The organism is Caballeronia ptereochthonis (assembly GCF_001545075.1).
Classification (GTDB): Bacteria; Pseudomonadota; Gammaproteobacteria; order Burkholderiales; family Burkholderiaceae; genus Caballeronia; species Caballeronia ptereochthonis.
On sequence record NZ_FCOB02000003.1, the window covers coordinates 169,812 to 224,495 of the forward strand.

General features: G+C 64.7%; 58 protein-coding genes and 1 riboswitch (2 of these 59 running past the window's edge). Of the genes, 30 read left to right on the forward strand and 28 right to left on the reverse strand.

The genetic code is table 11. The annotated features are described in order from the left end of the window. Positions 1-311 carry the 3' end of a cobyrinic acid a,c-diamide synthase CobB gene (locus AWB83_RS04280; protein WP_087043001.1) on the forward strand. The gene continues 988 nt to the left of window position 1, outside the view, so 311 of the gene's 1,299 nt are visible here — the last part of the coding sequence; its start codon lies beyond the left edge, outside the window; its stop codon occupies positions 309-311. Beyond that, positions 308-568 (forward strand): DUF1289 domain-containing protein, encoded by a 261-nt coding sequence (locus tag AWB83_RS04285; protein ID WP_087043002.1) that lies wholly within the window; start codon positions 308-310, stop codon positions 566-568. The genes AWB83_RS04280 and AWB83_RS04285 overlap by 4 nt, the downstream gene beginning before the upstream one ends. 35 nt (positions 569-603) lie before the next feature. On the opposite strand, the gene AWB83_RS04290 is transcribed toward AWB83_RS04285, so the two are convergent. Together AWB83_RS04290 and AWB83_RS04295 are read right to left on the reverse strand one after the other, a co-directional pair. Continuing rightward, positions 604-1,395, reverse strand: coding sequence for a CbtA family protein (locus tag AWB83_RS04290; RefSeq protein WP_087043003.1), 792 nt, complete (start codon positions 1,393-1,395; stop codon positions 604-606). Positions 1,396-1,404: 9 nt separating this feature from the next. After that, positions 1,405-1,638, reverse strand: a complete 234-nt coding sequence (locus AWB83_RS04295; RefSeq protein ID WP_087043004.1) for a CbtB domain-containing protein — start codon at positions 1,636-1,638, stop codon at positions 1,405-1,407. 29 nt (positions 1,639-1,667) lie between these two features. Then, positions 1,668-1,794, reverse strand: a riboswitch (cobalamin riboswitch). A gap of 48 nt (positions 1,795-1,842) precedes the next feature. Between AWB83_RS04295 and AWB83_RS04300 the strand changes: the two genes are divergently transcribed. The 3 genes from AWB83_RS04300 to hmuQ all read left to right on the forward strand — a co-directional run bounded on the left by AWB83_RS04300 (position 1,843) and on the right by hmuQ (position 3,227). Next, positions 1,843-2,412: a histidine phosphatase family protein gene (locus AWB83_RS04300; RefSeq protein WP_087043005.1), complete on the forward strand. Its 570-nt coding sequence runs from the start codon at positions 1,843-1,845 to the stop codon at positions 2,410-2,412. An 81-nt stretch (positions 2,413-2,493) separates the two neighbouring features. Beyond that, entirely contained in the window at positions 2,494-2,865 is a 372-nt protein-coding gene (locus AWB83_RS04305) for a DUF1428 domain-containing protein (RefSeq protein WP_087043006.1), read from the forward strand. A gap of 47 nt (positions 2,866-2,912) precedes the next feature. Next, entirely contained in the window at positions 2,913-3,227 is a 315-nt protein-coding gene (hmuQ, locus tag AWB83_RS04310; RefSeq protein ID WP_087043007.1) for a heme-degrading protein HmuQ, read from the forward strand. 74 nt (positions 3,228-3,301) lie between these two features. Here hmuQ and AWB83_RS04315 read toward each other — a convergent pair whose 3' ends face one another. Then, on the reverse strand, positions 3,302-3,625 hold the full coding sequence (locus AWB83_RS04315) for a hypothetical protein (RefSeq protein ID WP_087043008.1): 324 nt from the start codon (positions 3,623-3,625) through the stop codon (positions 3,302-3,304). A 102-nt stretch (positions 3,626-3,727) separates the two neighbouring features. Beyond that, complete coding sequence (lhpI, locus tag AWB83_RS04320; RefSeq protein ID WP_087043149.1) at positions 3,728-4,678, reverse strand: bifunctional Delta(1)-pyrroline-2-carboxylate/Delta(1)-piperideine-2-carboxylate reductase; 951 nt, start codon at positions 4,676-4,678, stop codon at positions 3,728-3,730. 254 nt (positions 4,679-4,932) lie between these two features. On the opposite strand from lhpI, the gene ppk2 reads away from it, so the two are divergent. Further along, positions 4,933-5,829 (forward strand): polyphosphate kinase 2, encoded by an 897-nt coding sequence (gene ppk2 / locus AWB83_RS04325; protein WP_087043009.1) that lies wholly within the window; start codon positions 4,933-4,935, stop codon positions 5,827-5,829. A gap of 21 nt (positions 5,830-5,850) precedes the next feature. Here the strand turns inward: ppk2 and AWB83_RS04330 are convergent, their stop codons facing one another. The 5 genes from AWB83_RS04330 to AWB83_RS04350 all read right to left on the reverse strand — a co-directional run bounded on the left by AWB83_RS04330 (position 5,851) and on the right by AWB83_RS04350 (position 13,080). Next, positions 5,851-6,078: a hypothetical protein gene (locus AWB83_RS04330; RefSeq protein ID WP_087043010.1), complete on the reverse strand. Its 228-nt coding sequence runs from the start codon at positions 6,076-6,078 to the stop codon at positions 5,851-5,853. Positions 6,079-6,247: 169 nt separating this feature from the next. Then, positions 6,248-7,744, reverse strand: a complete 1,497-nt coding sequence (locus AWB83_RS04335; protein ID WP_279629072.1) for an efflux transporter outer membrane subunit — start codon at positions 7,742-7,744, stop codon at positions 6,248-6,250. A gap of 23 nt (positions 7,745-7,767) precedes the next feature. After that, on the reverse strand, positions 7,768-10,968 hold the full coding sequence (locus tag AWB83_RS04340) for an efflux RND transporter permease subunit (protein WP_087043011.1): 3,201 nt from the start codon (positions 10,966-10,968) through the stop codon (positions 7,768-7,770). Between the two features lie 28 nt (positions 10,969-10,996). Then, positions 10,997-12,193 carry an efflux RND transporter periplasmic adaptor subunit gene (locus AWB83_RS04345; RefSeq protein ID WP_087043012.1) on the reverse strand — a complete coding sequence of 399 codons (1,197 nt, stop codon included), beginning with the start codon at positions 12,191-12,193 and terminating at the stop codon, positions 10,997-10,999. 68 nt (positions 12,194-12,261) lie between these two features. Continuing rightward, positions 12,262-13,080 carry an alpha/beta hydrolase gene (locus AWB83_RS04350; RefSeq protein ID WP_087043013.1) on the reverse strand — a complete coding sequence of 273 codons (819 nt, stop codon included), beginning with the start codon at positions 13,078-13,080 and terminating at the stop codon, positions 12,262-12,264. 215 nt (positions 13,081-13,295) lie between these two features. Between AWB83_RS04350 and AWB83_RS04355 the strand changes: the two genes are divergently transcribed. The 4 genes from AWB83_RS04355 to AWB83_RS36705 all read left to right on the forward strand — a co-directional run bounded on the left by AWB83_RS04355 (position 13,296) and on the right by AWB83_RS36705 (position 15,670). After that, a complete protein-coding gene (locus tag AWB83_RS04355) occupies positions 13,296-14,306 on the forward strand; it encodes a LysR family transcriptional regulator (RefSeq protein WP_087043014.1) in 1,011 nt (336 codons plus the stop codon). Between the two features lie 38 nt (positions 14,307-14,344). After that, the gene (locus AWB83_RS04360; RefSeq protein ID WP_087043015.1) at positions 14,345-14,875 is read left to right on the forward strand and encodes a GNAT family N-acetyltransferase; all 531 of its coding nucleotides are present in this window, start codon (positions 14,345-14,347) and stop codon (positions 14,873-14,875) included. Positions 14,876-15,110: 235 nt separating this feature from the next. Continuing rightward, positions 15,111-15,482: a DUF4148 domain-containing protein gene (locus AWB83_RS04365; protein WP_087043151.1), complete on the forward strand. Its 372-nt coding sequence runs from the start codon at positions 15,111-15,113 to the stop codon at positions 15,480-15,482. Between the two features lie 32 nt (positions 15,483-15,514). Further along, positions 15,515-15,670 carry a hypothetical protein gene (locus tag AWB83_RS36705; RefSeq protein ID WP_167389064.1) on the forward strand — a complete coding sequence of 52 codons (156 nt, stop codon included), beginning with the start codon at positions 15,515-15,517 and terminating at the stop codon, positions 15,668-15,670. A gap of 48 nt (positions 15,671-15,718) precedes the next feature. Here AWB83_RS36705 and AWB83_RS04370 read toward each other — a convergent pair whose 3' ends face one another. Beyond that, complete coding sequence (locus tag AWB83_RS04370) at positions 15,719-18,241, reverse strand: adenosylcobalamin-dependent ribonucleoside-diphosphate reductase (protein WP_087043016.1); 2,523 nt, start codon at positions 18,239-18,241, stop codon at positions 15,719-15,721. A 321-nt stretch (positions 18,242-18,562) separates the two neighbouring features. Here AWB83_RS04370 and mobB point away from each other — a divergent pair, with 321 nt between their 5' ends. Continuing rightward, positions 18,563-19,105 (forward strand): molybdopterin-guanine dinucleotide biosynthesis protein B, encoded by a 543-nt coding sequence (gene mobB, locus AWB83_RS04375; protein WP_087043017.1) that lies wholly within the window; start codon positions 18,563-18,565, stop codon positions 19,103-19,105. Here mobB and AWB83_RS04380 read toward each other — a convergent pair. Together AWB83_RS04380 and AWB83_RS04385 are read right to left on the reverse strand one after the other, a co-directional pair. Continuing rightward, positions 19,084-19,293, reverse strand: coding sequence for a DUF2783 domain-containing protein (locus AWB83_RS04380; protein ID WP_087043018.1), 210 nt, complete (start codon positions 19,291-19,293; stop codon positions 19,084-19,086). The genes mobB and AWB83_RS04380 overlap by 22 nt on opposite strands. Continuing rightward, entirely contained in the window at positions 19,290-20,969 is a 1,680-nt protein-coding gene (locus tag AWB83_RS04385) for an FAD-dependent oxidoreductase (protein WP_087043019.1), read from the reverse strand. The genes AWB83_RS04380 and AWB83_RS04385 overlap by 4 nt, the downstream gene beginning before the upstream one ends. 295 nt (positions 20,970-21,264) lie before the next feature. Here AWB83_RS04385 and AWB83_RS04390 point away from each other — a divergent pair, with 295 nt between their 5' ends. Further along, complete coding sequence (locus AWB83_RS04390; RefSeq protein WP_087043020.1) at positions 21,265-21,480, forward strand: YXWGXW repeat-containing protein; 216 nt, start codon at positions 21,265-21,267, stop codon at positions 21,478-21,480. A 14-nt stretch (positions 21,481-21,494) separates the two neighbouring features. Here AWB83_RS04390 and AWB83_RS04395 read toward each other — a convergent pair whose 3' ends face one another. After that, a complete protein-coding gene (locus tag AWB83_RS04395) occupies positions 21,495-22,277 on the reverse strand; it encodes an IclR family transcriptional regulator (protein WP_087043021.1) in 783 nt (260 codons plus the stop codon). A gap of 61 nt (positions 22,278-22,338) precedes the next feature. Next, a complete protein-coding gene (locus AWB83_RS04400) occupies positions 22,339-22,848 on the reverse strand; it encodes a cupin domain-containing protein (RefSeq protein WP_087043022.1) in 510 nt (169 codons plus the stop codon). A gap of 89 nt (positions 22,849-22,937) precedes the next feature. On the opposite strand from AWB83_RS04400, the gene AWB83_RS04405 reads away from it, so the two are divergent. Then, positions 22,938-23,675, forward strand: coding sequence for an ABC transporter substrate-binding protein (locus tag AWB83_RS04405; RefSeq protein WP_087043023.1), 738 nt, complete (start codon positions 22,938-22,940; stop codon positions 23,673-23,675). Positions 23,676-23,686: 11 nt separating this feature from the next. After that, positions 23,687-24,127 carry a GNAT family N-acetyltransferase gene (locus tag AWB83_RS04410; RefSeq protein WP_087043024.1) on the forward strand — a complete coding sequence of 147 codons (441 nt, stop codon included), beginning with the start codon at positions 23,687-23,689 and terminating at the stop codon, positions 24,125-24,127. 112 nt (positions 24,128-24,239) lie between these two features. Here the strand turns inward: AWB83_RS04410 and AWB83_RS04415 are convergent, their stop codons facing one another. Next, the gene (locus AWB83_RS04415; protein ID WP_087043152.1) at positions 24,240-24,929 is read right to left on the reverse strand and encodes a DJ-1/PfpI family protein; all 690 of its coding nucleotides are present in this window, start codon (positions 24,927-24,929) and stop codon (positions 24,240-24,242) included. A gap of 119 nt (positions 24,930-25,048) precedes the next feature. Between AWB83_RS04415 and AWB83_RS04420 the strand changes: the two genes are divergently transcribed. Both AWB83_RS04420 and AWB83_RS04425 read left to right on the forward strand, forming a co-directional pair. Next, positions 25,049-26,035 (forward strand): GlxA family transcriptional regulator, encoded by a 987-nt coding sequence (locus tag AWB83_RS04420; protein WP_087043025.1) that lies wholly within the window; start codon positions 25,049-25,051, stop codon positions 26,033-26,035. 250 nt (positions 26,036-26,285) lie between these two features. Continuing rightward, positions 26,286-29,135, forward strand: a complete 2,850-nt coding sequence (locus tag AWB83_RS04425; protein WP_244197568.1) for a sensor domain-containing phosphodiesterase — start codon at positions 26,286-26,288, stop codon at positions 29,133-29,135. Between the two features lie 7 nt (positions 29,136-29,142). Here the strand turns inward: AWB83_RS04425 and AWB83_RS04430 are convergent, their stop codons facing one another. Beyond that, a complete protein-coding gene (locus AWB83_RS04430) occupies positions 29,143-29,379 on the reverse strand; it encodes a hypothetical protein (RefSeq protein ID WP_087043027.1) in 237 nt (78 codons plus the stop codon). 135 nt (positions 29,380-29,514) lie between these two features. Here AWB83_RS04430 and AWB83_RS04435 point away from each other — a divergent pair, with 135 nt between their 5' ends. Both AWB83_RS04435 and pqqA read left to right on the forward strand, forming a co-directional pair. Further along, positions 29,515-29,748: a DUF2795 domain-containing protein gene (locus AWB83_RS04435; protein WP_087043028.1), complete on the forward strand. Its 234-nt coding sequence runs from the start codon at positions 29,515-29,517 to the stop codon at positions 29,746-29,748. Positions 29,749-30,204: 456 nt separating this feature from the next. Then, positions 30,205-30,279 (forward strand): pyrroloquinoline quinone precursor peptide PqqA, encoded by a 75-nt coding sequence (pqqA, locus tag AWB83_RS04440; protein ID WP_008353049.1) that lies wholly within the window; start codon positions 30,205-30,207, stop codon positions 30,277-30,279. Between the two features lie 62 nt (positions 30,280-30,341). Here the strand turns inward: pqqA and AWB83_RS04445 are convergent, their stop codons facing one another. The 9 genes from AWB83_RS04445 to ehuR form a co-directional block, all read right to left on the reverse strand. After that, complete coding sequence (locus AWB83_RS04445; RefSeq protein WP_087043029.1) at positions 30,342-30,623, reverse strand: hypothetical protein; 282 nt, start codon at positions 30,621-30,623, stop codon at positions 30,342-30,344. Between the two features lie 124 nt (positions 30,624-30,747). Next, entirely contained in the window at positions 30,748-32,166 is a 1,419-nt protein-coding gene (locus tag AWB83_RS04450) for an aspartate aminotransferase family protein (RefSeq protein ID WP_087043030.1), read from the reverse strand. Positions 32,167-32,211: 45 nt separating this feature from the next. Continuing rightward, on the reverse strand, positions 32,212-33,690 hold the full coding sequence (locus AWB83_RS04455; RefSeq protein WP_087043153.1) for an NAD-dependent succinate-semialdehyde dehydrogenase: 1,479 nt from the start codon (positions 33,688-33,690) through the stop codon (positions 32,212-32,214). An 851-nt stretch (positions 33,691-34,541) separates the two neighbouring features. Next, positions 34,542-35,021, reverse strand: a complete 480-nt coding sequence (locus tag AWB83_RS04465) for an Lrp/AsnC family transcriptional regulator (RefSeq protein WP_087043154.1) — start codon at positions 35,019-35,021, stop codon at positions 34,542-34,544. Next, the gene (gene doeB, locus AWB83_RS04470) at positions 35,021-36,046 is read right to left on the reverse strand and encodes a N(2)-acetyl-L-2,4-diaminobutanoate deacetylase DoeB (protein WP_087043032.1); all 1,026 of its coding nucleotides are present in this window, start codon (positions 36,044-36,046) and stop codon (positions 35,021-35,023) included. The genes AWB83_RS04465 and doeB overlap by 1 nt, the downstream gene beginning before the upstream one ends. Before the next feature lie 4 nt (positions 36,047-36,050). After that, positions 36,051-37,268: an ectoine hydrolase DoeA gene (gene doeA / locus AWB83_RS04475; protein ID WP_087043033.1), complete on the reverse strand. Its 1,218-nt coding sequence runs from the start codon at positions 37,266-37,268 to the stop codon at positions 36,051-36,053. 11 nt (positions 37,269-37,279) lie between these two features. After that, on the reverse strand, positions 37,280-38,290 hold the full coding sequence (locus tag AWB83_RS04480; protein WP_087043034.1) for a cyclodeaminase: 1,011 nt from the start codon (positions 38,288-38,290) through the stop codon (positions 37,280-37,282). Positions 38,291-38,293: 3 nt separating this feature from the next. Next, positions 38,294-39,259: a hydroxyectoine utilization dehydratase EutB gene (gene eutB / locus AWB83_RS04485; protein ID WP_087043035.1), complete on the reverse strand. Its 966-nt coding sequence runs from the start codon at positions 39,257-39,259 to the stop codon at positions 38,294-38,296. A gap of 90 nt (positions 39,260-39,349) precedes the next feature. Further along, positions 39,350-40,747: a MocR-like ectoine utilization transcription factor EhuR gene (gene ehuR, locus AWB83_RS04490; protein WP_087043036.1), complete on the reverse strand. Its 1,398-nt coding sequence runs from the start codon at positions 40,745-40,747 to the stop codon at positions 39,350-39,352. Positions 40,748-40,983: 236 nt separating this feature from the next. Here ehuR and ehuB point away from each other — a divergent pair, with 236 nt between their 5' ends. From ehuB to AWB83_RS04525, 7 genes are all read left to right on the forward strand, one after another. Continuing rightward, on the forward strand, positions 40,984-41,838 hold the full coding sequence (ehuB, locus tag AWB83_RS04495; protein WP_096059353.1) for an ectoine/hydroxyectoine ABC transporter substrate-binding protein EhuB: 855 nt from the start codon (positions 40,984-40,986) through the stop codon (positions 41,836-41,838). 50 nt (positions 41,839-41,888) lie between these two features. Further along, positions 41,889-42,572, forward strand: a complete 684-nt coding sequence (gene ehuC / locus AWB83_RS04500; RefSeq protein WP_208636698.1) for an ectoine/hydroxyectoine ABC transporter permease subunit EhuC — start codon at positions 41,889-41,891, stop codon at positions 42,570-42,572. Then, a complete protein-coding gene (gene ehuD, locus AWB83_RS04505) occupies positions 42,569-43,237 on the forward strand; it encodes an ectoine/hydroxyectoine ABC transporter permease subunit EhuD (protein WP_087043037.1) in 669 nt (222 codons plus the stop codon). Before ehuC ends, ehuD begins: the two co-directional genes overlap by 4 nt. Positions 43,238-43,310: 73 nt before the next feature. Next, positions 43,311-44,135 carry an ectoine/hydroxyectoine ABC transporter ATP-binding protein EhuA gene (ehuA, locus tag AWB83_RS04510; RefSeq protein ID WP_159463010.1) on the forward strand — a complete coding sequence of 275 codons (825 nt, stop codon included), beginning with the start codon at positions 43,311-43,313 and terminating at the stop codon, positions 44,133-44,135. 78 nt (positions 44,136-44,213) lie between these two features. Next, positions 44,214-45,782, forward strand: coding sequence for an FAD-dependent oxidoreductase (locus AWB83_RS04515; protein WP_087043039.1), 1,569 nt, complete (start codon positions 44,214-44,216; stop codon positions 45,780-45,782). Between the two features lie 7 nt (positions 45,783-45,789). Continuing rightward, positions 45,790-46,422, forward strand: a complete 633-nt coding sequence (locus tag AWB83_RS04520) for a UdgX family uracil-DNA binding protein (protein WP_087043040.1) — start codon at positions 45,790-45,792, stop codon at positions 46,420-46,422. Beyond that, positions 46,422-46,811, forward strand: coding sequence for a DUF3175 domain-containing protein (locus AWB83_RS04525; protein ID WP_087043041.1), 390 nt, complete (start codon positions 46,422-46,424; stop codon positions 46,809-46,811). The genes AWB83_RS04520 and AWB83_RS04525 overlap by 1 nt, the downstream gene beginning before the upstream one ends. Before the next feature lie 81 nt (positions 46,812-46,892). On the opposite strand, the gene AWB83_RS35965 is transcribed toward AWB83_RS04525, so the two are convergent. Beyond that, complete coding sequence (locus tag AWB83_RS35965) at positions 46,893-47,075, reverse strand: hypothetical protein (protein ID WP_143750010.1); 183 nt, start codon at positions 47,073-47,075, stop codon at positions 46,893-46,895. Positions 47,076-47,314: 239 nt separating this feature from the next. Between AWB83_RS35965 and AWB83_RS36710 the strand changes: the two genes are divergently transcribed. The 3 genes from AWB83_RS36710 (at position 47,315) to AWB83_RS04535 (ending at position 49,338) form a co-directional block, all read left to right on the forward strand. Next, positions 47,315-47,482, forward strand: coding sequence for a hypothetical protein (locus AWB83_RS36710; RefSeq protein ID WP_167389065.1), 168 nt, complete (start codon positions 47,315-47,317; stop codon positions 47,480-47,482). A gap of 83 nt (positions 47,483-47,565) precedes the next feature. Beyond that, positions 47,566-48,846: a PQQ-dependent sugar dehydrogenase gene (locus tag AWB83_RS04530; RefSeq protein WP_244197581.1), complete on the forward strand. Its 1,281-nt coding sequence runs from the start codon at positions 47,566-47,568 to the stop codon at positions 48,844-48,846. After that, positions 48,847-49,338: a hypothetical protein gene (locus AWB83_RS04535; protein WP_087043042.1), complete on the forward strand. Its 492-nt coding sequence runs from the start codon at positions 48,847-48,849 to the stop codon at positions 49,336-49,338. A gap of 7 nt (positions 49,339-49,345) precedes the next feature. On the opposite strand, the gene AWB83_RS04540 is transcribed toward AWB83_RS04535, so the two are convergent. Then, on the reverse strand, positions 49,346-51,547 hold the full coding sequence (locus AWB83_RS04540; RefSeq protein WP_374729074.1) for a hybrid sensor histidine kinase/response regulator family protein: 2,202 nt from the start codon (positions 51,545-51,547) through the stop codon (positions 49,346-49,348). A gap of 240 nt (positions 51,548-51,787) precedes the next feature. Next, entirely contained in the window at positions 51,788-52,990 is a 1,203-nt protein-coding gene (locus tag AWB83_RS04545) for an ammonium transporter (protein ID WP_087043159.1), read from the reverse strand. 320 nt (positions 52,991-53,310) lie between these two features. Here AWB83_RS04545 and AWB83_RS04550 point away from each other — a divergent pair, with 320 nt between their 5' ends. Both AWB83_RS04550 and AWB83_RS04555 read left to right on the forward strand, forming a co-directional pair. After that, positions 53,311-54,114, forward strand: a complete 804-nt coding sequence (locus tag AWB83_RS04550) for a crotonase/enoyl-CoA hydratase family protein (protein WP_087043043.1) — start codon at positions 53,311-53,313, stop codon at positions 54,112-54,114. Positions 54,115-54,127: 13 nt separating this feature from the next. Then, positions 54,128-54,684: the 5' portion of a phosphoribosyltransferase gene (locus AWB83_RS04555; RefSeq protein WP_087043044.1), read on the forward strand. It continues 94 nt past the right edge of the window; the window shows 557 of its 651 coding nt (coding positions 1-557); its start codon is at positions 54,128-54,130; the stop codon falls past the right edge of the window.

Here is a 54,684-nt window from a genome sequence, read left to right on the forward strand (position 1 = left end):
TCACGGACGTCGAAGGCACGAAGCACGCGATGCTCGGCATCCTGCCCGGCGATGCCGCGATGCAGCGCCGGCTGTCGCGCCTCGCGATGCAACGCGTCGACACGACACACGGCGCGATGATGGGCCACACCTTCCACTACTCGACGCTCGCCACGCCGCTGCAGCCGGTCCTCCACGCGGCGCACGCGACGACAGGCACTGCGGGCGAAGCGCTCTATCGGCACGGTCCGGTCACGGCCACATACATGCACGCTTACTGGCCGTCGAATCCGGCCGCGGCCGCAGCACTCTTTCGCGGCGAATCACTATGACGACGACACAAGACATTCAAGCGCCGCTGGATCTCGCGTTCACGATCGAGCGCGCAAGAACGCAGGAACCGGTCGGCTCGCCGTGCACCAACGTGTGCAAGCTCGATCCGGACAGCGGCCTGTGCCAGGGCTGCTATCGAAGCCGCGAGGAGATCCGGACTTTCCGATCGATGGACGATGCCGCGAAGCACGATCTGTTCGATGAACTGCTTGCGCGTCGCGCGGCAAGCGCACAAACAGAAAACCCACGTTCCTGACGGAACGTGGGTCGTGTCATCGGCGAACGAGGAGCTCAGGCCGCGGCCATTCTCCTGACCGCCGGCCGCTCGAGTTCACGCGCGGCGAGCGCGCCGAACAGGAGGCCGAGCGTCGTCCAGATCAGCGCCTGAATGCCGATCGCGGCCACGCGGAAGTTCCACAGCAGCGAAGCCGAGAAATCGGCGGGCACTTCGTCGACGCGCGGCAGCGCGACCTGCGCCATCGCGATCACCACGATATACGCTGCCCCGGCGATGAGCGTCGCGTTCCAGCCGCCATGCTGCGCCTGCATGCGCCGCTGCAGCCGCACGGCGAACACCGCGGCCACGAGGGAAATCGCCACCATGCAGAAGAAGAGCGCGGTGCGCGGCCCAATGGTCTCCGGATTGCCCACGGCGGGCGGATTCGGCGGGTACTTGAGGAACGGCACAATGGCCACGCTCACGAAACCGAACAGCGCCAGAAGCGCCGACGTGCCGCGCGCATGCAGCGCGCCGAGCCGTCCATAGGCGAACGCGAACACCAGCGAGAAAAGGCCGCCGAGCGCCGTGCCGAACACGGCGACACCCGTCAACAGCCCAAGGCCGGCCTGAGTGTCGCGGGAGACGAGCGCTTCGTCGCCGTGATCGTGCGAATGCGCGGCATTCGCGGAAGCATCGGCGTGTTCGTGCTCGTGCTCATGCGCCGCTTCGGCATGCTCGTGCCGTTCCTCGAACGCGATGGCCCGCGCGATCGACGGTTCGCCGAACGCACGCGCGAAACCGAAGCCGATCAGGCCCGCGACCAGTCCCGCGATCATGCCGCGTATCAGCAAGCTGCGAATCATCGCGCGTCCTCAGTGGCATGGAAAGCCGAGCAAGTGCCGGCCGTCGTGGACGAATTCGTGGACGTACATGCCCGGGAAGATCGACGTCGCGCCCTGCTCCGCGCCGACAAAATAGATCGCGATCAGCAGAATCAGGCCGATGAAGATGGCCCAGGGCAACACTTCGCGCACCGGAATGGGCACGGGTGCGTCGAGCGACGGGGAAACCGGCGATGAAAAAACCGGCGCGTTGGAAGCATTCATGGTGGTTCTCCAGGGAAAAGCGCGTCCCGATTGACGAAGAGCATGCAGCGGGGTCTGACTCGCGGCGCATCGCTCCAAGGCTGACGAACCGCTCACAGTGGCGCGACCGTGCCGGGTTCACACCGGCTTCCTCGCACTGCAAGCTTGCCATTCTATGACGATTGCCGGCAAAGTAAAACGATCTCCACCGGGCCGTCGACTGCATTGGAACTCATTCTGCTGTGCCACGCCGCCACGCGCGCGATGAAAACCGGCCGCTTTCCCACGGGTGACGAGCCCGCCGAACGCCATGCACCCGCTGCACCCGCGCCCGCTCACGCGGAGGACGCGGCGCGCGTGATCGCGAGCCCCGCGCGCGTCGCGCGCGAAACGGCGGCGTGCATCGCGCGGTCATTCGACATCGATCCCGCGTTCGACGACATCGACTACGGCCGCTGGCGCGGTCGCTCGATCCGCGAGATCGGCGAATGCGAGCCCGCGAATATCGCTGCATGGCTCGACGATCCTCGCGTATGTCCGCATGGCGGCGAAAGCGTGGCGATGCTCGCGGCGCGCGTCATCGAAGGCATTGCACGCATCGAAGGCGAGGCACGGAGCGGGCGCTGCATCGTCGTCACGCACGCGATCGTCGTCAAGGCGGCCGTCGCGCACGCCCTCGGCAAGCCGCTGTCGTCGATCGGCGCAATGAACTTCGCGCCGCTCTCGCGCACCGTGCTCAAACGGCAATCCGGCGCAGAGGCGTGGACGGTCGAATTGCCTTGTCCGCCCGCCTGAACTTCGTGGCTTACAAAACGCTCAAAGCAGGCAGCGCAGCGAATGCGCGAGTCGGTTCCCACATCCATTCAGGAGGCTCAGATGGCGCACTACGTAGACGGATTCGTCGTACCCGTGCCGATCGACAAGATCGACGCGTACCGGACCATGGCAGAGGCGGCCGGCAAGATCTGGCTGGAACACGGCGCGCTGCAGTTCGTCGAGACCATCGCCGACGACGTGAAGCCCGGCAAGCTCACGTCCTTTCCGCAGAGCGTGCAGCTCAAGGAAGGCGAGACGGTCGTGTTCTCGTATATCGTCTACGCGTCGCGCGAGCAACGCGACAGCGTCAATGCGAAAGTGATGGAAGACCCACGCCTGAAATCGATGATGGAATCGGGCGAGCCGCCGTTCGACCCGCAGCGCATGTTCTTCGGCGGCTTCACGACAATAGTCGAACTCTCGCACGACTGATATTTTTGTATCTTTGAGCGCGCTCGCCGCGAAGGAAACGCATCGACATGTATATCGCCATGAACCGCTTCAAGATCGTGCCCGGCGCCGAGGCCGACTTCGAACGCCTTTGGACCAGCCGGGACACGCATCTCAAGGAGGTGCCGGGTTTCGTCGAATTTCATCTGCTCAAGGGGCCGGCGAAGGACGATCACGTCCTCTATTCGAGCCACACGATCTGGGCAAACCGGGAAGCGTTCGAGGACTGGACGCGGTCGGACGCGTTTCGCGCCGCGCACCGCAACGCGGGCGGCGAGACGCGCCAGCTTTATCAGGGTCATCCCGAGTTCGAAGGCTTCGAGGTCATTCAGACCGTCAAATGAACGCTTGCTCGCCCCCGCGCAAGCACGCGCGTTTTACACAGATGTGAAAAAACGCGCTTCCCTTCGGACGTGGCTCAAGCCTTCGCGCCGCGCGCCATGCGCTGCAGCGTCGATGAATCAATGGCCGCGGCGCAGATGCGCACCGCTTCCGTCAGCGTGCGCGGCCGGCCCGCTCCGAAGTGCGATTCGAGCATGGCCACGGCGCGCAGACGTTCGTCCTTGCCGAGCGTCTCGCCGGTGGCGAGCTCCAGCACCGATATGAAATAGGCTGCGGGCGGCGCCGCGTTCGCGTGAGGAGGCGCGTTGCGGTCCCCGCCCGCCGCGCCGCCGGCGCCTTCAGGTCCGTGCTCACGCGCCGGAAGCCACGGGTGCCATTTGCTGTCGTGTCGACTTTTCATGGGTCAGTTCGCTGCCTCGATTGCTATGGCGCTCCGTCGCGCCGATGGTCATTTAAGATCGCGCAGCAAGTACCGTTCCACTCGTCCCGCGTTCCGCCGCGCTTATTGCGGGGCAGCGCGTTCGTCCGACAAAAGGACGCGCGCCACCCGGCACGCCGCGAGGTCCCACGCCGCGCACCCGACCGACTTGAACATCACGGGACGCGCCGCGTCGACGGGCGTGCCGGGCGCGGCGAGCGCCTCGGCGAGCGCATGCACCGTGTTCCAGTCCACGCCCGCGAGAATCAACTCGCCCGCCTCGTGGCGCGCACCGGCGAGATCGTCGACATAAAGCTCGCTGGCGTGGACGGTCGCGGCGGCGATCTCCGCGGCATCGGCCGTGAACGCGCCCACGCCGATGACGAGCCGCCCGGCGCGCGCCGGCGCGGTGTAGACGGGCGTCTTGCTCGTCGTCGCGGCGATCACGACATCGATCGAATCGGGAATCGCGGAAGCCTCCAGCGCGGCGAGCCTGTCCGATACCGATGCATGCGTCGCGCAGAATTCGCGCGCGCGTTCGGGACGCGAGCCCTGCACGCGGATGCGCGCATCGGGATACACAGACGCGAGCGCCTCGATGTGATATGCCGCCTGCTTGCCCGTGCCGATCACGAGCACCTCGCGCGGCGCGTCGCCGTGCAGCGCGCGAATCGCGAGCATTGACACCGCCGCCGTGCGCCGCCCCGTCACGGTCGGTCCGTCGAGCATGAACTGCGGCACACCGGTGACGGCATCGAATGCGGTGACCTGGCCGTGAATCGTCGGCAGCCCCAGCGCGCCGTTGCCCGCGCAGACGTTGACGAGCTTGTGGATCGCGAGATCGGCGGCGCTCGCCGGCATCGACAGCATGACGCCGCCTTCGATCGGCACGACCATGCGCTCCGGGCTCACGATGCGCCCGGCGGCATAATCGAGCATGGTCGCGGCGAGCGTGTCCACGAGCCGGTCATAAGGCACGAGGCGCGCGGTGCGGGCTTCGTCGAAACTCTGAAGGGCGCGTGGAGTGTCTGTCATCGTGGTCTCGCTGAAAGAGTTGGAAAATGCCATCGGCATGCCATTGAAGTGCCGGAACATTCTAACGGTGCGGGTCTCCGCTTCATAAAGCGCTGCTTCGTGACCACGCGCCGCTTCCCTTTCTACAATGAAACCTCGTTTCCCTGTTGCGGCGGTTGTCATATGACTGCCATCGAAAAGGGTCATAATCGGCCGTCCCGCGCCGCGCCCTGTCACTCGACGGCGACAGCCCAAGAACGCTCACGGAGCTCTTCATGAACACGACGGACAAGCAGCGCCGTTTCCACGCCGACATCATCGACAGCTACGACGAAGAGTTCGAGATGGAAGTCGACGACCGTTTCCTGGACGGCGAATCGACCTTCTCGGAAGAAGACCGCCAGCTGCGCAAGACCTACTTCCGCGAGCTGTTCCGGCTGCAGGGCGAGCTCGTGAAGCTGCAGGACTGGGTCGTGCATACGGGACATCGTCTCGTCGTGATCTTCGAAGGGCGCGATGCCGCCGGCAAGGGTGGCGCGATCAAGCGCATCACGCAGCGTTTGAATCCGCGGGTGTGCCGCGTGGCCGCCCTGCCCGCGCCGAACAACCGCGAACGCACGCAGTGGTACTTCCAGCGTTACGTGTCGCACTTGCCCGCGGCCGGCGAGATCGTGCTGTTCGACCGCAGCTGGTACAACCGCGCGGGCGTCGAGCGCGTGATGAACTTCTGCACCGACGAAGAGTATGAGGAATTTTTCCGCTCGGTTCCCGAGTTCGAGAAGATGCTCGTGCGGAGCGGCATTCAGATCATCAAGTACTGGTTCTCGATCACCGACGACGAACAGGAAGTGCGGTTCCAGGCACGCATCGAAGATCCGCTCAAGCAGTGGAAGCTGAGTCCGATGGACCTGGAAAGCCGTCGCCGCTGGGAAGCGTACACGGCGGCAAAGGAGGTGATGCTCCAGCGCACGCACATTCCGGAAGCGCCGTGGTGGGTCGTGCAGGCCGTCGACAAGAAGCGTGCGCGCCTGAACTGCATTCATCATCTGCTGAGCCAGGTGCCGTATCACGAGATCGACCATCAGCCGATCACGCTGCCCGATCGTGTGTTCAATCCCGATTATCTGCGGCAGCCCGTGGCCGATGAGATGTACGTTCCCGAGGTCTATTGAGGTCGATGTCTTACGCGAGCGTCAGCAGCAGTGGTTGCAGGGGAGGTGCTTCACGGCGCCGTTGCCGCGCTGGCGCCCCAGCGTGTGGCGCAGCGCGAACTGATACGCGTGTTGCGACCCCTTCAGCACCATCACGAACATCACCTGCGCGAGATTGAAGTCGAGCGTGACCATCAGGCGCGTCAACAGTAGCAGTGGCAGCACCACCGCCGGCTGATACAGTTGTCTTGCGATCAAGTCTTTCATCATCGGCTCCCATTCCCATGATTAGAATTGTATGGATCGGGGCCTCGCGGATAAACGCTCCGCAGGTGAAGACATATGTTCCATGAGACGAACAATCGGTTCGTCTTCCGCGTGGCTCTTCTCAACGAGCACCTGAAAAAATGGCCCTGCACGAAACAGGGCCATGTTCACGTCACTTCTGCGCGAGACTCGGCTCGGGCACCGGCGTGGGGCTGGCGTCGCCCCAGCCGCCGCCCAGCGCGCGTATCAGGTTCACCGTCGATACCGCCTGCGTGCCCTGCAATTGCACGGCCGCGCGCTGCGATTGCAGCACGGTGCGCTCCGCATCGATCACGTCGAGATAGTTCACCGCGCCTTCGGTGTACTGCGTGCGCGAGAGCTGCGCGGCGCGCACCGACGCTTTCACGGCATCGTCCTGCGTCGCCGTCTGGTCTTCGAGGATGCGCAGGTCCGAAAGGTTGTCCTCCACCTCGCGGAACGCGACGAGCACCTGCTGACGATAGTTCGCCACGTCCTCTTCATACACCGCGCGCGCATTCGCCAGATTGCCCTTGCGACGGCCGCCGTCGAAGATCGGGATGTTCAGCGCGGTGCCCGCGAACGGACCGAGCAGGAACGTGCGGCTCGACCACTTGAACAGATCGCCGAGCGTCGCGGATTCGAAGCCGCCCGAACCCGTCAGCGTGAGCGACGGGAAGAACGCGGCCTTCGCCACGCCGATGCGCGCATTGGCCGCCGCCATCGAGCGCTCCGCCGCCGCGATGTCCGGACGACGCTCCAGCAGCGACGAAGGCAGGCCCGGCGGCACGCGCACCGTCACCGGCTTGAGCGGGTTCGCGGCCATGGTGAACTCCGCGGGCGCCTTGCCGAGCAGCACCGCGAGGCTGTGCTCGGAAGCCGCGCGCAGGCGCTGCACCGTCATCGCGTCCGAACGCGCCGTCGCAAGCTCCGACTTCGCGCGCGCCACGTCCAGCTCGCTGATATCGCCTTCGGTGAAGCGGCGCTGCACGAGCTTCAGCGCTTCCTCGCGCAACTGCACCGTGCGCGTGAAGACGTCGGTTTCGGCATCCAGCTCGCGCAGATTGAAATAGTTCTGCGCGACATCCGCCTGCAGCGCGAGCTGCACCGAGCGGAACAGGGCCTCGCTCTGCTGCGTGTCGGCGTTCGCGGCCTGCACCGAGTTCGATACCCGGCCGAACAGATCGACTTCATACGACACGCTTGCCTGCGCGCGCCACAGCGTCTGCGCGGGCACGTTCCCATCGGGCGGCAGGAACTGCGACGCGGGCGAGAGCTTCTCGCGCGTCGGCCCGAAGCCCGCGTCGAGCGTCGGGAAGAGACCCGCGCGCGCCGTCTGGTTGATTGCGCGCGCTTCCTTCACGCGCGCCGCCGCGGCCTTCAGGTTCTGGTTCGCGTCCTGCGCCTGCTTTTCCAGATCGTTGAGCGTGGCGTCGTCGAAGATCGTCCACCATTCGCCGCGCAGCATCTCTTCCGAGGGCTGCGCGGTCTTCCACGTACCCGCTTCCGATGCGTCGAGCGTCTTCTGCGGCGTTTCCTTGTATGCGGACGGCTCGTTGACGTTCGGCTTTTCGTAGGTCGGCGCGAGCGAACAGCCCGCGACCACCAGCAAAGCCGCCATCAGACCAGGCAAACCCAACCATCGTTTCATATGCAACCTGTTCATCATCGACCTCATTGCGCCTCGTAGGAGGCACCGATACCGCGCATCTGCGGATGCGAGCCGTGCTTGTCCGTCACGTGTTCCGTGCGGGAGAGCTTGCGCAGGATCACGTAGAACACCGGCGTCAGCATCAGACCGAAGAGCGTCACGCCTAGCATGCCGAAGAACACCGCGACGCCCATCGCGTGACGCATTTCCGAGCCCGCGCCCGTGGACAGCACGAGCGGCACCACGCCCATGATGAACGCGATGGACGTCATCAGGATCGGGCGCAGACGCAGGCGGCTCGCCTCGATCGCGGCCTGCACGATCGAGCGCCCCTGCATCTCCAGCTCGCGTGCGAACTCCACGATCAGAATCGCGTTCTTCGCCGACAAGCCCACCAGCACCATCAAGCCGATCTGCGTGAAGATGTTGTTGTCGCCATCGGTGAGCCACACGCCGAGCAGGGCCGACAGAATGCTCATCGGCACGATCAGGATGACCGCGAGCGGCAGCGTCAGGCTTTCATACAGCGCGGCGAGCACGAGGAACACCAGCAGCACGCTGATCGGGAACACCCACAGCGCGGCATTGCCCGCGAGGATCTGCTGATACGTGAGATCGGTCCATTCGAACTTGATCCCGCGCGGCAGCACTTCCGCCGCGATGCGTTCCGCCGCCGCCTGCGCCTGGCCGGACGAGTAGCCGGGAGCCGGACCACCGTTGATGTCGGCAGCGGTATAGCCGTTGTAGCGCACCACCATCTCGGGGCCGTACGTCGGCGTCACCTTGACGAGCGACGAGAGCGGCACCATGTCGCCGTTCGCATTGCGCGTCTTCAGCAAGCCGATGTCCTCGGGATTCGCCCGGAACGGCGCATCCGCCTGCACGCGCACCTGATACACGCGTCCGAAGCGATTGAAATCGTTCACGTAGAGCGAGCCGAGATAGACCTGCATCGTGTCGAACACGTCGGTGACGGAAACGCCCAGTTGCTTCGCCTTCACGCGGTCCAGATCGACGTTCAGCTGCGGCACGTTGATCTGATAGCTCGAGAACGTCGGGCCGAGCTCGGGCGTCTGCGATGCGCGCTTGATGAACGCCTGCGTCGCATCCGCGAGCGCCGCATAGCCGAGCGCGCCGCGATCCTCCAGCTGCATCTTGAAGCCGCCGAGCGTGCCGAGACCGAGAACCGGGGGCGGCGGGAACACGGCGATGAACGAACCCTTGATACCCGCGTACTTCTGGTTCAGCGCACCCGCGATGGCGTTCGCCGACAGCGCCTTGTCATGCACGCGCTCCTTGAAGGGCTTCAGCGTGACGAACACGATGCCCGCGCTCGACGAATTAGTGAAGCCGTTCACCGACAAGCCCGGGAATTCCACCGCGCTTTCCACGCCCGGCTGCTTCAACGCAATGGCCGACATCTCGCGGATCACGCCTTCCGTGCGGTCGAGCGACGCGCCGTTCGGCAGTTGCGCGAAGCTGATCAGATACTCCTTGTCCTGCGCGGGCACGAAGCCGCCCGGCACGATCTTGCCCATCAGCACGGCGCCGGCGAGCAGCACGGCATAAACGACCATCATCAATGCCTTGCGGTTGATGACGCTCTTCACGCCCTTGCCATACGCATCCGAGCCGCGATGGAAGACCTTGTTGAAGCCGCGGAAGAAGCCGCCGAACACGCGGTCCATGCCACGTGTGAGCCAGTCCTTGGGCTCGTCGTGGCCCTTCAGCAGCAGCGCGGCGAGTGCGGGCGACAAGGTCAGCGAGTTGAACGCGGAGATCACCGTCGAAATGGCGATGGTCATCGCGAACTGCTTGTAGAACTGGCCAGTGAGACCGGACATGAACGCGAGCGGCACGAACACGGCGACCAGCGTCAGCGCAATCGCGATGATCGGCCCGCTCACCTCGCGCATCGCCTGATACGTGGCCTCTCTCGCTGACAGTCCCGCCTCGATGTTGCGCTCGACGTTCTCGACGACCACGATCGCATCATCCACGACGATACCGATCGCCAGCACCATCCCGAACAGCGACAGCGCGTTGATCGAGAACCCGAACGCGAGCAGCAGCGAGAACGTACCGACGATCGACACCGGCACGGCAAGCAACGGAATGATCGATGCGCGCCACGTCTGCAGGAACACGATTACGACGAGCACGACCAGCGCGATCGCTTCCGCGAGCGTGTGAATCACCGCTTCGATGCTCGAGCGCACGAACTGCGTCGGGTCGTAGACGATCTGATATTCTAGGCCCGCCGGCATGTCCGCCTTCAGTTCCTTCATCGTCTTGCGGACTTCGTCGGAGATCTGCAGCGAGTTCGCGCCCGGCTGCTGATTGATCGCGATCGCAACCGCCGACTTGTTGTCGAGCAACGAGCGCAGGCCGTATTCCGATGCGGCGAGTTCGACACGCGCGACGTCGCTCAGGTGCGTGACAGCGCCATCAGGTGAAGTCTTGAGCACGATGTCGCGAAACTCCGACTCGTTCTGCAGGCGGCCGCGCGCATTCACGTTGAGTTGCAGCGGCACGTTCGGCAGCGTCGGCGAGCCGCCGATCACACCCGCCGCGACCTGCACGTTCTGCTCGCGGATCGCATTGACCACATCCGTCGCCGTCATGCCGCGCTGCGCGACCTTCTGCGGGTCGAGCCATACGCGCATGGAGTAGTCGCCCGAGCCCCACAGCTGCACTTCGCCCACGCCCGCGATGCGCTCGAGCCGGTCCTTCACGTTGATCAGCGCGTAGTTGCGCAGATACGTCATGTCGTAGCGGCCGTTGGGCGAGTTCAGGTGCACGACCATCGTGAGCGTCGGCGAGGACTTGATGGTCGTCACGCCCAGGCGCTGCACATCCTGCGGCAGGCGCGGCAGCGCCTGGTTCACGCGGTTCTGCACGAGCTGCGTGTTCTTGTCAGGATCGGTGCCGAGCTTGAACGTGACGGTAGTCGTGAGGTTGCCGTCGCTATTGGCTTGCGACTGCATGTAGAGCATGTCCTCGACGCCGTTGATCTGCTCCTCGAGCGGCGAGGCCACGGTCTCCGCGATCACCTTCGGGTTCGCGCCGGGATACTGCGCATGCACGACGACCGAAGGCGGCACGACTTCCGGATACTCGGAGATCGGCAGCTTGAACATCGCGATGATGCCCGCCAGCAGCACGACCACCGATAGCACGCCCGCGAAGATCGGGCGGTCGATGAAGAATTTGGATATGTTCATGACGAGTTCTGTCTGTTGCGGATGACGCTCACGACGCGGAAGCCGTCTTCACGGCAGGCGCGGCATCGTTGTTGTCCATCGCGACGTTGTTGGCCTTGATCACGTCGTTGGGACGCACGCGCTGCAAGCCGTTCACGACGATGCGCTCACCCGGCTGCAAGCCCTTGCTGATGACGCGCAGGCCCTCATGCGTCTGACCGAGCGTGACCTCGCGATACTGCACGCGGTTGTCCTTGTCGACGACCATCACGTACTTCTTGTCCTGGTCGGTGCCGATGGCCTCGTCTTCCACGAGCACGGCCGGGTGCGGCGTGCCGCCGCCCACCTTCACGCGCGCATAGAGGCCCGGCACGAGCGAGCCGTCCGGATTGTTGAAGCGTGCACGCACGCGGATCGTGCCGGAGGTCGTGTCGAGCCGGTTGTCGACGGAATCCACCACGCCGTCGCGCGAATAGCCGTCCTCGTTCGCGAGACCGAGCGACACCGGCACCGAGCTGCCCGCGTCGCGGCCGAGATAGCGCAGGTAGGTCTGTTCGTCGACATCGAATGATGCGTAGATCGGCGACACGGAGACGAGTGTCGTCAGCAAGGGCGCGTTCGCCCCCGTTGACACGATGTTGCCGACCGTGAGCTCCGCACGCGACACGCGGCCCGACACGGGCGCCACGATATGCGTGTACGCGAGATTGATCTTCGCGGTCTCGACCGCGGCCTGCGCGGCCTTCAGGTTCGCGACCGCCTCGCGCGCGGCGTTCTGCTTCTCGTCGTAATCGCGCTTGGCGATCGCGTTGTCCGCGAGCAGGCGCTCGGCGCGCGCGGCATCCGTCGACGTGTAGCCGTTGCGCGCCTGCGCCGCCGCGAGCTGCGCCTGCGCGCGGTCCACTTCGGCTTCGTACGGGCGCGGATCGATCGTGAAGAGCGGATCGCCCTTCTTCACGAGCTGGCCGTCCTTGAAATGCACGGCGACGATCGTCCCCGGAACGAGCGGGCGAATGTCCACGTGATCCACCGCTTCGAGCCTGCCGGAATAGCTTTGCCAGTCGGTGATGGTCTTCGAGACCACCGTCGCCACGTCGACTTCCGTGGCGGTCGGGCTGTGCGCCGCGGCTTGCGCCTGATTCATCGCCGCGTCGCCGTGGCCGCGCCAGGCGGTGTAGCCGCCCGCGCCGGCGATGACCAGCGTCGCGCCTAGCGCGGCGTAGATGCGTTTGCGAGTGAAGAACATGGTGAGAAGCTCCGGTTGCGTTGAGATTGTTGTTGTGCGATGCGTACCTTGCGCGCCGTTTCTTGCGGTCATTTCGCGCGCGCCAGCCGCTTCCTGAAGAACGCGACGACGTCGGCAAGCGCGTCGGGGTGCGCTGCGAGCGCCTGATGCGACGTCTTGCAATGACGCGTGACCTCGGTCGGCACACCCGCCGCGATCAGTTCGCCCGCGTACTTCTCCGCTTCGATATGCAGGAGATCGTGCTCGGCGCTGGCGATGAGCGCGGGCGGCAGGCCATGAAGACGGCGCGATTCGAGCGGCGCCGCGTACGGATGCAGCCGCTGCGACGGATTCGGCAGATAGGCGCGATACCATTGGGCGCATTCGCACGCTTCGAAATCGGGACACAGCACCTTGCGTTCGTCCGCGAGGCGCGTCATGCTCGGATCGAGCAGCGGCGCGAGCAAGGCTTGCGCGGACATGCGAATATCACCGCGATCGCGTGCGATGGCCGCGACGCACGTCGCGAGATTCCCGCCCGCGTCATGGCCCGCGACACCGATGCGCAGCGGGTCCGCGCGCTGCGCGCGGGCATGCGCGACGGCCCATTGCGCGGCGCGATAGCCGTCCTCGGGCGCGGCGGGAAACGGAAATCCCGGCGCGAGCGAATAGCCGACCGACACGACCCACGCAGGCGTATCGCGGGCGATCGTCGCGGCGGCAATGTCCGCGTCGTCCAGTCCGCCGCGAATAAAACCGCCGCCGTGGAAGTACAGAACGATGGGCAGGATCGTGCCGTCCGAGGCGGGACGGTAGCTGCGCAGGGTGATCGGCTGCGCGTGTCCCGTGATGCGCACCTCTTCGATGCACAGCCGGGGACTCGACTCCAGATCCAACAGTGACGCCATGGTTATTCTCGGTGCGCGGCCGGTGCTGCACGGCCGTGACGCATAAGTTGCGATGGTGCGAATTCTGGAGTCCGCGCCTTTTTAGATAAATGCCTATAATCCGGCAACACAATTCGGTCGCACCGAACAATCGTGGTTATCCCTTGCGATTGTTTTTTCGGTCATTCTTTAGCGCGCGCTTAATTCCTTGCGGCGCTAAGCAAAGGTGAGAGAACATGGATCGGCTACAAGCAATGCAGGTCTTCACCCGCGTCGTCGACACCAACAGCTTTTCCCGCGCAGCGGACACGCTCAATCTGCCGCGTGCCTCGGTCACGACGATCATCCAGAATCTGGAAGCGCATCTGAACGTGCGCCTGCTCCAGCGCACGACGCGCAGGCTCAATCTCACGCCGGACGGCGCGGCGTATTACGAGCGTTGCGTGCGCATCCTCGCGGACATCGAGGAAGCGGAGGGCTCGTTCTCGAACAACGGCAAGGGCCCGCACGGCAAGCTGCGCGTCGACATGCCGGGCGCGATCGGGCGGCTCATCGTGATGCCGCAGCTGTGCGATTTCCATACGCGCTACCCGGACATCGAACTGATGATGGGTTTCGGCGACAAGCCGGTCGATCTGATTCAGGAAGGCGTCGATTGCGTGATTCGCGTGGGCACGCTGCAGGACTCGAGTCTCGTCGCGCGGCGCATTGGCGTGTTTCAGGGCGTGACGGTCGCGGCCCCGCAGTATCTCGAACGCAACGGCACGCCGAAAACGATCGACGATTTGCAGAATCACACGGCGGTGAATTATTTTTCGAGCCGCACGGGCCGCATCATGGACATGGACTTCGTCGTCGACGATGAAACCATCGAAGTGAAGATGCGCGGCATGATCGCGGTGAACGACGCCGAAGCGTATCTGAGCTGTGGTTTGAAGGGTGTCGGCATCATTCAGGTGCCGCGCTTCATGGCGCTGCCGCATCTGCGCGCGGGCGAGCTCGTCGAAGTGCTGCCGCAATGGAATCCGCTGCCGATGCCGATTTCCGCGGTGTATCCGCATAACCGGCATCTGTCGCCGAAGGTGCGCGTGTTCGTCGACTGGGCAGCCGAGCTGTTCGAGCGCTGCCCGCTGCTGCAAGGCCAGAAGGACGCCGAAGACCGCTGCCTGCCGACGAGCACGGCGGCGCCCACGATCGTGCGTCACGGCACGCCGGAAGTCGCGGGAACGGAAGATATCGTTGCATAGCTAATCATCGGCCGCGGGGCGGCACGGCAAGACCAGTAATGAACGAGAACATCACCGTGCGCCGCGTCGGCGCGAACGAAGCATCGGGGTACATCGAGACGCTGGCGGACGTCCTCATCGATTGTGTCGAGGGCGGCGCGTCCGTCAGCTTCATGCTGCCCATCTCGCGCGCGACGGCCGTCGAATTCTGGACGCGCGTCGCGCATGGCGTCGCGCGCAACGAGCGCATCCTGCTCGTTGCCGAAGACGCGAAAGGGAATGTCGTGGGCACCGTGCAGATCGTCGTCGATCAGCCGGAGAATCAACCACATCGCGCCGATGTCGCGAAGATGCTCGTTGTACGCCGGGCGAGACGTCAGGGCATTGCACAACGACTGATGGCCGCCGCAGACGATGCAGCGCGCGCCGCGGGCAAGTCCGTGCTGGTGCTCGATACCGTCACCGGCGGCGATGCCGAGCGCCTCTACGAGCGCGCCGGATGGCAGCGTGTCGGCGTGGTGCCGAACTATGCGCTGATGCCCGACGGCACGCCCTGCGCGACGACGTTCTTTCACAAGCAACTCGCCTAGCAATCGCTTCATGACGTGCCTATCGATTCGACAGGCATGTTTTCAACATCCCGCAAACGACCGCCCCTCAAGGCTCCGCGCGATTATTCGTCGAAATCGATAAATCTATTCGCTGATCCGGCATTTATCCGCCTGTACCCGGCGACTACATTCATTCCCATCGCAGCGTGCATCAACCGCAAAGTGCAATCCGCATTTGCCCGCACGCAGCATGGGAATGAAAGGAGTCGCAAGCATGAAACAGCTCATCACCGGGTTCTCTCTCGCAGCTATCTCCGCAGTCGTCTCGACCACGGCATTCGCCCAGAGCGGCCAGGGCATCGGCCGTGCAGGCACGGATCAGGTATCGACGCAAACGCAGGCGAACTCGAGCGACGCGCCCAAGACGCGCGCGCAAGTGCGTGCCGAACTGGTGGCCGCCTATTCGAACGGCTCGCTGCCTGCTTTGAACCGCAACACGTATCCGGAGCGCAGCATGTGGGGCGATGCCATCGCCGCGCAGAACGAGCAACGCGCTCGCGATGCGGCGCAGGCGGAAGCGCGCAACCGTGAAATCGTCGAGTATGCCAATGGCTCCGCGACGCACGGCAATGTAACGGCGCGCTGATCGCGCCGTCAGCGGAAATTCAAGAGGTCATCATGTTTGAAAATACTTCGCTCGAGCAGTTCTCGGCTCTGGACGACTTTGCATGGGCCACACCGGTATGGCGTCCGTTCGTGCAGCGTGAGTCGCATGTGCCCGCGGTCTCGCAAGAGAGCCAGCAACAGACCGCTGAATGCGCCCACAAGACGTGAAATGAAAGGCGCGGATCGAACTCCGCGCCTTTTCCCGCCTTTTCTCCTTTACCCGCACGCACCGATTTCGCCGCACGCCGTGCAGAAGTCGCAGCCATCCTTGCGGATCACCGCATTCGCACCACACGTGGCGCATTTTCGGCCGTGCATCTGGGGAAGACCATGTGGATCGATTTCGCCTGGCGCGATGCCATCGGATACGTCCTCGCTCTCATCGGCTACAGCTACCGCATGCGGCGCACGTTCGCCGCGCTTGCGCGCAAGCGCGCGCGAAGGTACCTGGTTGCCCTCTGCATCGAGAAAACCGCGGCGGTGAAGAATCTGCTGAATCGCATACGCTAGCGCCGCTACTTCGGAATCGTGCCAGCGCGGACTGCGATGTCCATCGAGACGATCGACATCGCCCAGCCGTACCTGCCCGCGATCCCACGACACTTTGCGCATGTCCTGGAGCGTGCGCGCCGCGAAGCCGCCGCGTGCGGCCAGTGACAGCGAGCGCATCGTCGCGGTGATCCATTGCTGCGATTCGTCGCGCTGCCCCGTGGGAATGAAGAACTCGATGGGCCGCTCGATCGTCACGTCCTCGCCCGCGATGCGTCCCGTCACTTCGATGAACGACACCGCGAGATAGAGCGACTTCTTCCCCGCCTGCGTCAGGTACTCGACCTTCTCGATGATCGCGGGCAACTCACCCTTCGGCCGGTGATCGATCGCGATGCGCAGCGGATCGAGGTCGAGCTCGGGATCCGGCGAATCGCTCGGCGTTTCGGCGGGCGCCACCGAAAGCACCGCGCCCAGCGTTTCGTTGGGCCGATACGTGGCGAGCCCCTTCAGGCCGCGCCGCCACGCTTCGAAATAGAGATCCTGAAACTTGTCGAACGGATAATCGGCGGGTACGTTCACGGTCTTCGAAATCGACGTGTCGACGAAGGGCTGCACCGCCGCCATCATCTCCATGTGATCGTGCGCGGACATCTCGAGCGCGCTCACGAAGTACTCGGGCAGCGCGTTCACGTCGCCGCCCATCTCCCGATAGAGCCGATACGCATGATCCTCGACGGCGAAGGTCTCGCGCGAGCCGTCCGCCATGCGCTTGGTGCGCTGATACGTCCATGAGAACGCGGGTTCGATGCCATTCGACGCATTGTCCGCGAACGCGAGGCTCACGGTGCCCGTCGGCGCGATGGAAAGCAGATGGCTGTTGCGGATGCCGTGCTCGCGTATTGCGCGCTTGATATCGTCCGGCAGGCGCGATGCGAACGTACCCTCCTCCAGATAACGCTTCGCATCGAAAAGCGGAAACGCCCCGCGTTCACGCGCGAGTTCGACGGATGCGCGATACGCTTCGTCGCGCATCGTGCGCGCGACGCGTGCGGCGAAGTCGCGTCCTTCCTGCGCGTCGTAGCGCAGGCCGAGCATCACGAGCGTGTCGCCCAGGCCCGTGAAGCCGACGCCGATGCGACGCTTCGCCGCCGCCTCGCGCGCCTGCTCTTCGAGCGGCCAGAGCGTCACGTCGAGCACGTCGTCGAGGAAGCGCACCTGGGTGCGTGTCGTGCGCGCGAGGCCGTCCCAGTCGAAGGAAGGCGCGCCGCCGCGCATCTGCGCGAAGGGCTCGCGCACGAGGCGCGCAAGATTGAGCGGACCGAGATTGCAGCAGCCGTAGGCGGGCAGCGGCTGCTCGCCGCATGGATTGGTCGCGCGGATCGCTTCGATGGCGCGCAGGTTGTTGTCGTCGTTCATGCGCGACATGAACACGACGCCCGGCTCCGCGACATCGTAGGTCGAACGCATGATCGTGTTCCACACATCGCGCGCGCGTACTTCGCGATAGACCCACAAGCCGTCCTCACGCTGATGCATGTCTTCGGCCGCGCGCTGCGCGGGCGACGGCTCGGCCTTGTGCACGAGCTGCCAGGTGGCGTCGTCGGCGACGGCCTGCATGAACTCGTCGGTCACCGCGACCGACACGTTGAAATTATTCCAGCGCCCTTTCGTATGTTTTGCCGCGATGAATTCGAGCAGGTCGGGATGCGTGCAATCGAGTATGCCCATCTGCGCGCCGCGCCGCGCGCCGGCGCTCTCGACGGTGCGGCACGAGGCATCGAACACGTCCATATAGCTGCACGGCCCCGAGGCCGCCGACCCCGTGGAATGCACGCGCGCGCCGCGCGGACGGATCGCGGAGAAGTTGTAGCCGACGCCGCCGCCGCGGCGCATCGTCTCGGCCGCCTGCAGCAGGGCGACATAGATGCCCGGCAAGCCGTTGCTGTCGACGCCCTGAATCGCATCGCCCACCGGCTGCACGAAGCAATTGATGAGCGTCGCATCGATGCCCGCGCCCGCCGCGCTCATGATGCGCCCCGCACCGAGCGCGCCACGCCGGAAGTTCTCGACGAACTCCGCTTCGATCTTCGTGCGCAATTCTTCAGGCTCGGCGAGCGCGACGCCGCGCGCCACGCGTCGATAGATATCCTCGACGCGCGTCTCGTCGCCCTTGGCGTACTTTTCGAGCATCACGTCGATGGAAAACTGCTGCGGTGCGAGAGCGATACTGGCATTGTCTTCAGCCATGTCGGATCCTGTGAACGCTTGAGCATGAGACGGTCCTGGCAAACCGTATGTGCAAAGCATGACGCGCGCCAGGAACAATCCACGACGATAGCGCGAATTCACTTTGCTCGCTACGGAAGCGCCAAATGGCCGCAGTGCATCTTGCGCTTCATCGCGCCTCGCGTACTTCGCGCTGATCGCGCGCGCCGGATCCTGCGATCCGGCGCGCGCGATTTTCCTGTTCTCACGAGGCAACCGCTAAACTTGAGGGACGCGCTCCTGATCGCCCGTGCCATTCACGACGATCGGACGAGCACCACACCAGTGAGACCCGACCTTCGCATGAACTCCCCTCATCCGCCGCTCTTCGGCATCGCAGGCCGCTCGGGCCAGGGCAAGACCACGTTGATCGAAGCGTTGCTGGCGTGGCTGCGCGCACGCGGCCTCACGGTCAACGTCATCAAGCACAGTCATCATTCGATCGAACTGGAGCCGCCGGGCAAGGACAGTGCGCGTTTTCGTCGCGCGGGCGCGGGGGAGGTGCTGATCGCATCGCCCTATCGCTATGCGATCGTGCGCGAGCTGAACGGCGCGGACGAGCCGCCGCTTGCCGATCTTGCCGCGCGCCTGTCGCACGCTGACCTCGTGATCGTGGAAGGATTCACGCGCGAGGCGATGCCGCGGCTGGAAGTCGTGCGGCCTTCCGTCGGCCGCGATCCGCTCTACAGGACAGACGTCGAGATAATTGCAATCGCAACCGACGATGCCGCCGCGCTCGATACGACGCTGCCCGTCCTCGCGCTCGACGACATCGCGGGCATCGGCGCATTCATCTGCGAGCGCGTGGGCATCGCCTTGAAGGATCAGCTCGCGACGAGGCCGTGACGCGCCATCGCCAGCGCTTCGCTCAACACTTCGCTGTCGCCGATGTGATTCGCAAGCAGCAGTATCAGCTTCGCGTTGAGCATCTGGCTTTCTTCGTCGGAGAGGCCGTTGTGCGTATCGATGAGGCGCTCGTAGAACGCATCGTGGTCCGCGATATTCAGTTCGAGATTGAGCTTCATACGATTCATCCGTTGCAGGTTGCACGCTCGAGCGCCGCCGCGACCGATGCGGCATCGAATGCGCGCCAGCGCGCGCACACGTGCTGGTCGGGACGCAGCAGATAGAACGTGCCGGGTCGCGCATCGAAGCGATGCGCGACCATCCCCTCGACATCCTCCACCACCGTCACGCCCTCCGACGTGCAAGCCATGCCCCTCGGCACGACGATCAGCGCGCGCACCGGCAGCGGGCCGTTCGACAATGCGGCGAGGCTTGGCGCGCAGGCGTGCGGATCGTGGCCGAGCCCGCAGAAGTAGATGCCCGTGAACGCGCTGCCGTGCGTCCGGGCGAGCAGCCATGCATCGCGGCCATCGACGCACACGGGCGCATCCACGCACGGCGCGCCGGGAACCATCGCACTATTGAAGGCGTCGTCGTCCCGATCGGGCGTATTGAGCGGCGAGTCGCGCAGCACCGCGGGCACGGAGAGCCGCCCGCTGTTCGCCATGCGCCGCGCGAATGGACAATCCTTCGCGAGCCTGAGCGTCGCATCGCGAAAGAGCCGCGACACCGCGCTCTTCGGCGTGATGAAATCCGTGGCGCGCGTCGAGTTGAGGATGTTCTCGTCGGCGGCGTATTCGCGCTCGGAAGCATACGTGTCGAGCAGCGTGTGCGGCGCATCGCCGTTCACGACGAGCTTGAGCTTCCATGCGAGATTATCCGCGTCCTGCACGCCGCTGTTCGCGCCGCGCGCGCCGAACGGCGACACGCCATGCGCGGCATCGCCCGCGAAGATGATGCGGCCATGCCTGAAATGCTCCATGCGCAGGCACGAGAACGTGTAGACGCTGACCCACTCGAGTTCGAATTCGGCGTCTTCGCCGAGCAGCGCCTTCACGCGTGGAATCACGCGCTCGGGCGCTTTTTCCGCGACGGGGTCCGCGTCCCAGCCGAGCTGAAAATCGATGCGCCATACGTTGTCCGGCTGACGATGCAGCAGCACGGACTGATTGCGATGAAACGGCGGATCGAACCAGAACCAGCGCTCGGTGGGAAACGGCGCCTTCATTTTCACGTCGGCGATCAGGAAGCGGTCCTTGAACGTGCGGCCGCGGCTGTCGAGATTGAGCGCACGACGCATCGGACTGCGCGCGCCATCGGCGGCGACGACATATTGCGCCTTGAGCGGATAGATTCCGTCGGGCGTTTCGACTTGCAACTCGACGTGATCCTCATGCTGCGTCACGCCGGTCACGTCGCTCTTCCAGCGCAAGTGCAGATTGTCGAGCTCCATCGCGCGCTCGGCGAGAAAGCCTTCGACGTAGTACTGCTGCAGGTTGATGAACGCGGGACGCGCGTGCCCGGTTTCCGGCAGCAGGTTGAACGTGTAGACGAGATCGTCTTGCAGAAAGACCTTGCCCACGTTCCAGCTCACGCCCTTCTCCATCATTCTTTCGCCGCAACCGAGGCGGTCGAAGATCTCCAGCGTGCGCTTGGCGAAGCAGATGGCGCGCGATCCGGTCGATACGGTGTCGTCATTGTCGAGCAGCACCGTGCGCACGCCTTGTTGCGCGAGATCGATGGCGGTCGCCAGGCCGACCGGCCCCGCGCCGATCACGGCCACGGGATAAGGCGAGGACGCCCGCGCATCGTGGTCGGGCGCGCGCTGGTATTCGAAACGCAGAGTGGCGTAATTCACGGACATTCGATCGTCTCCATCGTCGAGCCTTCATGCCCTCTTTGCGGGACTTCCTGCGGCTCCGGTGCGAATTGCTTCGCTCTCGGTTAGTTGTTCATCATTGTACAAGTCGTTTTATAGTGTTGAATTTAGGTTTACCCGAATCCGGGCGCCGGGTGCATGGGGAGGCCTCGGCGAAACGCATCCGGCATTTACATTCGCTTACAAGGTCGCGCGACAGTTTTCGTCTGCTTCGAACGTTCAATGGAAACGACGGCGGCACGGCCGCGACTCCAATATGAACATTAGAGGATCAAAACGTATGAAAGCGAAGGCTTCGCTGATGCTGATCGGCGCGATGACGGCGGGCGTGCTTCTGTCGGGTTGCGTGGTCGAACCGGCGCATCCGCCGCAACCCGCGCCCGTGGCCGAAGTCATGCCGCCTCCGCCCGCGCCGGGGTATCGCTGGGTGAAGGGACACTATCGGTGGGAAGGCAATCACTGGGCGTGGGTGCCGGGACACTGGCGGCCGGTCTGACCGCCGGGTCTGACTCAGACGGCGACGAAGCCCAGCATCTTCGAGACGCGTTGTGCGCAGGCGCGCAGCGCCTCCGAGATGGCGCCATTCCATGCGCCGTCGAACGAGCCGCTCGGCCCGATCGCCGTGATCGCGAGCACGATATTGCGCGAATGGTCGAACACCGGCGCGCTCATCGCGCTGATGCCGGCGACCGGCTCGTCGATCGCTCTCGCGATGCCGTGTTCGCGCACTTCGGCGAGCATCGCATCGATCTGCGCGCGCGTGTAGTCGCGTCGCTCGGCGCCGATCTGCAACGCGCCCGCGCGCTCGATCGCCACGAGCGCATCCACGGTCATCGGCGGCAGATACGCGGCGAACGCGCGGCCCGTCGCGGTCTGCAGCAGCGACATCACGGTGCCCGTGCGCATCGTCACGTGGATGGGCACGCTCGCCTGCTGGATGTGGACGATCGTCGGACCATAGCTGCCCGCGCTCGCGAGCGCGACCGTATGCTCGATGCGCGGCGTCATGTTCGCCACCTCCGTGACCGCGAGGCGCACCGGATCGACGCGCTGCAGGCTGATGAGCCCCATTTGCAGCGCGAACGGCCCGAGTTCATAGCGGCCCGTTGCGGGGTCTTGCTGAATCAGGCCGAGATTGCCGTACGACACGAGATACGGATGCGCCTTCGCCGACGGCATGCCGGCCTTCTTCGCGAGATCGCCGAGCAGCATCGGGCCGCCATGATCCACCAGCGCGCGCAAGAGCGCCCCACCTACTTCGATCGATTGAATCCCGCGGCGCACTCCGCTCATGCCTGACCTTGTGTTTGTAGTCGCGATGCGCGCGATGATAACCGCAGTCGCGCGCGCGGCGTCACGTCTTCGGCCCGAGCCGTGCGATCGTTTCCCGATGCTGCGGATAACGCGCTTCGAGCGCGCCCGGCGCGGCCAGCTCAAACTCGCTGAACTCGAAGCCCGGCGCGACCGTGCAGCCGACGAGCGCCGCGCCCGATGCATCACGGCATTCGGCGGCGAACCAGTTGCCCGCCTTCACGACCGCCTGAAACGCGGCGTCCGGATGCACGAGCGCATTGCCGAGCCGATGCGTGACGAGCGCGCCTTGCGCATCGAGCACGTGCACGTCGATCGGATCGCCCGCGTAGAAATGCCAGACTTCGTCCGAGCGAATGCGATGCCACGCGGAATGCGCGCCGTCGCACAACAGGAAATAGATCGCGGTGGACGCCGAACGCAGTTCGGCCCCGTTCTCGCGCACGACATTCCCGCTCGCCCGATACGTTTCGCGAAAATATCCGCCTTCAGGATGCAGTTCGAGCTTCAGACAACGGATCAATTCCCCACTGTCGATGCGTTCGCGTTGCATGTCGCTCCTTTGCCAGACCCGTTGCGGTTCGCGTATTCTGCATCGAATCGTTCGTATCGCCACGCCTCTTCAATCAACCGAAAGAAGCCATGACTCTCTCCTCTTCCTTGCTGAAAGCCTTCGCTCCGACCGGCACGTTGCGCGCATCGATCAATCTCGGCAATCCGATCCTCGCGCATCGGACGGACAGCGGCGAGCCGGGTGGCGTCTCCGTGGATCTCGCGCGCGAGCTCGCGGCGCGGCTCGACGTGCCGGTCTCGTTCACCGCATTCGACACCGCCGCCAGGTCCGTGGAAACCGTCACGAGCGAAGCCGCCGATATCGGCTTTTTCGCCATCGATCCGCTGCGCGGCGCGGGCATCGCGTTCACCGCGGCCTATGTGCTGATCGAAGGCTGCTATCTCGTGCGCGATGCGTCGCCGCTCACGCGCAACGAGGAAGTGGATCGCGAGGGCAATCGCATCATGGTCGGCAAGGGCAGCGCGTACGACCTGTTTCTCACGCGCGAGATCAGGCATGCGCAGATCGTGCGCACGGAGTCGTCGCAGGCGGTGGTCGAAGCGTTCCTGCGCGAGAACCTCGAAGTCGCGGCGGGCGTCAGGCAGCAGCTCGAAGCCGATGCGGCGCGCACGCCCGGGTTGCGTCTGCTCGACGGCCGCTTCATGGTGATCCAGCAGGCGATGGGCTTGCCGAAGAGTCGTGGCGACGAGGCGGCCGCCTATCTGCGCGATTTTGTGGAGGACGTGAAGCGCTCCGGCTTCGTCGCGGATGCGCTCGCGCGTCACGGCATCAAGGGCGCATCGGTCGCGCCGGCCGCACAGGCGTGAGCGGGCGCCGCATGAACGAGAGCGGGAGCGATGCAGGCGATGTGACGCTCGCGGTGACCGACTGGATCGACGCGACGTTCGAATGTGACGTCGCGGGCGGCCTCGCCGCCTTCAACCGCGAACAGCTCGGCCCGAGCCAGCAGCGCGATCTCGCGGTATCGGTCTATCGCGGCGACGATTTCGTCGGCGGCCTCGCGGGCTACACCGCGTGGGACTGGCTCTTCGTCAAATGGCTGTGGATACGCGAGGACGCGCGCGGCCTCGGATTCGGCGCACGCGCGCTCGCAGCCGCGGAGAACGAGGCGAAGAAGCGCGGCTGCCGCGCGGCATGGCTCGATACGGTCAATCCCGCAGCACGCGCGCTCTACGCGCGCTGCGGTTATGAACCGTTCGGCGAAATCGCCGATTTCCACGCGGGCCGGTCGCGCTATTTCATGCAGAAGCGCTTCTAGCTTCCTTGCGTCCCGCGTGCCCGCCATGCATTCTGCGTTTTGCGTTTTGCGTTTTGCGTTTTGCGTTTTGCATTTTGCATGCATAAGACCATCTTGCATTACGCATCTTGCATTACGCATTCAGCTTCAGGCGCTCGGCGACACGCGCCGTGATCGCGCTGCGCGCCGCGAGCGCCCCCGTCGAACGCTGGCGCACATCGCTCACGACGGCGGCCGGCGCGCGCGCCGGGTCTCCGGCGTCGAACGGCGGCGCCGGCGCATATTCCATCTCCAGCTGAATCGCCTGCGCCTCGTGTTGGCCGACGAGTTCGGCCGCGAGCGTCAGCGCGAAATCGATGCCCGCCGTGATGCCGCCGCCCGTGAACAGATTGCCGTCGCGCACCACGCGTTCGCGCACCGGGATGGCGCCGAGTTCCGCGAGCAGCGAGTGGAACGCCCAGTGCGTCGTCGCGCGCTTGCCGCGCAAGAGACCCGCCGCGCCCAGCACGAGCGAACCGGTGCAAACCGAAGTGACATAGCGTGCACCCGCCGCCTGCTTGCGAACGAAGGCGAGCGTTTCCTCGTCCTCCATCAGATCGCCGACGCCCGCGCCGCCCGGCACGCAGATCACGTCGAGCGCGGGGCAATCCGCGAAGGTCGCGTCGGGCGTCAGGATCATGCCCGCGCTGGATTTCACCGGGTCGAGCGTCTTCGCGACGAGGTGCACGCGGGTATCGGCCATGTGCGCGAACGCGTCGTAGGGGCCGGTCATGTCGAGTTGCTGCACGCGCGGAAACAGCAGCAGGCCGATGTGTCGTGTCATCGTCATCTCCTTGGTCGATGTTCATTGGCAGTGGACGAACCGATGCTACGCCGCTACCCTATGGCGAAATTGACACACAACCCACGTTTTCCGCCAACCTGCGATCGGGAGTGACCGCCATGCAGACCGATGCGCCCCGCACCGTCGACGTGCTCGCCTTCCCCGAGGTCCAGTTGCTCGATGTCGCGGGTCCCCTGCAGGTGTTCGCGACCGCCAACGAACTGGCGATCGCCGCAGGCATGCCGCGCCCGTACCGCCCGCGCGTGATCTCGCGCGACGGCGTCGTGAATGCATCGGCGGGGCTCGGCCTCGTCGCGCACCCATTGCCCGACGCGAGCGAAGCGTGCGACACGCTGATCATCGCGGGCGGCTGGGGCGTCCACGAGGCGGTACGCCATCCCGACCTCGTCGGCTGGGTGCGCACGCGCTCGACGCATGCCCGCCGCACGGCCTCGGTCTGCACCGGCGCGTTCCTGCTGGCGGCGGCGGGCCTGCTGGACGCGCGCCGCGCCGTCACGCACTGGACGCGCTGCGCCGAGCTGGCGGCGCGCTTTCCGGCGGTGCGCGTCGAGTCCGACCCGATCTTCATCCGCGACGGCGACGTGTGGACGTCGGCGGGCGTCACTGCGGGAATCGATCTTTCGCTCGCGCTCGTCGAGGAAGATCTGGGCCGCGCGCTCGCGCTCGACGTGGCGCGTCATCTCGTCGTTTTCCTGAAGCGCCCCGGCGGCCAGGCGCAGTTCAGCGCCGCGCTGTCACTGCAGAAATCCGGCGAGCGCTTCGCCGAGCTGCACGCGTGGATCGCCGAGAATCTCGCGTCGGATCTGTCGGTCGGCGTGCTTGCCGGGCGCGTCGGCATGAGCGAGCGCAGCTTCGTGCGCCATTACCGCGCGCAGACCGGCACGACGCCCGCGCGCTCGATCGAACGCATGCGCCTCGAAGCCGCGCGGCGCCTGCTCGGCGATACGGGCCTGCCGGTCAAGCGCGTCGCCGCGCGCTGCGGCTTTGGCTCGGAGGAAACGATGCGGCGCGGCTTCCTGCGCGCGCTCGGCGTCTCGCCGCAGGCCTATCGCGACAGATTTACCGGCGCGGCGCATTCGGAATAGATTCCCGCGCGCGCGCGGGCGCGACGGTTTTTTTGTCCCGCGTACTCAAGCCTGTATGCTCCGTGCCGTTACCCCGTTTAGAACGTTTGCTTGAGACGCGCCCCTCGAGGCGCGGCGCGCGAGCGCATCCCGCTGAACGAGAACCGCCCGCCGTGGCGGCAACATGGCCTGGAGCGCCGATGACCGTGTTTTCCGCGTACGACGCGCCGGCTGGCGTGCGGGCGCGACCGCAGCTGCAACCGTAACGGCAATGGAAGAGAAGACCTTGGCAAACGTCGCGCCGTCGATCGAAGCCCTGCTGCGCCGGGCCGTGGCGAGGGGCTGCCCGCAGCAATGGGCGTGGTATCGCGCGGGCGAGCAGTTGCATCTGGAGCATTGCGGCGATGCGCCGCTGCCCGATGGGCGGGCATGGCCGCACAGCATCGCCGAGGAGCGGCTCGACGAGCTATGCGCCGCGCATGGCTGGCATGGCTGGCCGACCGGGCGCGGCGAAAGCGTCCTCGGCTGGCTGCTCGCGCCTGCGGGGCATCGCGACGATGCGCATCTGCCCGAGCTCGCGCGCGCCTTGGGCGAGCGCCTGCAGGCCGACGCGCTTGCCCGCGCGCAGCTCACGCAGCGCGTGTTGTATGAAATCGCCTACCTGGCGAGCTCGGTGCCCGAACGCGCCGATTTTCTGCGCGGCGTGCACGAGCGGCTCGGCACGCTGATCGACGCGGAAAACTTCTATCTCGCACTCTACGACCGCAAGACGGGCAAGATCACCTATCCGTATTACGTCGATGTGATCGACACGGATGTCGTCGCCGCCGAGAACTACGACATCCTGAATCCCGCGCGCCTGTCGATGACCGGGCAGGTGCTGACGAGCGCGCAGCCGCTTTTCGTCACGGCCGCCGACATCTGCGCGGCCGAACGCCAAGGCCGCTTCTACTGCATCGGCGACCGTCCCGAGTTCTGGATGGGCGCGCCGCTCAAGAATGCCGCCGACGAAGTGTTCGGCATGCTCGCGATGCAGGTCTACGACGTGTCGCGCATCTACACCGCCGAGGACCGCGCGCTCTTTCTCGTCGTCGCGCGGCACGTCGCGATGGCGCTCGACCGCATCCTGCACCGCGCCGATCTCGAGGAGCAGGTCGCGCGGCGCACCTCGGAACTGTCGAAGCTCAACGCCGCGCTGCGTCACGGCATCGCGGAGCGCGAGCGGTCCGAGCACTTGCAGGCCGCGCTCTACCAGATCGCCGAGCTGTCGAGCCGGCCCGGCGACATGATGGAGTTCTTTCGCAGCCTGCACGGCATCGTCGGCGAACTGCTCTATGCGCGCAACTTCTATATCGCGCTCTTCGAGACGGAGACGGACGAAGTGTCGTTCCCGTATTACGTCGACGAGATTGTGCTGGAACGCCCCGCGCCGCGGCGCGGCCAGCGCGGCCTCACCGAATACGTGATCCGCGAGCGGCGCGCGCGGCTCATCGATCATCAGGAAGCGCTGCGGCTGATCGAGGACGGCGCGTTCGAGATCGAGCACAGCGAGGTGCGTCTGCGCTCGTGGCTCGGCATTCCGCTCTTCGACGGCGATGTCGTGCGTGGCGTGCTCGCCGTGCAGAGCTATTCGCCGCTCGTGCGCTATTCCCTGCGCGATCAGGAATTGCTGACCTTCGTCTCGCGGCATATCGACACCGCGCTCTCGCGCCGCCGCGACGCCGAAGCGCTGCACGCCGCGAATCTCGAACTGGAAGCGCGCGTGCAGGCGCGCACGCGCGAGCTCGACGACGTCAACGCGCGCCTGCTCTACGAGAACTCGCACGATTCACTGACCGGCCTGCCCAATCGCAGCCACCTGATGCAAAAGCTGCGCTGCGCCTGGAAGGACTATCAGACGCGCGGCGACGAGCTTTCGGTGATGTTCATCGACCTCGATCGCTTCAAGGTCGTAAACGACAGTCTGGGCCATCACTTCGGCGACATACTGCTCGTGCAGGCGGCCGCGCGTCTGCGCGATTGCCTGCGCTCGACGGATCTGCTCGCGCGTCTGGGCGGCGACGAGTTCGCCGTGCTTTCGCCGAACGCGCCCGTGCGCGATGCCGTGTCGATCGCGAAGCGCGTCCTCGCGGCCTTCGATCTGCCGTTTCACATCGAAGAGCATGTGGTGTTCTCTTCGTGCAGCATCGGCATCGTGAGTGCGGACAGCCAGTTCCACACCGAGCCCGCCGATCTTCTGCGCGATGCCGATACCGCGATGTATCGCGTGAAGAACGCGGGACGCGACAGCTTCGTCGTGTTCAATCAGGAACTGCGACGCCAGGTGTCGGACCAGGTGGAACGCGAAGGCGCGCTGCGCAATGCCATCAAGCGTGACGACGAACTCCTGCCCTACTTCCAGCCCATCGTCGATGTGAAGAGCGGCGAAGTGGTCGCGCTCGAAGCGCTGATTCGCTGGCGTCAGCCCGACGGACGCATCGTGGGGCCGGGCGAGTTTCTGCCGTCGGTCGAAGGCTTGAGACTGATCGGCAGGCTCGACCTGTACATGCTCGAACGCGTCGCCGCGATTCTTTCCAACGCGCGCTTCGCGCATTGGCCGGCGGTCCATGTGAACTGCTCCAGCTACAGCATGACGCGCCCCGAATTCGCCGACGATGTGCTTGCGCTATTGCGGCGCTATCGCGTATCGCCATCGCGCGTGTGCCTGGAGCTGACGGAAGGCGCGCTCGTCGCCGAGCCCGCTCTCGCGCGACGCACGATGCAACGTCTCGCCGATAACGGGATGTCCGTCGTGCTCGACGACTTCGGCGCGGGTTTTTCGTCGCTCAGCTATGTGCACCAGTATCAGTTCACCGGTCTGAAAATCGACAAGTCCTTCATTCTCGAACTGACCGAAAGCCCGCGCAGCCGAGCGATCGTGCGCGCCATCGTGCGCATGGCCGAATCGCTCGATCTGACGCTCGTGGCCGAAGGCGTCGAGGATGCAGCGACGCTCTCCGTGTTGCGCGACATGGGCGCGGCCCAGGCGCAAGGCTATTTCTTCGACAAGCCGCTGCCGCTCGATGCGCTCACGCGCGCCTCGCTCGCGCCGCGCGCCACGACTGCAAGCGCCGCGCTCTGATCGCGCATCAGGGCATGCCGCCCATCGAGGGTGAAATGATGCTGCCGGGCTCGCCCTTCGGCTCGCTGCTCTCATCGAATGCGGCGCGCGTCGAAAGCGGCGCGTGATTCTCCGCGCAGGTCTGCGCCGAATCCGTCGTCAGGCATTGCTGGAAGGCGTCGGCGGTGGCCTTGGCGTCGAAAATGTAGATGGTGTCGTCGACCTTGATTTCGGTGTCGGAAATGCGGTCTGCTGTAGTCGTCATGTTGCTCTGCGCCTCTTCGTTGGATTGAGCCTGTCGACTTATTCAGCATCAAGCGATCCCGCTGCAAGCGCCGGTAACGGGTACGCCTGTTGCTGAATCGTCAGTGTTATCGTCAAGTCGAAGAAGGAGGCATAAATGGCACAGCATCCCGCGCACTCGCAGAATCACCGGCATCCGGACGAACCACGCCCCGAGGAAATCCAGCGTGTGCTCAAGGGCGCCGATTATCCGATGGGCAAGGAAAAGCTTCTGATGCTCGCAAGAAGCAATGGCGCGGACGGCGAAGTCATGGCCGTGCTCAACAGGATGAACGACCGGAATTTCGACAGCGCAGACGCAGTGCTGCGCGAAGCGACTCGTGTGGAATGATCCGCGACGGGTGATTCCGCACATTCCGCTATGCGGCATTCGACCGCTCCAAGCTTCACTTTCGATCGTATGCCACGAAGACATTTGAACGAGGTAACTGTAATGGCTGAAAATCCGCATGCCGCCGACACTCGCAACGAGCCCCGCGCGCCAGGCGGCAATAATCTGAGCAATATCGACAGGAAAACCGCCGAAAGGGTAATCCCTCGCCCCGGCGAAGCGGCTGCAGAGAACCCTGACAAAATCGGTACCACGCCTGACGATTCGGGAAATCGCCCGCGTCCTCTATAAATAAATTAAATGGGCAACGAGGCAATTTCCAATCGGTCGACCAGGGAACTGCGCTAGGATTAAAGTTGCGTCGAAACGGGTGCGCGGCTTTGCACGGCGCCTGGCAGGAAATGAACCGCGCAATGGCCCGGCATCCGTCTGGCCAATCATCGCAAAGGAGGCTCTATGAAATGGGAAACCCCGAGTTTCACCGATATGCGCTTCGGCTTTGAAATCACGATGTACATTGCGACGCGTTAATCGGAAAGAGCAAAACGGCCACGATAAGTGGCCGTTTTGTTTTGGAACACCGAGCGGAATCGTCAATTGCGCCGTAGCGGCTCGGTATGTTTATTCGCGGAGTCGGGCGCTTGCGCGTCTTGCGGACCCAGACCGCCTTTGCCCGCAATCTCGGGCTCATTGCCCGAGCCATAAGGCACTTCCGCCGTTTGATGCGGGTGCTGATCCAGACGCCGGTTTTCCGGCTCGATTTCCCCCGCATTCGGCTTGCGCGCGCCCTGCTTCGGATCGCCGCCGCTTGCGCCGCGGCCGGCATTGCCCAAGGGCGTGTCGGTGCTTTTCGTTTCCTTTTCGCTGTTGCTCATCGTGACTCTCCTTTCGATCGTGCATCGGTGATCTTCGAGCAACGCGCATTCCACTTCCTCGCGGACATGAAAAAGGCCCGCATTTTTTGCGGGCCACGGTTACTACTGCTCTGCTGCGAGAACGTCAGATCGCTTGCGTCGCGAGCGCCGAGCCGATCACCTCGTTGGCAACCGCGTCCACCGCCTGCTTCACGATGCCGACGATCTCGTCGACTTCGGCGCGCGTCGTCACGAGCGGCGGCGCGAAGCCGAGGATATCGCCATGCGGCATCGCACGCGCGATCACGCCGCGCTCGAGTGCCGCCGCCGACACCTTCGGTCCGACCTTCAGCGCCGCATCGAACGGCTTGCGGCCTTCCTTGTCGGCCATGAACTCGAGCGCCGCCAGCATGCCCGCGCCGCGCACTTCGCCGACGAGCGGATGCGCATCGAACGCGGCGTGCAACTGCTGCTGGAGGTACGCGCCGACGTCGGCGGCATTCTGCGTGAGGTTCTCGCGCTCGAGGATGTCGAGGTTCGCGAGCGCCGCAGCCGCGCAAATCGGATGTCCCGAATAGGTCCAGCCATGTCCCATCGGGCCGTATTCCTGCGAGCCCTTGTCGATCACGTTCCACACCTTCTCGCTGACGATCACGCCCGACAGCGGCGCATACGCGCTCGTCAGACCCTTGGCGACCGTGATGAGGTCCGGCTTGATCCCGAAGTGCTGCGCGCCCATCTTCGAGCCGAGACGGCCGAAGCCGCACACAACTTCATCGGAGATCAGCAGGATGTCGTGCTTGCGGAGCACGTCCTGGATGGCCTCCCAGTAGCCTTGCGGCGGCGCGATGATGCCGCCCGTGCCCATCACCGGCTCGGCGATGAATGCGGCGATCGTGTCCGCGCCTTCCTTCGCGATCAGCTTCTCCAGCTCTTCCACGCAATATGCGGTGAATTGCGCTTCGCTCATGCCCGCCGGCGCCTTGCGATACCAGTGCGGGCAAACCGTGTGCTTCACGCGTTCGATCGGCAGATCGAAGTGCTGATGGAAGCTCGGCAGGCCCGTGAGGCTGCCCGTCACGATGCCCGAGCCGTGATAGCCGCGCTCGCGCGAAATGATCTTCTTCTTGTTCGGACGGCCGAGCACGTTGTTGTAGTACCAGACGATCTTGATCTGGGTTTCGTTCGCATCCGACCCCGACATGCCGTAATACACCTTCTTCATGCCTTCCGGCGACCAGTCGATGATGCGCGACGACAGCTCGATAATCGTATCGGTCGAGTGACCGACGTAGGTGTGGTAATACGCGAGCTTCTTCGCCTGCTCGTAGATCGCGTCGGCCACTTCGGTGCGGCCATAGCCGATGTTCACGCAATACAGGCCCGCGAACGCGTCGATATAGCTCTTGCCCTGATGATCCTGAATGCGGATGCCCTTCGCGCCCGTGACGATCTTGCCGGGCAGCGCGCCGCTCGCGTGATCGTGCGCGTGCGTGGACGGATGCATGAAGTGCGCGCGGTCTTCGGCAAACAGTTGTTCGAGCGATTGTTTTTGCTGGGTCATGTGCTTCTCCTTGATCGGTAATGCGTGTCTTTGAGATTAGTTCGTTCAGGCCGCGCTCGAAAGCGGCAGGCCAAGATTGCCGAGGCAAAAGTATTTCGTTTCGACGAAGGGCTCGAAGCCTTCCGCGCCGCCTTCGCGGCCGAGGCCGGACGCCTTCATGCCGCCGAAGGGAATCGGCGCGCCGGTGAATTTCACGCCGTTGACCGAGACCATTGCGAAGTCGAGCCGCCGCACGAGCTGGAAGATCGTGTCGATGCGCGTCGCGCAGACATAGGCGGCGAGACCGTATTCCGTGTCGTTCGCGCGCGTGACGGCTTCGTCGAGCGTATCGAACGGGGAGATCGCGGAGATCGGCGCGAAGTTCTCTTCGTCGTAGATGCGCATGCCTGGTTTGGCATCGGCGACGACGGTCGGTTCAAAGAACCAGCCGCCGAGCGCGTGCGGATTGCCGCCAGCGGTGATGCGCGCGCCCTGCGCCTTCGCATCTTCCACGCGTGCGACGGTCGCATCGAACGCGGCCTGATGCATGAGCGGGCCGACATCCACGTTCGCTTCGAAAGCGGTCCCTACTTTCAGCGCCTTGACTGCATCGGTGTAGCGTTCGACGAACTGTTCGTAAAGCGGACGCGCGACGAGAATGCGGTTTGCGGCGCAGCAATCCTGCCCGGAGGTCTGAAACTTGGCCCCCACGGCGACGCGCACGGCCTGTTCCAGGTCGGCATCTTCGGTCACGATGAAAGGCGCATTGCCGCCGAGTTCGAGTGCGAGCTTCTTGATGCCCGATTGCGCGGCGGCCTTTGCAACGAGACCGCCGACGCGCGTCGAGCCGGTAAAGCTGACGGCGCGCACGCGCGTATCGCCGACGAGCGTTTCCATTGCCATTTGCGGCTCGCCGATGACGACGTTGAACACGCCCGGCGGAAAGCCTGCTTCCTCCGCGAGCTGTGCGAGTGCGATTGCCGAGAACGGCGTCTCGTGCGCGGGCTTCACGACGACCGTGCAGCCCGCTGCCATTGCCGCAGCGACCTTGCGCGTGATCATCGCGACGGGGAAGTTCCAGGGCGTGATGAGCGCGGCGACACCGACGGGCTCCATGACGGTGCCGAGATGCGCGCCGTCGATATGCGTGGGGATGGTGCGTCCCGCGAGGCGCCTGGCTTCGCTGGCGAACCATTCGACGAAGCTCGCCGCATAAGCGATTTCGCCTTTGGATTCGGCGAGCGGCTTGCCTTGTTCGAGCGACAGGATGCCCGCGAGATCTGCCTGATGGCGCATGATGAGTTCGTGCCAGCGCAGCAGCAGCGCGCTGCGCTTTTGCTGCGGCACCCAGCGCCACGACTGGAATGCGCGATCGGCGGCGTCGACGGCGTTCACGATCTGCGCCTTGTCGAGCATCGGCACGTGGCCGATGATGTTCTGATCCGCGGGATTGGTTACTGCGATCGATGCGGCGCTGTCGCTGTGGATCCAGCGGCCGTCGACATAGCAAAGTGATTTGAACAGGACTGGATGACCTAGCAGCATGGGAGTCTCCTTACGCATTGGTTTTTGCCCTCGCGGGCGTGCGATTTACCGTGTGATCCGATGTGTTCACTTTACGGGTCTTGTGGTCCTGGTGTTTTTTGTTATTCGGGCTGGGGATTGGTGTTTTTTCTGTTTGGTTTGGGTTTGGGAGTGGGTTTTTTTGGGGTGTTTGGTTGGTTCGCTCGTGCTTTCGTGAAATCCTGTGTTCGTGTCGGTCTATTAGCACTGCCCCTCCCCGGGGCGGGGGTCACTTTCTTTGCTGCTGCAAAGAAAGTAACCAAAGAAAGCAGCTTTTTGGCCCAGCCAGACTCGTCGTCATCGTTCAGAGTGGCCCAGCCTCTAAAGAGTGCCCTCATAGGCCACACCGGACTTGGCTCGCGCACGGTCTGACGAGCTAGACCTTTAAGCGCGGTGGTTCAGCCCCACAGCGTTCCGGCACAGCGCTACGCGCTGCCGCAGGGTCTGCAAGGGAAACCAACCTTTAGCGAATGCGGTGAGATGAAGGCGTTAGCCAAGAAGCACGGGCAGACCCGATGAACCCTTCGGCCGCGCAGCGGGCTGGAGCTTTTGGTGCTGAACCAGTCCGTCTTGTGGTGCGATGGGGCAGACCGTGCGCGAGCCACGGCGCGTTAGTCCTTTGAGGGTGACACTTAGGGGCTGGGCCACTCCGAACCATGACGACGGGTCCGCCTCAAGCACTCTGGGCCAAAGCTGCTTTCTTTGGTTACTTTCTTTGCAGCAGCAAAGAAAGTGACTGCCGCCCCGCACAGGGGCAGTGCTAATAGACCACTAAGAACTCAGGATTTCATAGAAACCCAAGCGCACAAAAACAAACAAACGAGCAAAGCAATTCAAAAAACATCCTCAACCCAATCCGGCGGCCCCTCGCCAAAATTCTTAACCACTTTCGTGACGATATAAGTAAAGTACCGCTCGATCCCAAGCTCCTCGACGAGCAGCGAATCGATAAACCGCTGATAGTGATCGATATCCCGCGACACGACATGCAGCACATAATCCACGCCACCACCGGTGGCATAACACTGCACGATTTCCGGCGCCGCATTCACCCGCTCTTCGAAGCGCCGCATATCCTGCGCCGTATGACGCGAAAGCGTCACCTCGACGACAATACGGCTGCCCTTGAAGGCAGCCGCCCAGTCGATGTCCGCGCGATAGCCCCTTATGAGCCCGCTCTCTTCCAGCTTCTTCACGCGCTCCCATGCCGGAGAGATCGACAGATTGACCTCCTCCGCAAGGCGCGACTTCGTAATGCGGCCATCCCGCGCAAGAATACGCAGGATGGCCAGATCGTAGCGGTCGAGCTTGATCACACCACGCTCACTGCAATGTTGCGCTCGACGATATCCGCGACCACCGCGACGGTATCGCCCGTCTGCACGAGGCCCGGAAAATGCCGCGCCGCAAGCAGCCCGTCGCGCTTCGCACGATACTCGATCGCCGCCGCGCCCGTGCGCGTGATGTCGTACACGCGCGCAAGCACATCGCCCGCCCTCACCATGTCGCCCAGGTCACGGCACATCTCCAGCAAGCCCGTGTGCTCGCTCGTCGTGTAGCACGAGCCGTCAGGCATGTCGAGCAGCGTGGTCGTGCGCGCCTCGCCCTGCACCACATCCTTCTCGATGATGCCCGCATACGCGAGAAAACCGTACACGCCACGCTCCGCGATCGCAACGCTCCTCGCCGTCGACGATCCGCCGCCGCCAAGTTCGGTCGATACGAATACCTTGCCCGCTTCCTCCGCCGCGCTGTCATAGAGGCCGACACTGTCGAGCTCCAGCATGCGCATCGAATACGGCGCGCCGAACGCGCGCATCGCGGCTTCGCAACGCGACTGCTGCGTCGCGTCGTTCAGCACGTGAATCGCCGCGAACGGAAGAAAGTCGAGCGTGCGGCCCCCCGCATGAATGTCGAGCACGTAATCCGCGAGCGGCAACAGATGACGCTGGAAGTAATCCGCAATCTTCTCCGTCGTCGTGCCGTCAGGCTTGCCGGGGAAGCTGCGGTTCAAATTGCCCGCATCGATCGGCGACGTGCGCATGCCCGCGCGGAACGCCGGATAGTTCATGAACGGCACGATGATCACACGGCCGTTCACGTCCGATGCCTTCAGCGTCGATGCGAGCTTCGCCAGCGCGATCGGCCCTTCGTACTCGTCGCCATGATTGCCGCCCGTGAGCAGCGCGGTCGGTCCGTCACCGCGCTTGATCACGGTGACCGGAATCATCACGGCGCCCCATGCCGAATCGTTGCGTGAGTACGGCAGCTTCAGGAAGCCGTGCTGAACGCCCTCGGCGTCGAAATCGACGGTCGGGCTGATCGGTGACGCGCGCATCGTGCTACTCCTTCACGAACAATTTGCGAGGCGTGTTGCAGAAGGTCTCGACGCCAGTGTCCGTAATCAGGATGCTCTCCGTGATTTCGAGGCCCCAGTCGTCGAGCCAGAGGCCCGGCATGAAGTGGAAGGTCATGCCGGGTTCGAGGACGGTCTTGTCCCCGGGACGCAGGCTCATCGTGCGCTCGCCCCAGTCCGGCGGATAGCTTGCCCCGATCGGATAGCCGCAGCGGCTGTCCTTCTCGATACCGAACTTGCGCAGCACCGCGAAGAACGCATTGGCGATGTCCTCGGTCCTGTTACCCGGCTTCGCCATGGCAAGACCCGCTTCGATGCCTTCGACGACCGCCTTCTCTCCTTCGATGAAATGCTGCGGCGGCTTGCCCAGATACACGGTGCGCGACAATGGGCAGTGATAACGCTTGAAGCATCCCGCGATCTCGAAGAACGTGCCGGCGTTCGCGGCGAACTTCGAATCGTCCCACGTGAGATGCGGCGCGGCTGCATCGGAACCGGTCGGCAGGAGCGGCACGATCGCCGGATAGTCGCCGCCATGACCTTCGACGCCCGTGATTCCCGCCTCGTAGATCTGCGCGACGAGATCGCTCTTCTTCATGCCCGGCTCGACCGTGTCGAGAATGCGCGCATGCATCTTCTCGACGATGCGCGCCGCCACGCGCATGTATTCGATCTCGCGCGGCGACTTCACCGCGCGCTGCCAGTTGACGAGCGCGGTCGCATCGACGAACTTCGCGTTCGGCAAATGCTGGGTCAGGGACGCATACGCCTTCGCGCTGAAGTAGTAGTTGTCCATCTCCACGCCGATGCGCTTCTTGTCCCAACCGCGCGCGGCGATGACTTCGGTGGACAGGTAATCCATCGGATGACGAACCTGCGACTGCACATAGTGATCCGGATAGCCGACGATATCGTCGTGCCCCATGAACACCGTGCGTTTCGCGCCGTTCGCGTCCTGGCCGCGGCCGTACCAGACCGGCTCGCCGTCCATCGCGAGCAGCACGCATTGGTGCACGTAGAACGACCAGCCGTCATAGCCCGTGAGCCACGCCATGTTGGTCGGGTCGGTCACGATCAGGAGATCGATGCCCGCCTTCTCCATCGCACGCCGCGTCTTGGCGATGCGCGCGTCGTATTCGCTGCGCTCGAACGGCAGGCGTACCACGGGCGCCTCCCCCTTCTTCTGTTGCATGATTTCGGACATCGTCCCCTCTATCAAGCCGTCACATCGTTGTGGAAAATCGTTCCTGCCCGCGCCGCGCGCGCCCGCTGGATCGCGAGCGTTGCAATCGCGGTGTCCTGCGCGCCGGTGCCGGTCAGATCGCACACGGTCACTTCGTCATCGCTGGCCCGGCCCGGCGCCTGTTGCGCGATGACCTGCCCCAGTTCGGCAAAAGACGCATCAGCAGCAATCACGCCCGCTTCGATCGCGTGGTGCAGCTCGCCCAGCACGCGCACTTGCTGCAGGCGGTCGCATACGTAGCGCGCTTTCGCCAACACGTCCGGTGCGATTTCATTCTTGTGCTCGGCATCCGACCCCATCGCCGTGATGTGCAGGCCGGGATGCAGGTCGCGTGCGTGAATCAGCGGCTCGCGGCTCGGCGTCGTCGTGATGGCGATGTCCGCATGCGTCAACGCATCGCTCACGCTGTCGGCCACTTCGCATTGCAGCCCTTCGGCTTCGCAATCGCGCGCATAGTGCTGCGAACGCTCACGCTCGCGCGCCCACACGGTGACATGATCGATGTCGCGCACGAGACGCAATGCCTTCAGTTGCAGACGCGCCTGCTCGCCCGCGCCGATGATCGCCACGCGCTTCGCATCCTTTCGCGCGAGCCAGCGCGCGGCAACCGCGCCCGCTGCCGCGGTGCGTACCGCAGTGAGATAGCCGTTGTCGAGCAACACCGCTTCGGTGAGGCCCGTGCGCGCCGAAAGCACCAGCATCAGGCCGTTGAGGCTCGGCAGCCCGAGCGAAGGATTGTTGAAGAAGCCCGGGCTCACCTTGATCGCGAAGCTCGGAAAGCGTGGCAAGTACGCGGTTTTCACGTCCACCTCGCCCGCATGCTCGGGAATGTCGAGACGCAGGATCGGCGGCATCGCGACGGCTTCCGTCGCAAGCGACTTGAACGCGGCTTCGACTTGCTCGATCGCGTCGAGGTCGAGCGGCACGAGCGTGCGCAATTGCGCCTGCCCGAGTAGCACGGTGGATGTATCAATGGAAGACATGGGTCAGGCAGCTCCAATCAGGCGGCGATGTGTTTCGATATCGATGTTGCTGCCGCTCACGACGATGACGATCGGCCCGTCTTGCACCTGAACCGCGCCATCGAGCAGGGCCGCGATACCGACCGCCGCCGCGCCTTCGACGACGAGCCGTTCTTCGCGGTACGCATGCACGATGCCACGCGCGATCGATACTTCGTCGAGCAGCACGACGTCGTCGATGAAAGCGCGCGTCATCGCGAACGTATGCTGGTTATCCAGGCCGATGCCGCCGCCGAGCGAATCGGCAAGCGTCTCCAGTTCGTCGACGAAAACGGGCCTGCCTGCCGCCAGACTGGCGTGCATGGCTGCGCCGCGCTCCATCGAGACGCCGATCATCTTCACTTGGGGGCGGATGCTCTTCGCCGCGAACGCGACGCCGCTGAACAGTCCTCCGCCGGAGAGCGGCACGACGATGCTCGCCGCATCGGGCAGCGCCTCGAGAATCTCGAGGCCGATGGTGGCCTGTCCCGCGATCACGCGTTCGTCATCGAAAGGCGGAACGAATGCATACCCTTCCTCGCGCACGAGGCGTTGCGCTTCGACCTGCGCGTCGTCCTGGCTCTTGCCGCCGATGACGACGCGAGCCCCGAGCGCGACCACGGCATCGACCTTGTTCTTCGGCACGAGTGAAGACATGCACACCGCCGCTTCGATACCGAGCGCGCGCGCCGCATGCGCGACGGCGCGGCCGTGATTGCCCGTCGATGCGGTCACGACGCGCGTGCAACCTTGCTCGGCGATCTGCGCGAGCGCATTGGTCGCGCCGCGCAACTTGAAGCTGCCGGTGGGCTGCAGCGTTTCGAGCTTCAGATGAACCGGCACGCCTGCAATGCGCGACAACGCCGCCGATTGCACGAGCGGCGTGACGATCGCGCGCCCTTCGATGCGCTGGCGGGCGCTATAGACATCGGCGAGGGTGAGTGCGGACATTGGCGTCTGGGTTGCGTGTGCGGTAGCGATGCAATCCAGTCTAATGTCCTAAAAAAATGATTTTGATTGTCCTAGTTCAATCACGTCGATCTAATTGAAATCGTGCACGTGCGGGTATTGCCCGAACACTTCGCAAATGGTCTCCACCGCCGTGCGGAACGCGCCCTCGCCGACTTCCGCGCCGACGCACAGCCGCACCGCATTGGGACGCACCGCGCCGCGCACGAGAAACGGATCGGGCGACGTCACCGCGATATTGCGGTTGCGCAATTCGCGCGTGATGCGTTCCGCCTCCCATTCGTCGGGCACGCGCAGCCAGGCCGACAGCGCGTTCGGATGACTGCCCAGCACGTAGTCGCCCAGCACTTCGCGCACGACGCTCTGACGCGCCGCGAGACGCTCGCGCTGAATCTGCACGAGGCGTTGCGCGGTGCCGTCCATGATCCAGCGCGCGGTGACTTCGGCAATCGGCGAGGTCGCCATCCAGCTGCTCACGCGCAGGACGCTTTCCGCGCGCAATGCGAGCCGGCGCGGCACCGTCATGAAGCCGGTGCGCAAGCCGCTCAACACGGACTTCGTCATGCTCGTGCAGTAGAACGCGAGCTCGGGTATGAGGCTCGCGATGGGCGTCTGTGCCTTCGCGGGCAGCGCGCCGTACACATCGTCCTCGATGACATAGACGCCGTAGCGCTCCGCGATGCGCGCAATCGCGCGGCGGCGCGAATCGGGCATCATCGCGACCGTCGGGTTGTTCAGCGTCGGCGTGCAGACGAGCGCGCTCACGCGCTCGCTGTCGCAGACTTCCTCGAAGTGCTCGGGCCGGATGCCGTGCTCGTCGATCTCCAGCCCCTTAAGCGTAAACCCCAGCACGTTCGCCGAACCGATCACGCCATGGTCCGTCAGGCTTTCGCACAGGACCGTATCACCGGGGCCGACGATCGACGCGAGTGCGAGAAAGATGCCGTGCGCCGCGCCATTGGTGACGAGCAGCGTCTCCACGCTCGCCGGCATATTGAGCGATGCGAGCCACGCGACGCCTGCCTGCCGGTGATGCTCGAATCCCGCGATCGGCCGGAACGCGCGTATCCACGGCTGATCCTCGATGGTCGAGAGCGTCGCGCAAACCTTGCGCCACATCGCGTCGTGTTCGGGCGTGTGCACGATGCGCGCAATCGAGAAATCGACCACCGAGCGCTCTGCCGTGTCGAGCATGTAGTTGGACATGGCCTCAGTCACGCGCGCCGAGACGAAGCTGCCGCGCCCCACTTCGCAGCGGATCAGCCCTTGTCTTTCCAGTTCCTTGTAGGCGTTCGTCACGGTCTGCACGCTGATCGCGAGATCCGCCGCGACTTCGCGCTGCGGCGGCAGACGCTCGCCGGACGAGAGCGCACCGCTTTCGATATCGGCGGCCATCGCCTTCACGAGCCGCTTGTATTTGGACTGCACGCCTTGCACCGCGCGCACGGCGTCGCGCCATCGTTCGTTCACTTCCTGCTCCTCACATGCAGAGTTTCAAGTGCAATAGTGGCGCAAAAGCGCGCCTGAAAATAATTGTCCTAGAGCAATCGGAACAAATATATGGCTTTGTATTCTGCGTTCGTGGCTGCGCTCCGAGACGCCGTGAAGCTCCGCGGAGTAAGGGTTTTCTCGGTCTTTCGCACCCTCGCCGCCATTCGAACGGCCCTACTCGACCACGCTTGAAGAACCACTACTACGGAAACGATATGAAAACGAAGCGACTGTCTGGAATGCTGGCAGCGGCGTGCGTCGCGGCGGCGAGCCTTGCCGCCTGCGTCACTAGCGCGAGCGCTGAAACCACTTTGCAACGCATTCAACGCACCGGCGAGGTGCGCATCGGCTACGCCAACGAAACGCCCTTCGCTTACACGACGCCCGACGGCACCGTGACAGGCGAATCGCCCGAGATCGCGAAGAAGGTCTTCGCCAAGCTCGGCGTAAAGAAGGTCGATGCGGTGCTGACCGAATGGGGCGCGCTGATCCCGGGCCTGAAGGCCGGCCGCTTCGATGTGATCGCCGCGGGCATGTACATCACGCCCGAGCGTTGCAAGCAGGTCGCGTTCGCCGATCCGCAATACCAGATTCCCGACACGCTGCTTACGATGAAGGGCAATCCCAAGAATCTGCACAGCTATGCCGACGTCGCGAAGCAGCCGGACACGAAACTTGCTGTGATGGCAGGTACGGCCGAGCTCGGCTATGCGCGCCAGGCAGGCATCAAGGACGACCAGATCCTGCAGGTTCCGGACACCACCGCGCAACTGCAGGCCGTGCGCGCGCGCCGCGCCGATGCAGCCGTGGGCACCGCGCTGACGATGAAGGGGCTCGCATCGAAGGGCGGCCCGCAGGTCGAGGCGATCGGCCAGTTCAACGACGATCCGAAGCACACCGGCTATGGCGCGCTCGCATTCCGTCCTGAAGATACCGATCTGCGCGACGCCGTGAACAAGGAGCTGCACCAGTGGCTCGGCACGGACGATCACCTGAAGACGGTCGCCCCATTCGGTTTCGACAAGTCGAACCTGACCACCAAGAAAGCGCCGGAACTGTGCGCCGGCTGAACGCCTGAGCATGGCGACGCGCAGCGTTCACCAATTAGCGAGGAACCGTCATGAGTGACCTGAATGAGCTGCTGCCCCTGATGATGAAGGGCACGCTCGTCACGATCCAGATCGCCGTCATCAGCATCCTGCTCGCGATCGTCATGGCGAGCGCCGCGACGGCGCTGCGCGCCGCGCCTTACCGCATCGTGCGCTGGATCGGCAACGTGTATGTCGAGGTATTCCGCGGCACGTCCCTGCTGGTGCAGCTTTTCTGGCTCTTCTTCGTGCTGCCGCTGCCGCCCTTCAATCTGCAACTGACGCCCTTCACGGTCGCCATCGTCGGACTGGGGCTGCACTACGGCGCGTACGGCTCCGAGATCCTGCGCGGCGCGCTGCGCTCGGTGCCGGGCGGGCAATACGAAGCGGCGCTCGCGCTGAACATGCCGGCGGCCGCGCGGCTGCGCCGCATCGTCCTCCCGCAGGCGATGATCAATGCGCTGCCGCCCGCGACCAACCTGATGATCGAGCTCGTGAAAGGCACCTCGCTCGTCTCGCTGATCACACTCTCGGATCTCACGTTCCGCGCGCGCCAGCTCGACGAATCGACCTTCAAGACGGCGGAGATCTTCGCGCTCACGCTCCTCATCTACTTCGTGCTCGCGCAGGCGATCGTCGCCGTGATGCGCGTGTTCGAGCGGCGCGTGAGCAGTCATGTCGCCATTCGGCGCACCATTCCGAGGGTCGCGTCATGACGTCGCTCAGCCAGCTCTTCGATCTGAAATACGCGCTGCACATCCTGCCCGAACTGGCGCGCGCGGCGACCTACACCATCGGCATCACGCTCGTGGGCTTTGCGATCGCGCTCGTGCTCGGCCTCGTGCTCGCGATCCTGCGGCGCAGCGATTTCGCGCCCGTCGCGAAGACCACCGCGTTCTTCATCGAGTTCATTCGCAGCACGCCGCTCCTGATCCAGGTGTACGTGCTCTTCTATGTCGCGCCGCTGTACGGCTTCACGATGTCCGCGCTGACCGCGGGCACCCTCGGCATCGCGGTGCACTACGCGTGCTATGTGTCCGAGGTGTATCGCGCGGGGCTCAACGGCGTCGCGCGCGGACAGTGGGAGGCGTCATGCGCGCTCTCGCTCTCGCCGTGGCGCACCTATACGGGCGTGATCCTGCCGCAGGCGATTCGTCCGGTGATTCCCGCGCTCGGCAACTACCTCGTCGCGATGTTCAAGGACACGCCGGTGCTCTCCGCGATCACCGTCGTCGAACTGATGCAGCAGGCGAAGAACATCGGCTCCGAGACCTTCCGCTATCTCGAGCCGATCACGATGACCGGAATCTTCTTTCTCATCATCAGCGTGACGTTCGCCTCGGGCGTGCGTCATCTCGAACGGCGCGTGAGGCTGCCATGATCGCGCAGCCTCGCGTATCGACCACTCCGACCCCGCTGGACGGCGCACGGTAATGCAACTCCAGGAGCAGCAGATGAAACGAGACTTCGACCCCGCGCTCGGCGCGGCCGCCGATGCCAGCGTGAACGCACCGATGGTGCGCTTTCGCAACGTCACCAAACGCTATGGCGCGCTCACCGTGCTCGACGGCCTCGATCTCGATATCGCGTCCAACGAGAAGGTGGCAATCATCGGGCCGAGCGGCTCAGGCAAGTCCACGCTCCTGCGGGTGCTGATGACGCTCGATGCCGTGAGCGACGGCGTCATCGAAGTGGATGGCGAGCCGCTCACGCACGAGATGCGCGGCGGCAAGCTCGTGCCCGCGTCGCCGCGGCATGTGCGGCGGGTGCGCAGCAAGATCGGCATGGTGTTTCAGAGCTTCAATCTCTTTCCGCACATGACGGCTCTGCAGAATACGATCGAAGCGCCGATGAGCGTGCTCGGGCTGTCGAGGAAGGAAGCGACCGAGCGTTCGCGCGAGTTGCTCTCGATGGTCGGGCTCGCCGAGAAGTGCAATCACTATCCGTCGCAGTTGTCGGGCGGACAGCAGCAGCGCGTCGCGATTGCGCGCGCGCTCGCGATGCGCCCGAAGATCATGCTGTTCGACGAAGTCACCTCCGCGCTCGATCCGGAACTCTGCGGCGAAGTGCTCAACGTGATCCGCAGGCTCGGCCAGGAGCACAACCTGACGATGCTGATGGTCACGCACCAGATGGGTTTCGCCAGGGACTTCGCCGATCGCGTGTGCTTCTTCTCGCAAGGCAAGATCATCGAGCAGGCGCCGCCGCAGCAATTCTTCTCTGCGCCGCAGCATGAGCGCACGCAGCAGTTTCTGCGCGCGGTGACCGAAGCGCTCTGATAAAAGTACCCTCTCGCGGTCCGATAATTGCTCCGCGCTCTCCGTATGGCTTTAGTGCTTTAGCCACCGGAGAGTGCGATGTCCCCCACCCCGCATAAAGTCGCGCGCTTCGCGGATCTGTCCGCCGAACGCGGCAAGCGTGTGTGCATCAAAGGCGACGAGAAAGACGCGAAGGAAATTCCCATCCTGCTCGTGCGCGATGGCGATGCCGTGCGCGCTTACACCGCCGAATGTCCGCACGCGGGCGGCCCGCTCGACGAAGGCGCGATCTGCAACGGGCGTATCGTGTGTCCGTGGCACAAGGGCACGTTCGAGGTGCGCGACGGCAGCCTTGTCGAGCCGCCGCCGCTGAAGGCATTGACGCGCTACGACGCGACGGTCAGGGACGGCGATGTCCATGTGTCCTTGCAGCCCGTCGAAAGCAGCGCGCCGAAAGCGAAGGCGCGCACCAACGACCGGACCATGCTGATCGTCGGCGCGGGCGCGGCGGGCGCGGCGGCATGCGCTGCATTACGCGAAGCGGGCTTCGAAGGACGCATCGTGCTCGCGGGCAACGACGCACGCGAGCCCTACGATCGCACGTCGCTCAGCAAGTTCACGCTCGCGGGCGACATGCCGCCCGATGACGTGCCGCCCCTGCTCGACCCGGATTTCTTCGACAAGCACGACATCGAGCGCATCGAGGCGCAGGCGGTGCATCTCGATGCGAAGGAGAGGCGCGCCGAGCTCGCGACGGGCATGAAGATCGACTACGACGCCGCGCTCGTCTGCACGGGCGGCATCCCCAGGCCGCTCGGCATTCCCGGCGCGAATCTGGAGCATGTTCACATGCTGCGCACGCGCGAGGATGCACGCGCGATCCTCGCATCGCTCGAAGGAGAAGGAAGCAAGCGCGCGGTGATCATCGGGGCGAGCTTCATCGGGCTCGAAGTGGCGTCGTGTCTGAGGAAACGCGCGATCGACGTGACCGTCGTCGCGCCGGGCAAGGTGCCGTTCGCGAAGCAGTTCGGCGAGCGCATCGGCGAAATGTTCAAGCGACTGCACGAGAAGAACGGCGTCACGTTTCATATGAATTCGCGCATCAGCGCGCTCAGAGGCGGCAATGCGGTGCGCGAAGCCATTCTCGATTCGGGCGAAAAGCTCGCGGCGGATGTGGTGATCGCCGGAACGGGCGTCGAACCGGCGACGCACTTTCTCCCGGGCGTCGCGCTCGAGGAGGACGGCGGCGTGCGCGTCGATGCGACGATGCTTGCCGCGCCCGCGCTCTATGCAGCGGGCGATATCGCGCATTTTCCGCTGCCGCGTTCGGATGAGAGCGTGCGCATCGAGCACTGGCGTGTCGCGCAGCAGCATGCGCGCGTCGCCGCCTACAACATGGCGGGCAGTGCGCGCGAATATGTCGGCGTGCCCTACTTCTGGACCTACCACTACGAGAAGACCTTCGACTATCTCGGGCACGTGAAGGAGCCGGACAGCATCGAGATCGACGGCGATCTCGCCACGCAGCACTTCATCGCCTTTCTGATGAAGGACGGGCGCGTGGGCGCGGTGGTCGCATGCGAGCACGACGCCGCCGTATGCCGGCTCGCCGAAGCGATGCGCGAACCGCTCACGCTCGACGACGCGCGGCGCATCGCGAGCGCGTGAGCCGAAGATGGCGACGAAGCAACCCGGCGTCGAACCGGATCAGGCGCCCGCATCGCTCGACGAATGCAGGCGCTGCGCGCTCTGGAAAGACGCGACGCAGGCGGTGCCCGGCAAGGGGCCGCGTCATGCGCCGCTGATGATCGTCGGCGAGCAGCCTGGCGATCAGGAAGACCTGCAGGGCAAGCCCTTCGTCGGCCCCGCGGGCGCGTTGCTCGATCGCGCGCTCGTCGAGGCCGGCGTCGCGCGCAAGGAAGTGTATGTGACCAACGCGGTCAAGCATTTCAAATGGGAGCCGCGCGGCAAGCGGCGCATGCACAAGACGCCCGCGCAGCGCGAGATCGACGCGTGCCATTACTGGCTCGACCGCGAGACCGGCGATATCGCGCCGAAAGTGATCGTCGCGCTCGGCTCGACCGCGCTCAAGTCCGTGCTGCGCAATTCGAAGGCGACGCTACAGGCGTCGATGGGACAGGCGATCGAGCACGAAGGCCACGCAGTCGTCGCGACCTATCATCCGTCGTTCGCGTTGCGCGCGCCGGACCCGGAAACGCGCGAGAAGGCGTACAAGGCCATCGTCGATGCGTTGCGCGAGGCACATCGGCTCGCCGCGCATCATCGCAAGGAGCATGAGGAAAGGTAATGACAACGACCCGCAAGACCACGCAGACGGCAACGCGCAAGACCGGCGCCGGCAAGCGGCCCAGCACGCGGCAACGACACGCGCTCGCTGGCAACCGCAAGAAACCCGAGCGATCCACGCACCGCTGGTCGCATCACGTCATGGAGACGAGCGACGCGATGGACGTCGAGCACGACATCTTCAAGACGGGCAGCGCCCAGGAAATCGCCGATTCGCTCAAGCGCTCGTCGACGCGCAGCACGCGCCGAAAGGGCACGCCGTTCCAATCGGCGATGTCGATGCTCAACTTCTATATCAATCGCGCGGGACGCAATCTGCCGAAATCGCGCAAGAGCACGCTGGAACGCGCGAAGAAGCGTTTGCGCGAAGCGTTCGGCCGCAAGCCCTGAATCGCTTTTTCGCTCTGAAAACGGACGCGCGGCCTCGCGTGAGCGAGACCGCGCGTTGCTTCCTCCACTTCTCCAGGACGATCAAGGTTGACGCTGACCGCCCTGATGCTGTGGCAGCGGCTGATTCTGCTGCCGCTGGCCGGTCTGCTGACCTTGCTGCGGTTGCCCCGTTGACCTTTCTTGTTGGCCGTGCTGTCCGTGCGATTTGTTTGATTGATTCGGCATCGACGGCTGGTTGCCCGTTTGCTTTTGGTTTCCGCTCATAAATCCCTCCTGGCCTGGTCGTCGCGCACTGCGCGGTGACATCTGCAGTGGTAAAAAGCCGCGGCTCACGCCGCGTAACGAGACAAGCATCCCGCGTACCAGCACGGATGTGCGCATCGGCGGTCGTTCGCGCTCCACGCCATGAAAAAAATGCCAGGCCGCTGCAAGCCTTGCAAGCCGATGAGGAACGCCGCTTGCTTCCCGCTTGCTTCCCTTCAACGACGACGAAGGAGACGACGATGGCGCAACAACCCCCTCTCAATCCCGGCGACGAAGCCGAACCCGGCGTGCCCGGCACGGGTGAAGATCTTTGTCCGGACTGCAACGGCTCCGGCAAGCTCGACGGCGCCGACTGCAAAACCTGCGGCGGTACGGGCAAGGTAACGCAAGGCATCGGCGGCGGCTGATCGGTCGACCGTTACCGCTGCCCTTCATCCGTCGGGAGTCACGCTTGAAAAAACCGGTGAAAGAACTTGCGCACGTGGTCGCCATCGCGCTGCTGCTCACGAGCGGCGCAACGGTGGCCGCCGACTACGCGGCCGGCTTCGGCCCGAATCCCGAGTTGCCCGCGCCGCACAAGGCGCTGATGCCGACCGTGAGCATCGCCCCGGCAAAGCCTTGGCAGCAAGGAGAAAAGCCCGACGCGGCGGCAGGCTTTAACGTGACGGCGTTCGCCGCGGGGCTCGATCATCCGCGCTGGCTCGCGACGCTGCCGAACGGGGACGTGCTCGTCGCCGAAAGCAATGCGCCTGAGCAGCATGACGAAAGCGCCGGCATCAAGGGCTTCGTGATGAAGAAGCTGATGAAGCGCGCGGGCGCTGCCGTCGCGAGTCCGAACCGCATCGTGCTGCTGCGCGATGCCGATGGAGACGGCGTCGCCGAAACGCGCGCGGTGTTCATCGACAAGCTGCATTCGCCCTTCGGCATGGCGCTCGTCGGCGACGAACTCTATGTTGCGGATACCGACGCGATCATGCGCTTCAAGTACGAATCCGGCGCGACGCACATCATGACACCCGGCGAGAAGTTCATGGACCTGCCCGCCGGGCCGATCAACCATCACTGGACCAAGAACATCATCGCGAGCCGCGACGGCAAAAAGCTCTATGTGACCGTCGGCTCGAACAGCAACGCGGCGGAGAACGGCATCGACGCGGAAAACGGGCGCGCGGCGATCATGGAAGTGGACATCGACACGAAGCAGTCGCGCCTGTTCGCCACCGGTTTGCGCAATCCCAACGGCATGTCGTGGCAGCCGCAAAGCGGCGCGCTCTGGACCGTCGTGAACGAGCGCGACGAACTGGGCAACGATCTCGTGCCGGACTATCTGACTTCGGTGAAAGACGGCGGGTTCTATGGGTGGCCCTACAGCTACTATGGTCAGCATGTCGACGAACGCGTGAAGCCGCAGCGCGCGGATCTCGTGGAATCGGCGATTCTGCCCGACTATGCGCTCGGAGCGCACACCGCGTCGCTCGGGCTCACGTTCTACGACGGCAACGCTTTTCCGGAGCGCTACCGTAACGGTGCGTTCATCGGTCAGCACGGTTCATGGAACCGCAAGCCGAGAAGCGGCTATAAGGTCGTGTTCGTGCCCTTCGAGAACGGCAAGCCCGCGGGGCCGCCCGAGGACATCCTGACGGGCTTTCTGTCGCCGGATGGCCACGCGCGCGGACGTCCCGTCGGCGTCGCCGTGGATCATGCGGGCGGCCTGCTCGTCGCCGACGATGTCGGCAACGCCGTATGGCGGGTCGCGCCCGCCGCGAAGTGAATGGCCGCGCGCAAGCCGAAGCGCGGGCCGCCGAGCCTCTTCGCGCTCGCGGAGCGGCAGATCGTCGGGCTTTACGATGCGGGCGTGATGTCGCCCGCGGTGCTGCATCACGTCGTCGCGGCATATGCGGATAGCGGCATCGACTGGAACGAGGAAGGCACGCTGCACACCGTGGATGGCCATACGGTGCAGGAAGCGGTCGTGATCGTGATGATGCCCGGGCGCGCGTTGAAGGGCGCGCGGAAGGATTTCCTCTCGGTCGTCGAGCATCTCACCGGCGCGCAACGGCCCGCCGGAGACGAAGACGATGCCGACAAAGCCGAAGTCGAAGACGATGAAGACTTGCTGAGTCAGCTAAGCGGCGATGGCCCGCGCTCGAAGGCGCGCGCCGCGAAGAAGAGCACGCAGGCAGCGGAGCCGCGGGAACCGAAGCGCGCGGGCTTCAATCCGCTCGTCGGCGCGCGAGCGGTGCGCGGGCAAGGCAAACGTTGATCGCGGATCAATGCGGCATGCCGGGCGCGATCAGATCGAGGAGATCGTCCATGTTGAACGGCTTCGCGAGAATCGGCACGCCGAGATGCTTCGCGCGTTCCAGCTCGTCCGCGTAACCCGTCATCAGGACGAGCCGCTGCGACGGCAGCCGCTTCATGATCTGCTCGGCCAGATCGATGCCGTTCATGCGGCCGGGCATCTGCACGTCGGTGAGCACCAGATCGAAGCTGTAGCCCTCGCCCAATAGCGCAAACGCCGCGTCCGCGCTTTCTTCGTGATGCACCGCGCAGCCGAACACTTCGAGCACCGCCATCACGCCCGCCGCGACATCCACGTTGTCCTCGACGAGCAGTACCGACATGCCGCCCAACGGATGCGCTTCGTCGGTCGCGGCTGTCATGGTTCCGGTAGCGGGCACGAACGCCTGCGTCTTCACCTCGGCCTTCGGGACGCTCGGCGCCGGTCCATGGTGACGCGGCAGATAGAGGCGAACCGTCGTACCCGAAGCCGGGACGCTCGTGATGCGCGCCGTGCCGCCCGCCTGCTCGCAAGCGGCGAGCACCTGGGCGAGACCGAGGCCCGTACCCGCGCCGCGCACCTTCGTCGTGAAGAGCGGTTCGAACGCGCGCCGCAACGTCTGTTCGCTCATGCCCTCGCCGTTGTCGGTGATCGAGATGAGCACGTATTCGCCATCGGGGATATCGGTTTCCGCGCCGCGCACGCGCGCGTTCTGGCAGCGGATCACGACGCGTCCGCCATGCGGCATCGCCTCGTTCGCGTTCAGGGCGACGTTCACGAGCGCGAGTTCCAGCTCGACGGGATCGGCCATCACGCTCCACAGATCCGGCGACAGTTCCAGCGTCACCGAAACGGACGGATGCACCGACGTCCTCACGAGCTCGAGCACGCTTCGCAGCCATGCGGCGGGATCGATCAGATCCTGCTTGAGCGGCTGTTTGCGGGCGACGCTCATCAGACGGCGCGCGAGCGATTCGGCGCCGGCGGTCGCGCGCTCCACCGCGAGCACTTCGCTTTCGACGCCGTTGAAGTGCTTGCGCCGCGCGAGCTCCATGTTCGATGCGACCACCATCAGCAGATTATTGAAGTCGTGCGCGACGTTCGCGACGAGATTGCCGAGGGCGCCCATGCGCCGCAACTGGCGGCTCGACGCCTCGACGGAAAGGCGCGTCGCGACCTCGGCCTGCCAGTGTTCCCACGCGGCCTGCTCCGCATTCAGGCGGCGGATCGAGAACGCGATCAGCAGCCACACGGCGATGCACGGCACCAGCGCGATCGCCGCGACGAGCGCGAGATTGTCGCGCCAGCGCGTTTGGATCGCGGAAACCGCATAGCCGGTCGCGACGTAGAGCGGATAGTCGCCCACGCGCCGGAAAGCGAGCAGCCGCTCGACATGATCGATGCTCGAGCTCATGCGTATGCGGCCGAAGAGCTCGTTGTTTCGAAACGCATCGATGAACGGCGTGTTCCTTGCAAGCTGCGCGCTTTCCGTACTCGCGGGATAGCGCGCGAGTATGCCGCCGTCGCGGCGATAAAGCCCGATGACGACTGCGCGATCGCCCGCCACGAGTTCGCGATAGAAGTCGACGAAATAGCTGCGCTTCAACGCGATCGACACGACGCCGAGAAACTGCCCGTCACGGCCGATGCGGCCCATCGTGGTGGTGAAGACATCCGAGCGCGCGACCTTGCCGCGCAAGGGCAAGGAGAAGTAGGTGACGGGCGCGACGGCGCGCGCGGATTGAAAGTCGTCGCGCTCGGCGATCGACACGGACGGCGCGGGATAGTAGCGGCTGTTCGCGAGCAGGCTGCCGGTTTTGCCGAACACGGAGATCGCTGCGATTTGCGCGAACGAGCCGTCCATGTCGTCGAGGGTGCGGTGCAGCGCGTCCTCGCCATTGCGGATGGTGGCGTCGTCGCGATCGCCGAGCATTTCGACGATGCGCGTCTCCAGTTGCTGATTCAGATCGATGACCTTCAGCGCGTGCTCGTTCGCCACGCGCGTGAGACGCTCGGTGAGCTCCTGGGCGTCGGCGAAGCGGCGCTGCAGATCGTAGTAGCCGTAGATGCAAAGGCACGCGAGCGGAATCACGATCGACGCGGCCAGGACGAGCAGCAGCATCTTTCGCATCGAGGCGAAATTGCGGGCGGGCAGCGGCAGATCGAATGTCGCGGTCTCGGTGGAGTCCACGCGTTGCGCCTCCGGGGATGTCGACCGGTATATCGTAACCGGCGCACGCTCGTTGGAGCCTTGATGTACGCCGGGCCGGGCCGGGCATTCTCGGTCAATGCGGCAGGCGCGTCAATCGGGGGCCGGCTTTGCAAGCGGCTTCAGCGAAGTGTGTGCCTGGGGCGGGAGGTTTTTTTTGGGGGAGTTTGCCTGGGGTTTCGTGGAAAGAACAAGCGCACCACCCCCGAACCCCAACCCCTTTCACCCCGCCATCTCCCTCTCCGGCGTAGCTGAAATCCGATGAATCGCGAGATCCGCCCCATTGAATTCCTCCTCGCGATCGAGCCGCAATCCTACCGTCATCTTGATCGCGCCATACACCGCCGCGCCGCCGGCAAGCGCCAGCACCACCGCACCGAAGGTGCCAAGCACCTGCGACCAGATCGACACGCCCCCGATCCCGCCGAGCACCTTCTGCCCGAAAATGCCCGCCGCAATGCCGCCCCATGCGCCGCACAGGCCATGCAACGGCCACACGCCGAGCACATCGTCGATGCGCCAGCGGTTCTGCACGCACGTGAACATCTGCACGAAAAGCACACCCGCCACCGCGCCGACGATCAACGCGCCAAGCGGATGCATCAGGTCCGAGCCCGCGCACACCGCAACGAGCCCCGCAAGCGGCCCGTTATACGTGAAGCCCGGATCGTTGCGTCCCGCGAACCACGCGGCAAGCGTGCCGCCGACCATCGCCATCAGCGAGTTCACGGCGACGAGGCCGCTGATCTTGTCGATCGTCTGCGCACTCATCACGTTGAAGCCGAACCAGCCCACCGCCAGCACCCACGCGCCCAGCGCGAGAAACGGAATGCTCGAAGGCGGATGCGCCGCGATACGCCCATCCTTGTGGTAGCGCCCATGGCGCGGCCCGAGAAGCAGCACCGCAGGCAGCGCAACCCAGCCGCCGAACGCATGCACCACCACCGAACCCGCGAAGTCATGGAACGGCGCGCCGAACGCCTGCGCAAGCCACGCCTGAATGCCGAAGCGCTCGTTCCACGCGATGCCTTCGAGCAGCGGATAGATGAACCCGACGATCACGCAAGTCGCGAAGAGCTGCGGATTGAACTTCGACCGCTCTGCGATGCCGCCCGACACGATGGCCGGAATCGCCGCCGCGAACGTCAGCAGGAAAAAGAAGCGCACGAGCGCATAGCCGTTGTGCTCGGCCAGAATGTCGGCGCTGTGCATGAACTCCACGCCGTACGCAATGTTGTAGCCGATGAAGAAGTACGCGAGCGTCGACACCGCGAAGTCCACCAGGATCTTCACGAGCGCGTTCACCTGATTCTCGCGGCGCACGGTGCCGAGTTCGAGAAACGCAAAACCCGCATGCATCGCGAGCACCATTGCGGCGCCCAGCAGCAGAAAAAGAGTATCGGTTCCGGATTGGAGTGCCTGCATGTTCGAGCGGTCGAGTCTGAAAAGGCGCTCGTTTTGCAAGTTCCGGGCCAAGTTGGCGCAACGGGCATCGAAACGGTGCGAACGTCAGGCGACGCGCGGCAGAGCGTGGTGCAACGTGCTCCGGAATCGGTCAACGCGCTTCGTTCGATTCTGGTGCAATGCCCCGTAGTGTTGCATCTCATGCACCGTTTTCGAGCTATTTATTTCGTTACGAAGGCAAATTGAAGGCTATCAGCAAGCCCGCGGCATGCCCGATCGCGGTGCACTTGCACGCCGCGCGGCGAGTATCCTGAAGGCAGTCGTGCAAGAAGGAGCGATCGATGTCCCCTGACGTCGTGTATCTCGGCGATTACGTGCGCATGGAACCGCTTGCGCACGATCCGCGCGTCGTCACGGTCGTGCTCGATCGGCCCGGGCGCCGCAATGCGGTGGATCGCAATATCGCCGATGCCCTGCGCGAAGCGTTCGAGCGTTTCGACGCAAACGATGCGCTGTCGGTCGCGGTGCTCTGGGGTGCGGGCGGCACGTTCTGCGCGGGCGCGGATCTGAGCGCGCTCAACGACGACGCGCGTCGCAACGAAATCCATCCCGACGGCAGCGGCCCCGGTCCAATGGGGCCGACACGCCTCACGCTCGGCAAACCCGTGATCGCAGCAATCGCGGGACACGCGGTAGCCGGCGGACTCGAACTCGCGGCGTGGTGCGATCTGCGCGTGATCGAGGAAAACGCCGTGCTGGGCGTGTTCTGCAGGCGCGTCGGCGTACCGCTCATCGACGGCGGCACGATACGGCTGCCGCGTCTCATAGGCATGTCGCGTGCGCTGGATCTGATACTCACCGGGCGCGCCGTCGATGCGCGCGAGGCGCTCGCAATCGGCCTCGCCAATCGCATCGCGCCGCCAGGCCGAGCGCGCGCCGTGGCCGAGACGCTCGCCTGCGAGCTGGCCGCGCTGCCGCAAGCCGCGTTGCGCGCGGATCTGCGTTCGGTGCACGACAACGCATTCGACGGCGATATCGCCCACGCGCTTCGGCGCGAAGGCGCAAACGGCCATGACGCGGTATTCGACGAAGGTCTCGACGGCGCCGCGCGCTTCGTGTCGCGCGACTCACGCGCCGGAGGCTGAAAGGAAACGGAGCATGAACTCTACGTTCGAAAACCGAAGGGAAGCGGGACGAGAGCTCGCGCGGCATCTCCACGAGTATGCGGACCGCGACGACGTCATCGTGCTCGCGCTGCCGCGCGGCGGCGTGCCGGTCGCGTTCGAAGTGGCCCGCGCGCTCGGGGCGCCGCTCGATGTGCTCGTCGTGCGCAAGCTCGGCGTGCCCGTGCAGCCGGAACTGGCGATGGGCGCGATCGCATCGGGCGGCGCATTCTTTCTCGACGAGCGCATCGTCGACTATGCGGGCGTCGCGAAAGACGAGCTCGAGCGCGTGATCGCACGCGAGCGCGCCGAACTCGAACGGCGAGAGAAGCTGTATCGCGGCTCACGGCCGCCGCTCGACGTGAACGGGCGCGTGGCGATCGTCGTCGACGACGGCATGGCGACCGGCGCGACCATGAAAGCCGCGGCCATGTCGCTGCGTCACGCGCATCCGGCGAAGATCGTGGCCGCGCTGCCGGTGGCGCCGCTCGATTCCGAAGCGCGCGTCGAAGACGTCGTCGACGAATTCGTCTGCGTGATGCGCCCGCATCG

Bases quoted from the DNA above. Each gene is read 5' to 3' on its own strand.
- AWB83_RS04370 (WP_087043016.1), bottom strand. From the start codon at position 18,241: ATGGCTGAAGACAATGCCAGTATCGCTCTCGCACCGCAGCAGTTTTCC.
- AWB83_RS04365 (WP_087043151.1), top strand. From the start codon at position 15,111: ATGAAACAGCTCATCACCGGGTTCTCTCTCGCAGCTATCTCCGCAGTC.
- AWB83_RS04515 (WP_087043039.1), top strand. From the start codon at position 44,214: ATGTCCCCCACCCCGCATAAAGTCGCGCGCTTCGCGGATCTGTCCGCC.
- doeB (WP_087043032.1), bottom strand. From the start codon at position 36,046: ATGCGCGCGTCACCGATCAGCCCGACCGTCGATTTCGACGCCGAGGGC.
- AWB83_RS04315 (WP_087043008.1), bottom strand. From the start codon at position 3,625: ATGAAAAGTCGACACGACAGCAAATGGCACCCGTGGCTTCCGGCGCGT.
- AWB83_RS04305 (WP_087043006.1), top strand. From the start codon at position 2,494: ATGGCGCACTACGTAGACGGATTCGTCGTACCCGTGCCGATCGACAAG.
- ehuC (WP_208636698.1), top strand. From the start codon at position 41,889: ATGAGTGACCTGAATGAGCTGCTGCCCCTGATGATGAAGGGCACGCTC.
- AWB83_RS04385 (WP_087043019.1), bottom strand. From the start codon at position 20,969: ATGTCCGTGAATTACGCCACTCTGCGTTTCGAATACCAGCGCGCGCCC.
- ehuD (WP_087043037.1), top strand. From the start codon at position 42,569: ATGACGTCGCTCAGCCAGCTCTTCGATCTGAAATACGCGCTGCACATC.
- AWB83_RS04430 (WP_087043027.1), bottom strand. From the start codon at position 29,379: ATGACGACTACAGCAGACCGCATTTCCGACACCGAAATCAAGGTCGAC.
- AWB83_RS04535 (WP_087043042.1), top strand. From the start codon at position 48,847: ATGGCCGCGCGCAAGCCGAAGCGCGGGCCGCCGAGCCTCTTCGCGCTC.
- hmuQ (WP_087043007.1), top strand. From the start codon at position 2,913: ATGTATATCGCCATGAACCGCTTCAAGATCGTGCCCGGCGCCGAGGCC.
- AWB83_RS04435 (WP_087043028.1), top strand. From the start codon at position 29,515: ATGGCACAGCATCCCGCGCACTCGCAGAATCACCGGCATCCGGACGAA.
- AWB83_RS04445 (WP_087043029.1), bottom strand. From the start codon at position 30,623: ATGAGCAACAGCGAAAAGGAAACGAAAAGCACCGACACGCCCTTGGGC.
- AWB83_RS04290 (WP_087043003.1), bottom strand. From the start codon at position 1,395: ATGATTCGCAGCTTGCTGATACGCGGCATGATCGCGGGACTGGTCGCG.
- AWB83_RS04455 (WP_087043153.1), bottom strand. From the start codon at position 33,690: ATGCTGCTAGGTCATCCAGTCCTGTTCAAATCACTTTGCTATGTCGAC.
- AWB83_RS04525 (WP_087043041.1), top strand. From the start codon at position 46,422: ATGACAACGACCCGCAAGACCACGCAGACGGCAACGCGCAAGACCGGC.
- AWB83_RS04330 (WP_087043010.1), bottom strand. From the start codon at position 6,078: ATGATGAAAGACTTGATCGCAAGACAACTGTATCAGCCGGCGGTGGTG.
- AWB83_RS04360 (WP_087043015.1), top strand. From the start codon at position 14,345: ATGAACGAGAACATCACCGTGCGCCGCGTCGGCGCGAACGAAGCATCG.
- AWB83_RS04345 (WP_087043012.1), bottom strand. From the start codon at position 12,193: ATGTTCTTCACTCGCAAACGCATCTACGCCGCGCTAGGCGCGACGCTG.
- AWB83_RS04405 (WP_087043023.1), top strand. From the start codon at position 22,938: ATGACTCTCTCCTCTTCCTTGCTGAAAGCCTTCGCTCCGACCGGCACG.
- ppk2 (WP_087043009.1), top strand. From the start codon at position 4,933: ATGAACACGACGGACAAGCAGCGCCGTTTCCACGCCGACATCATCGAC.
- AWB83_RS04380 (WP_087043018.1), bottom strand. From the start codon at position 19,293: ATGAATCGTATGAAGCTCAATCTCGAACTGAATATCGCGGACCACGAT.
- AWB83_RS04340 (WP_087043011.1), bottom strand. From the start codon at position 10,968: ATGAACATATCCAAATTCTTCATCGACCGCCCGATCTTCGCGGGCGTG.
- AWB83_RS04480 (WP_087043034.1), bottom strand. From the start codon at position 38,290: ATGTCTTCCATTGATACATCCACCGTGCTACTCGGGCAGGCGCAATTG.
- lhpI (WP_087043149.1), bottom strand. From the start codon at position 4,678: ATGACAGACACTCCACGCGCCCTTCAGAGTTTCGACGAAGCCCGCACC.
- AWB83_RS36710 (WP_167389065.1), top strand. From the start codon at position 47,315: ATGGCGCAACAACCCCCTCTCAATCCCGGCGACGAAGCCGAACCCGGC.
- AWB83_RS04295 (WP_087043004.1), bottom strand. From the start codon at position 1,638: ATGAATGCTTCCAACGCGCCGGTTTTTTCATCGCCGGTTTCCCCGTCG.
- AWB83_RS04350 (WP_087043013.1), bottom strand. From the start codon at position 13,080: ATGGCGTCACTGTTGGATCTGGAGTCGAGTCCCCGGCTGTGCATCGAA.
- AWB83_RS36705 (WP_167389064.1), top strand. From the start codon at position 15,515: ATGTTTGAAAATACTTCGCTCGAGCAGTTCTCGGCTCTGGACGACTTT.
- doeA (WP_087043033.1), bottom strand. From the start codon at position 37,268: ATGTCCGAAATCATGCAACAGAAGAAGGGGGAGGCGCCCGTGGTACGC.
- eutB (WP_087043035.1), bottom strand. From the start codon at position 39,259: ATGTCCGCACTCACCCTCGCCGATGTCTATAGCGCCCGCCAGCGCATC.
- AWB83_RS04390 (WP_087043020.1), top strand. From the start codon at position 21,265: ATGAAAGCGAAGGCTTCGCTGATGCTGATCGGCGCGATGACGGCGGGC.
- AWB83_RS04355 (WP_087043014.1), top strand. From the start codon at position 13,296: ATGGATCGGCTACAAGCAATGCAGGTCTTCACCCGCGTCGTCGACACC.
- AWB83_RS04450 (WP_087043030.1), bottom strand. From the start codon at position 32,166: ATGACCCAGCAAAAACAATCGCTCGAACAACTGTTTGCCGAAGACCGC.
- AWB83_RS04545 (WP_087043159.1), bottom strand. From the start codon at position 52,990: ATGCAGGCACTCCAATCCGGAACCGATACTCTTTTTCTGCTGCTGGGC.
- AWB83_RS04420 (WP_087043025.1), top strand. From the start codon at position 25,049: ATGCAGACCGATGCGCCCCGCACCGTCGACGTGCTCGCCTTCCCCGAG.
- AWB83_RS04335 (WP_279629072.1), bottom strand. From the start codon at position 7,744: ATGAAACGATGGTTGGGTTTGCCTGGTCTGATGGCGGCTTTGCTGGTG.
- AWB83_RS04410 (WP_087043024.1), top strand. From the start codon at position 23,687: ATGAACGAGAGCGGGAGCGATGCAGGCGATGTGACGCTCGCGGTGACC.
- AWB83_RS04550 (WP_087043043.1), top strand. From the start codon at position 53,311: ATGTCCCCTGACGTCGTGTATCTCGGCGATTACGTGCGCATGGAACCG.
- AWB83_RS04400 (WP_087043022.1), bottom strand. From the start codon at position 22,848: ATGCAACGCGAACGCATCGACAGTGGGGAATTGATCCGTTGTCTGAAG.
- AWB83_RS04520 (WP_087043040.1), top strand. From the start codon at position 45,790: ATGGCGACGAAGCAACCCGGCGTCGAACCGGATCAGGCGCCCGCATCG.
- ehuB (WP_096059353.1), top strand. From the start codon at position 40,984: ATGAAAACGAAGCGACTGTCTGGAATGCTGGCAGCGGCGTGCGTCGCG.
- ehuA (WP_159463010.1), top strand. From the start codon at position 43,311: ATGAAACGAGACTTCGACCCCGCGCTCGGCGCGGCCGCCGATGCCAGC.
- AWB83_RS04285 (WP_087043002.1), top strand. From the start codon at position 308: ATGACGACGACACAAGACATTCAAGCGCCGCTGGATCTCGCGTTCACG.
- AWB83_RS04395 (WP_087043021.1), bottom strand. From the start codon at position 22,277: ATGAGCGGAGTGCGCCGCGGGATTCAATCGATCGAAGTAGGTGGGGCG.
- AWB83_RS04425 (WP_244197568.1), top strand. From the start codon at position 26,286: ATGGAAGAGAAGACCTTGGCAAACGTCGCGCCGTCGATCGAAGCCCTG.
- mobB (WP_087043017.1), top strand. From the start codon at position 18,563: ATGAACTCCCCTCATCCGCCGCTCTTCGGCATCGCAGGCCGCTCGGGC.
- AWB83_RS35965 (WP_143750010.1), bottom strand. From the start codon at position 47,075: ATGAGCGGAAACCAAAAGCAAACGGGCAACCAGCCGTCGATGCCGAAT.
- AWB83_RS04415 (WP_087043152.1), bottom strand. From the start codon at position 24,929: ATGACACGACACATCGGCCTGCTGCTGTTTCCGCGCGTGCAGCAACTC.